Raw genomic sequence first — 57,671 nt, forward strand, 5'->3', positions numbered from 1 at the left:
GCCTTGAAAAACAAGATGAGGCGATCAAAGCCGAAAAGCTTGCAATAGAGCAAGCGAATGCTGAGTTATTAGCAAAAGAACAAGCGGACGCTGAAGCTCAAAGGCAAGAGCAAGCGAAGCGCTTAGCAGAACAAGAAGCGCAGATGCTTTTAGAGCAAGAACGCATTGCGGCTGAAAAAGCAGAAAATGAGCGCTTAGAGCAAGTACGTATTGCAGCTGAACAAGCAGAAAATGAGCGTTTAGAACAAGAACGCCTTGCAGCTGAAAAAGCAGAGAATGAACGCTTAGAGCAAGAACGTATTGCAGCTGAAGAAGCAGAAAACGAGCGTTTAGAACAAGAACGCCTTGCAGCTGAAAAAGCAGAGAATGAACGCTTAGAGCAAGAACGCCTTGCGGCTGAAAAAGCAGAAAATGAGCGTTTAGAGCAAGAACGTATTGTAGCTGAAAAAGCAGAAAATGAGCGTTTAGAACAAGAACGTATCACAGCAGAACTTGCAATTGAAGAAGCTAAAAAAGCCGAAAAGCCAAAAAAAGAAGGGTTTTTCTCTCGTCTTAAAAAAGGCTTGTTAAAGACTCGCGTTAATATAGGTTCTGGTTTTGCGTCTATTTTTAGTGGAAAAAAAATAGACGACGAATTATTTGAAGATCTTGAAACTCAATTACTCACCGCCGATTTAGGCGTTGATACCACCATGAAGTTGATTGATCGTTTAACTGATGCAGCGAACCGTAAACAGTTAAAAGATGGTGATGCGCTTTATGAGTTAATGAAACAAGAAATGGCTGCGATGCTTAAAACGGCAGAACAGCCTTTAGTCATAAGCGAAGATAAAAAGCCGTTTGTTATTTTAATGGTAGGCGTAAATGGTGTTGGTAAAACAACGACTATTGGTAAAATGGCTAAGCAATTTCAAAACGAAGGTAAGTCGGTTATGCTGGCTGCTGGTGATACGTTTAGAGCGGCAGCTGTTGAGCAGCTTCAGGTTTGGGGTGAACGTAACAGCATTCCCGTTATTGCACAGCATACAGGTGCAGATAGTGCATCAGTTGTGTTTGATGCATTCCAAGCGGCTAAAGCACGTAATATAGACGTGTTAATTGCTGATACAGCTGGACGCTTGCAAAATAAAGATAATTTAATGCAAGAGCTTGAAAAAATAGCTCGTGTAATGAAAAAGATTGATCCTGATGCGCCGCACGAAGTGATGTTAACTATCGATGCAGGCACAGGGCAAAATGCAATTAGCCAAGTAAACCTGTTTAATCAATGTGTTGGCTTAACTGGTATTACGCTTTCAAAACTTGATGGAACTGCAAAGGGTGGTGTTATTTTTGCGGTTGCAGATAAGTTTAATATTCCAATTCGTTACATTGGTGTTGGTGAAGGTATTGATGATTTACGCGCTTTTAAAAGCGATGATTTTATTGATGCGTTATTTAGCCAAGATGAGGACGACGTTTAATTTACCAAAAAAGGGAGCTAGCTCCCTTTTTAATTGCGAGGAATACTAATTTCATTAATGTGTTAATGGAGTTGGCATAATAAAAAGATGATAAATTTTCAGCAAGTAAGTAAGACCTATCCTGGAGGGCACCGCGCCCTCGAAAAAGTTAATTTTCATATTAAACCGGGTGAACTTGCCTTTTTAACTGGCCACAGTGGTGCGGGTAAAAGTACGTTGCTTAAGTTAATTAGCTTAATGGAACGTCCTTCAGCAGGTAGTGTATTTATCAACGGTGTTGATTTAAACAAAGTAAACTCGCGTCAAATTCCTTATGCTCGTCGTGATATAGGTATTATTTTTCAAAATCATAGGTTATTAGAGCGCTACACTATTTTTGATAACGTGGCATTACCTCTCATTATTGAGGGGACTCACCATAAGCAAATAGCTAAACGGGTTCATGGTGCGCTTGACAAGGTAGGCCTAATTGACAAAATTAAATGTCATCCTTCAATGCTCTCTGGAGGCGAACAACAACGTGTTGGTATTGCCAGAGCTATTGTAAACTCCCCACCAATTTTACTAGCTGATGAACCAACAGGTAATCTTGACCCAGAGCTTTCAATGGAAATACTCAAGTTGTTTGAAGACTTTAATAAACACGGTACCACTGTTCTTATCGCAACGCATGATTTGGGTTTGGTTGCACGTATGAAGTATCGCAGCTTAACCTTAAAAGATGGCCGTATGCTTCAAGACCCGCTTGCTGAGGGGGCACTATGAGTTTACTTTTTAAAGGTCGCCAAAATAGTAATGACAAGCAAAAAAAATCAGTATTAGCTGGCAGTTATTTTTTTATTATTAATATTTTTCGCCAAGGTGTGCATAGCTTAGGTGAAATGTGGCGCACGCCGCTTGCATCTATGATGACTATCGCTGTACTTGGTTTGAGCCTAACGTTACCTGCAACACTTTACTTAGTCGTTAAAAACGTACAGCAAGTGAGTAGTGGCTTTGAGGAGGCGAGTGAAATATCGTTGTTCGTTAAAGAAAGTATGAACGAGCAAGAAACGCAAACATTAGTAAAGCGTTTAGCACTTTACCCAGAAGTGGAAAGTGTTGAGTTTATTTCAAAACAACAGGCATTAACTGAATTTAAAGACGTATCTGGCTTTGGGCAAGCTTTGGAGTATTTAGATAAAAATCCATTACCGGATGTGGTGCTCGTTACTCCAACAAAACGTCACAGACACCCAAATGCCGCTAAAGTACTGCTAACTAAATTAGAAAGTGAACGTGAAGTTGATTTTGGTAAGCTCGATATAGCCTGGTTAGAGCGTTTAAATGCATTACTAGATTTACTTAAAGAAAGTGTAATAACCATCGCATTATTACTACTTACCTCAGTGACACTTATTATTGGTAACACCATTCGTTTGTCGATCATGGATAAAAAAGAAGAAATACAAGTAATGAAGCTAGTAGGCGCAACGAACACCTTTATACATGCCCCATTTTTGTGGACCGGTATTTGGTATGGTGTAATAGGTGGTTTGTTTGCCTTTATATGTGTAGGTTTGATGATGTGGTGGCTTTCAAGCGCAGTGAGCAGTGTGGCGGGGGTGTATCAAACAAGTTTTTCGTTAATAGGATTATCGCTTAATGAACTCGGCTTTTTAGTGTTACTAGCAACAAGCTTAGGATTTGTAGGATCGTACCTTTCTGTAAATCGATATATTAAAGAAATAGAACCCGATAAAGTATAAAAACCCCTGCAAACTATAAGTGAACCAACCCAGCTTGATATGCGTATCGTATCGGACTGGGTTGTACCTCCCGTTATTAAAACTGTCATATTTGTGTACTATCCTCCCATAAAGTAATGAGTTGTAAATAAGGTGATGCGGTTAGGTTAATTGGCTGCAATCCCTCAATTCATCACTTATTCAGTCGCTTGTAGTAGACTAAGCACATACTAAAAACTGCTTGATTTATACTTTTAAAAAGTTTTAAATTGGGGTTAGCACTCTTAGATAAAGAGTGCTAAGATAGTTTCAAATGTTTATCACCGAGGTGAAAAATGAGTAAAGATTTATACGCAATGGCACTTACAGTCGGACAACAAAGCGCAAGCATGGACGGTTACCTTCAAGCGGTAAGCACTATTCCTATGCTTAAAGTTGAACAAGAGCAAGAACTTGCTAAAAGACTTCAGGAAGAAGGCGATCTTAGTGCTGCCAAGCAACTCATTATGTCGCATTTACGCTTTGTAGCACATATTGCTAAAAGCTACTCGGGATACGGCTTACCACAAGCTGACCTTATTCAAGAAGGTAATATAGGCCTGATGAAAGCGGTTAAACGTTTTGACCCTACAGTGGGTGTACGTTTAGTGTCGTTTGCAGTGCATTGGATTAAAGCCGAAATTCACGAGTTTGTTCTTAAAAACTGGCGCATAGTTAAAGTTGCAACCACTAAAGCGCAACGTAAATTGTTTTTTAATCTTCGTAAAAACAAAAAGCGTTTAGGCTGGTTCAACCAAGCTGAGGTTAGCACTGTTGCTAGCGAGCTAGGTGTGAGTGAAAAAGAAGTACGTGAAATGGAATCGCGCATGAGCGGCCAAGACATGGGCTTTGACCTAACTGGTGACGATAACGACGATGCACCAACAAGTACATACTCTCCAGTACAGTATTTAACAGATGGCGCAGCTGACTTAGCTGACGACGTTGAACAAGAGCAGTGGAAAGAGCAAGCGCATACTCGTTTATTTAGCGCACTTAAAACACTAGATGAGCGTTCGCAAGATATTGTTAGCGCACGATGGTTGTCTGATGATAAAGCGACGCTTCAGGAGCTTGCACAAAAGTATAGTGTATCTGCTGAGCGTGTCCGTCAGCTTGAAAAAACAGCGATGAAAAAGTTACAAAGCGCTATGAGCTAATATTGCTCAAGCAGCAAAATTTAAAAAGCCCTGCATGAAAATGCGGGGCTTTTTGCTTTTGAGTAGGTTGGAGTGAGCGAAGCGAAACCCAACGATAAAATATCTAATTAAGTAATACCGATATTCTGCATTATTGAATGGTTATACCAGTCCGCAATAATACTTAATGATTTTACGGGACTAAACGTGTTGCTACCTGCGTTAAAAAATTCTCATTTAGAGCAACTAAATAGCGAATTTTTGCCTAGCTATTAACACGTTTTTCCGCCCTTAAAATAGACCACTTAATTAAGCGAATTGGTATTAGTTTATTATTCGGATATAGCATTATTTAAAGCTATATTACCTAGCACTCACTCCTTTTCCCTCAGCATGCGCTAACTGAATGTACTTACGTTCAACTAATTGCGAAACCGGTACGAGTTCAAAACCTTGCTTAGTTAGCTCTGGTAAGGCATGGCGTAAAAATTCGATGGTTTCAGGGTAGGGATGAGCAATTGCAATGGCAAAGCTATGGGAAATGGCTAATTGTTTTAACTCTTCAAGCCTTAGTTGCAGTTGTTCTGGTGTAGTTATGTTGTCTAAAAACACTTGGCGACTAATATTAGCAACACCCAAAAAGTTAGCGGCATTTTGTGCTTGACTCAAATCGGTTGTGCGACTATCTAAAAAATATAAATGACGCTTTTTAAGTACTTCCATTGTCCACTTCATAGCTTGGCTTTTTTGCGTAAGCGCTGAGCCCATGTGGTTATTAACGCCTTTAACTTGCGGTAAACTAGCGAGAGCGGTTCCAAGAGTTTGCTGAAGCTGCTCTTTATTCATATTTAAAGTAAGCGCACCAGGCCCTAGTTCTTTACCGTTAAGTGCTTGCATAGGTACATGAAGCAATAACTCTTTATTTGATTGACTGGCAAGTGTTGCAAAAATTTGCGAATAAGGGGTATGGGGCAAAATTGAATACGACAATTGCCCAGGTAAGGAAAGGAACTCTAAGTCCCGTTGATGATAGCCTATATCGTCTATCACTATTGCTATTTGCTTGGCGCTAATTGTTGCAGAGCTAAAACAAATAACTAATGTTAGCCATTTTATTATTTTCACGTTTATAGTTTTTATTATCTTTTTAGCTTTATTTATACAGCTTATACAAGCTATTGCATGCTGAGTAATTGTTTTGCTTTAACCAACTGTAAATCGGTTAGATTACCAGTAAGTAATTGCGCATTATTGTTAGTGTGTTCATTTTTTATTATAACGGCTTTATTACTTTGTGAAAGGTTTGTTTGATTAACCGCCACATCTGGGGTTATTCCTATTCCATCAATCGATTTACCTAACGGTGTGAAGTATTTCGCTGTGGTGAGCTTTAATGCGGTATTGCCATCACCGAGTGGAATGAGTGATTGTACAGAGCCTTTCCCAAAAGATTGGCTGCCAACAATGGTTGCTCGTTTATTATCTTTAAGTGCTGCTGCGAGTATTTCGGCTGCAGAGGCTGAATTTTCGTTTATAAGCACAACTATGGGCGCATTTTTTAGAATGTCTCCACGCTTTGCATAAAATGCTTGGTTGGCATCGTAAAAACGTCCTTTAGTCGTCACTATAGTGCCACTTTGTAAAAATAGGTCTGATACAGCCACTGCGCTTTGTAACGTCCCCCCTGGGTTATCACGTAAATCAATTACTAAGCCTTTAAGTGGGTAGCCAAAATGGCTTTGCAGGGCGGCAACTTGTAGTGCAACTTCATGTAATGTGTGGTTAGAGAAGTTATTGATAGCTATGTAACCAGTTCCAAAATCTAAAAGTTCGCTTGTTACACTTTCGAGGTTTATTTGGCGACGTGTGACATGAAAAGTGAGTGGGTTTTTATTGTTATCGCGATTTACAATTATATCTATATTCGAAAATTCACTGTCTCTTATTAGTGTTGCTACTTCGTCGATAGTACGGTTTTGGGCTGCGTTGTTGTTTACACTTACAATAATATCGCCTGGTAAAATACCTGCCGCTTTTGCGGGCGAATTATTAACCACGTTAACAATAGTCATATTCTCGTCTATGTTTTTAACTTCTATACCAATACCTGTGTAACGACCATTTGTGTTATCAAATAATGAGGCTAATTCATACTCATTTAAGTACTTAGAATAGGAGTCGAGTTTTGAATATAAACGCTCAAACTGTTGGTTGTTATATTTAATATGGTGGCTATTTTGTAAGGTGAGATCTTCAACGTAATAGGTATGAATGTTAAAGAGTATTTCGTCTATTTGTTGTCTTTTAAGATCTTTAATTGAGCTTGCTAGTGCATTACTAGTAAAGGTAATTAGGGTTAGTAACACAAGTAAGTACAGACTTATATAAAAGCCTGCACTTTTTTTATTAACTGTATATATTGTGTGTTTTTTAGTTGTCATCAGCTGCTCCAAGGCGGTGCAGCGATTTATCTAATTAAATACGTTTGCACCATTTTACAGGATTTACTGCGCGTCCTTTGTGGCGTATTTCAAAGTATAGACCAGAACTTGCCTGTCCGCCGCTTTGGCCTACTAAAGCGAGGGTTTCGCCTTCACGTACCATATCCCCTACATCTCTTAGTAGCGTTTGAGCGTGGCCATATAGGCTCATAAAACCTTCACCATGGTCTACAACAATTACCCATCCATAACCCTTTAGCCAATCGGCAAATACAACTTGCCCGTTGTGCACGCTATTAATATTAGTACCTTCTTTTGCACCAATTAATACGCCTTTCCAATCAATACCACCATGTTTACGTTGGCCGAATGTGTGCTCTAACTTGCCTTTGCTCGGCCAGTCTAATTTTCCCTTGCTTTTATTTAGGCCAAGTAATTCTATTTTTTGAGTTTTTTCTTTTTCGAGCTCTTTAATCGTTGTTACTAAAGTTTGTTGGTTTTCTTTTAAATAATTTATTGAGCTTTTAGTGCTGTTGAGCTGAGCTTGTAAGTTTTTAAGATTTGCTTGGCGTTCACTTTGCGCATTAAGTAATGCAGTTTGACGCCTTTTTTGTTCATCAAATAAAAGCTCTAGTTTTTCTTGTGTTTTAACAAGCTCTTCTTGGTTTTGTACTATTTGCTGTTGGAGATCTTTTAGATCTTCGATTTGTTCAATACGGGCTTTATTTAAGTAATTGTAATAGCTAAGTGTGCGCTCAAACTTGGCTGTGTCTTCTTGATTCAACAGCATTTTAGAGTAGTCGTCGCCACCGGCCATATAGGCACTTTTGAGTTGCGCGGCTAAAATTTTCTGAAACTGAGTGTGCTTTTTATCAAGCTCATCGGCTTTACTTTGTAACTCTTTTTGCTGTGTTTTAGTCTCTTTTACGGATTGCTCTGCCATGTTAAGTGCTTTAGCATTTTTAGCTATATCGAGTTCATGGCTTTTTAGATTTTTTTGTAGCGACGCTATTTTTTTTCTTTGGGCGTTATATTCAGCTTGGCTTTGCTCAAGTGCATTTTGAACCTCTGATAAATCTTTTTTAGTACGATCTTCATTAGCAACTGCAGATGCAGCCACTAATGAAGTTAGTATCAAACCGCACTTAATTAACCGGTTAATACGTTTATTCATGTGTTATTTCAACATCATGATAGGCGTACCAGTCATTTCTTTTGGTTGCTCCATACCCATTAAGTGAAGCATTGTTGGGGCTACATCACTTAAGGCTTTACCTTGCATTGGCTCTGCATCGCGACCTACATAAATAAAATGCACCGGTTCGCTAGTGTGGGCAGTATGTGCTTGGCCAGTTTTGAGATCAGCCATTTGCTCAGCATTACCATGATCGGCTGTAATTAGTGCTTCACCACCAAACTCTTCTAGTGCATCAACAACACGTCCGATACAGCTATCTACAGCTTCACAAGCTTTAACAGCAGCTTCAAATACACCTGAGTGACCAACCATATCGCCATTAGGGTAGTTACAAATAATAGCATCGTATTTACCGCTTTTAATTGCTTCTACTAGTTTGTCGGTTAGCATTTCTGAGTTCATTTCAGGTTGTAGGTCGTAGGTTGCTACTTGCGGCGAAGGAATTAGCTCGCGTGTTTCACCTTTAAATTCACTTTCACGTCCGCCACTAAAGAAAAACGTAACGTGTGCGTATTTTTCGGTTTCTGAAATACGAAGCTGTGTTTTATTATTTTTTTCAAACCATTCACCAAGTACGTTTATTAGTGGTGTAGGTCCAAATGCAACAGGTGCGTCTATATCGGCTGCATACTCTGTCATCATTACAAATGCGCTAAGCTCTGGCGTTCTTTTTTTAGTAAAACCATCAAATTCAGGCTCAACAAAAGCGCGGGTAATTTCGCGGGCTCTATCTGCTCTAAAGTTAGCAAAAATAACGGTGTCGCCATCGTTTATTGAAGCCGGAGTGGCACCTGTTGGCGTAATAGTCGTAGCTGCTACAAACTCGTCGTTTTCGTCGCGCTCGTACGCTGCATTAAGTGCTTCAACACCATTATCAAAGTTAAAGTCGCCTTCGGCGAGCGTCATTACGTTGTAAGCTTTTTCTACACGGTTCCAACGGTTGTCTCTGTCCATTGCGTAGTAACGGCCAATAAGTGATGCTAAACGTCCGCACTTAAGTTTACTAAATAACGCTTCAATTCGTTCTATTGATGCTTTTGCGCTACGTGGAGGTGTGTCACGGCCATCTAAAAATGCATGGAAATAGACTTCTTTAGCACCACGTTTTTCCGCCAGCTCAATACTTGCAACTATATGATCTTCATGGCTATGCACACCACCTGGGCTTAAAAGACCCATTATGTGAACCGCTTTACCAGCACTTACTGCTTTGTCTATGTTTTCAACTAAGGCTGGGGTTGAATCAAACTCGCCATCGTTAATTGCCTTGGTGATACGGGTAAAATCTTGATACACAATGCGCCCAGCACCTAAGTTTACATGGCCAACTTCTGAGTTACCCATTTGACCATCAGGAAGACCAACATCTAAACCCGAAGCAGATATTAATGTGTGTGGGCGGGTGGCCCATAAGTTGTCTAATACAGGTGTGTTAGCTGCAAGAATAGCATTACTTTGCGTATCTTCGCGGTGTCCCCAACCGTCTAAAATCATTAATACCAGTGGTTTTTTATGCTCTGTCATAATAGCTCCTGAAAATTAGTATCTGTTGATGGATACTGTGCACCTAAAAAGGTTTATTAGCGTGGTTTTAGCATACCGTGTTTTTAAGCTAGGATCAGCATTGAAAACAAGATATTAAATATTTTTACTTATACCTTATTGACTAACATGAACTCTGCTTGAGATAGATTTATTATCCAGAGTTCTGTTAACTATATATGGGGGGCTTTATCGTTTTTTAAACGTCTCTAAGTGCTCCTAAACTCGCATTTTAGGTTGGTTTGGGTATACTTGCGTGGCTAAAGTACAAAACATTTAAAACATCACGTTTTAAAACATAATTTCATAGTGGAAGTAGAATGGATCAATATATTGAATTTATTACAAATCATCCCATTTTAAGCCTTGCTTGGGTTGGTATTGTTTTCCTTATTGTTAGTGGCTGGATAAAAAGTAAGCTTTCAGCTGTTCGTCAAATAAATCCCCAGCAGCTTACGTTACTTATTAACCGTGATGACGGTCAAGTAATCGATATACGTGCGCAAAAAGAGTTTAATGCAGGGCGTATTTCTGGTGCTGAGCATTTAAGCCCAGAGAATGCGAAAAAATCTGACTTTTCAAGCCTTGAAAAGTACAAGACTAAACCCATTATAGTTGTATGTACTACAGGTATGACTGCCCAAGGTACTGCAGCCGCTATGAGTAAAGCTGGTTTTGAACGAGTTTACTTATTAGCAGGTGGCATGGGTGCGTGGCAATCTGCCAGCTTACCAACTACAACAGGTCGCTAACCAGTTTAGCTAGGCCGATAGAGGATTTATTATGAGTAATGTTGTTTTATACACCAAGGCGTATTGTCCATTTTGTCAGCGTGCTCTTTCGCTTTTAAACAGCAAAGGCGTTGAATACACAAATTATGATATTGGTGTGCAGCCTGAGCTACGCGATGAAATGATTGCCAAAGCAGGTGGTGCAAGCACAGTACCGCAAATTTTTATTAATGATGAACATATCGGTGGCTGCGACGACATGATGGCTATTGAAGCGCAAGGTAAACTTGACGCTAAGCTAAACGCTTAATTTAATTATAATAACGAACAAGTTAGGAATAACAATGAACGAAGAAAATCAAAACGTAGCAGCTGCAGAAGCTGGCGCACAATTTACTATTCAACGCATTTACACTAAAGATGTATCGTTTGAAACGCCAAACTCTCCGGCCATCTTCCAAAAAGAATGGACACCAGAAGTTAAGCTAGACCTAGATACACGCTCAAACAAGTTGGACGAAGGTGTATTTGAAGTTGTTTTAGCGCTAACTGTAACTGCATCTATTGGTGAAGAAACTGCGTTCTTATGTGAAATTCAACAGGCAGGTATTTTTACTATTGCTGAAGTTGAAGAAGTGCAACTTGCGCATATGCTAGGTGCATTTTGTCCTAACGTATTATTTCCATATGCACGTGAAGCTGTTTCAAACCTTGTTAACCGTGGTACTTTCCCACAGCTTAACCTTGCGCCAGTTAATTTTGATGCGTTATTTGCACAATACATGCAACAACGTACTGCGCAAGCTGACCAGGCTTCAGCAGACGCATAACTTATGAGTACAGCAACTACAGCTGTTACTGTATTAGGGGCGGGGTCTTACGGCACCGCCCTTGCTATTTGTTTAGCCCGAAATGGTCACCAGGTGACACTTTGGGGAAGAAATAGCGACGACGTTGCCACGCTTGCAGCTGAGCGGAAAAATCAACGTTACTTACCTGATGCTCCTTTCCCAGATACTCTTACTCTTGAAGCTAACTTACAACATGCCGTTGCTAGCAGTGCTATTGTACTTGTTGTTGTGCCAAGCCATGCTTTTGGCGACACGCTTGCGCAGATAAAACCTGCATTGCAAGAGGGTGCTAAAGTAGCGTGGGCAACTAAAGGGCTTGAGCCTAATACTGGACGTTTGTTACAAGAAGTTGCTTTGCAAGAATTGGGTGATGACATTCCACTTGCGGTACTTTCGGGTCCTACGTTTGCAAAAGAAATGGCGATGGGGTCACCTACAGCTATTTCAGTGTCTTCAACGTCACCTGAATTTGCTCAGCAGCTGGCCGATTTACTTCATTGTGGTCGCTCATTCCGTGTGTATAACAATGATGACTTTATTGGTATACAGCTCGGTGGTGCGGTTAAAAATGTAATTGCAATTGGTGCCGGTATTTCGGACGGTGTAGGTTTTGGTGCTAATGCGCGTACCGCGCTCATTACCCGAGGCCTTGCAGAGCTCACTCGTTTAGGTTGTGCTCTGGGTGCTAAGCCAGAAACCTTTATGGGAATGGCAGGCCTTGGTGATTTAATACTCACCTGTACCGACAATCAATCTCGTAATCGTCGATTTGGTTTGGCGTTAGGTAAAGGCGAGAGCGTTGATGCTGCTATTGAGTCTATTGGCCAAGTAGTTGAAGGCTTTAGAAACACTAAAGAAGTGTATTTACTAGCGCAGCGTGCTGGCGTAGAAATGCCAATCACTGAGCAAATTTATAAAGTACTTTATGAAAATAAAGACATGAAAGAAGCCGCTATGGCTCTTTTAGGACGAGAACAACGCGCTGAATAAGCGCTTGAGCTAGGCCTTAAATAAAAAACCGACACTATGTCGGTTTTTTTTTGCTTAACGGATTATATTTACTGTGCGTTAGGGAAGCCCAACTGACGCCACGACTCGTAAACAAACACCGCGACTGCATTTGACAGGTTCATACTACGGCTATTTGCTTGCATAGGAATACGTACACGCTGATCGTTTGGTAATGCTTGAATCATTTCATCAGGCAGGCCGCGTGTTTCAGGGCCAAACACCAAACAGTCGCCAGCTTCGTAACTTGCTTCATGATGAAATTGACTGCCTTTAGTTGTACAGGCATACACTTTTTTAGGTTTGCATTTTTCAAGGTAGTCCTCAAATGAGGCATGGCGTTGAACATGGCTAAATTCATGGTAATCAAGGCCCGCACGTTTCACGCGTTTATCGTCCCATTCAAAACCTAATGGCTCAATTAAATGTAATGCATAGCCAGTATTGGCACATAGGCGAATAATATTACCAGTGTTAGGCGGTATTTCAGGTTGGTATAAAACAATATCCAGCATAATGAGCCTTATAAAATAATCTGTAGTTTGACGAAGGGCAGTATACACGAAACCTTTTAAAAAAATGATATACTCAACACATTCAATACAGTGATTAATGGATACACGCGTGCATAACCGTAGCTACGAATTTTGGGTTAAAACTTCCAGCATTGTTACCATGGTCATGGTTAGCTTAATGATCGGCGCAAAAACATGGGCCTGGCTGGCTTCTGGCTCGGCTTCAATGCTTGGCTCGTTAACTGATTCGTTAATGGATATTACTGCCACCGCTATGAGCTTTTTAGTGTTGGGTTACGCACTGCGCCCAGCGGATGATGACCATAGGTTTGGGCACGGAAAAGCTGAAGCACTTGCAGGACTTGGCCAAGCCGCATTTATTGCTGGATCAGGTTGCCTACTTGCTTTTCATGGTATTGAGCGATTATTTAACCCTATACAGTTAAGCCATTCTTTATTAGGTGTGTGGGTAAGTATTTTTGCTATTGCGTGTACACTCGTCATTGTATTTGTACAAAACAAAGTGGTTAAGTATACCGATTCAATTGCTATAAAAGCCGACTCAGTACATTACAAAGGCGATTTAATATTAAACGCTGCGGTGCTGTTAGCTATTTTGTTAGCTTATTATGGCGTGTTGTATGCAGATCCTATTTTTGCAATAGGTGTAGCGGGTTACTTGCTTTATAACAGCTGGGATATAGCTCGCGATAGTGCCGATCACTTAATGGATAAAGAACTTCCTGATGATGAAAAGCAAAGCATATTTGACATTGCCAGAGCCCATGCTGATGTACATGGCGTGCATGATATTCGTACTCGCCAAGGCGGAAAAGTTAAGTTTATTCAAATGCACTTAGAGCTTGATGATCATTTAAGTTTGATTCGCGCGCACAATGTGGCTGATGAAGTAGAGGCAATGCTCAAAGAACGTTTTGAGTCGGAGGTAGATATACTGATCCACCTCGACCCTTTGTCAGTACTTGTTAAGCCGTCACCGACTCACAAAATTGATAAAAGTTAGTTAATAGCGGCTTTCGAATTTCGTCACGTTCAAAAAGTAGCTCGTGTTTAGCCCCTTCAAAATTCTCAATCGTTGCATGAGCATGCCTTTTTGCAAGACTGTACTGTGCTTTGTTGTTTACCACTGTATCGTTAGCTGCACTTGCTATAAACAAAGGGATTGGTACGTTTAGGTTATCAACAGACTTTAAAAACGATATTGTAGCTGCTAACCAGCCAAACGTAACGCCACCTAATTGTATATTAGGTTCTAATTTATAGGTTTGCCTAAAGTAGGTGTAACGCTTCTCGCTGCTAGTAAGTACGTTTTCGGTAAATGGGATCGGGTTGTAGTTGCCTTGTCCAAATGCATAGCAAGAGTGTAAACCAAGTAAAGTGGCTAATTTAACAATAAACTTCGTTGGTATTTTGGGTACGTCTTTTGTAAAAATATCAAACATAGGAGCAGACAAAAACACGCCTTTATAGCTATTTTCAAATTTTGCTAAATAATCAATAGCAATGGCGCCACCCATTGAATGAGCCAGCATGACTTTTTTACCTTGCCAATGTTTTGAGACTATTTGCTGATCAAAGTTATTTAGGTCACTGCTGTAGTTATTATAATGTTTTACAAAGCCTTTATGTTTATTTTTAAGGTGCCTGTAAGAGCGGCCCTGACCTTGATGATCCATAATAAACACAGCAAAATTATTGCTATACAGCTCCCATAGCAGTTCTTTATATTTTTCTAGGCCTTCAATACGCCCTGTACTTACTACTATTGCGGTTGTCGCGTTTTTAGGGATTGCGTATGCGTAAAATAGCTTTCCTGATGGCGTATCTAAGTAGCTTTTAATTAATTTTGAAGTATAAAAAACATTAATGGCCTCTTGATTGCTCTCAAGCTGGGCTTCTGAACTATAAAACATGCTTTACTCTTTTATTAATGGCAAGGTTATATTAGCACACAAGCCACCTAGTTCTTTATTTGATAATACTAAACTGCCACCATGCGCAGTAATAGCATTTTTAGCAATCGCCAGCCCTAAACCCGTACCACCACTTACGCGATCCCGCGCATCTGATTGCCTAAAAAAGGGCTCACAAAGCTTGCTCAGTTGGTCGTCGGGCACACCAGAGCCATCATCACATATTTCTATATAAATGGCATCTGTGTGCTTTAGAGTAATGCTAATTGTATTGTTTGCGTATTTAATAGCGTTACGAAGTAGGTTTTCAAGCGCACTGGCAATAAGTGTTTCGTCGCAATTAATATTTACCTCTACAGCGCCCACTATATTTAGCTGCTTATTATTTTGTTTTGCTTCAAACTGCGCATCGTTAATAACGTGATCTACAATTATTTGTAATGATTGTTTTTGCAGTGAAAGCGCTTGGCTTTTTGCTTCTAAGCGAGAAACTTGCAGCACGTCTGCAATCATCTTATCAAGTTGGTTAGCTTCTTTTTCTATGCGTAATAAATACGATTGGCTGGCGTCGTTAGCTTGCATTTGCGCAAGACCAGTAGCCATTTTTAAACGCGTAAGGGGCGAGCGTAACTCATGTGATATGTCGGCTAATAAGCGTTTTTGTGAACTAATTAAAAGCTCTAACTGATTGGCCATGCTGTTAAAGTCTCGCCCAAGTATTCCCAGCTCATCTTTTCGGTTTACAGAAATGTCGGCCCTTGCGCTTAGGTTGCCCGCTGATAGTTTAATAGCTGCTTTTTTAAGGCTATTTATAGGGGCTATTAAGTTACGGCTAAATACAAAGCTTAAAATAAGAGAGGCAACAATTGCGATGACTATTTTCATCCAATTAGGCATAAGCTTAAAGCGCATTATTAGCGGGGGTTGATGGTTAATATCTATTTCATAAAGATAAAAACTTCCTTCAGGCACGTTTATATTAACAGGGCCGAAGGCTTGATATTTTTCAGTAAAAATAATCTGTGGTGACATATTTTGAGTAAAGTTTAATAAACTTAAATCGATGCTCTCTGGTACCTCTTTACTACTAAGGGAGTCTTCGCTTTGAGCTGCGCTTAAATATAAAAGTTTACGCTTTGATAGGCGAGGGTGTACTAATACATCGCTTAGGCTGCGCTTATGTTTAATTGCAGTGCGCTCAATACTTTTGGCGGTATATATTAAGTTTTTTTTCATAGGGCCATAAAGCGGCTCGTTAGTTACCGCGTTAATAGCGGTAATGTTACTTAAAAATATAAGCGCTGCAACGGTGCCGATTATAGTTAACCAAAACCAAATAAATATTTTAAAAAACAGGTAGTGCCCAGGGTGTTTTAACCAAGCAAAGTAAGTGCTTTTATTCGCCTTGGATAAAGACATAACCCGTACCTCTCATTGTTTTAATTCGCTCACCTGGAATATGCTCTGCTATTTTTTTGCGGATATTACTTACATGCATATCGATAGAGCGATCAAAAGAAGCTAAACGCCTACCTAATACTTCTTCGCTAATTTGCTCTTTACTAACCACTTCACCTGCATTTTTACACAATAGCGTGAGTATTTCGTACTCTGTACCAGTAAGGGTTAATATAGAGCCGTCTATTGAGGCTTCTCGAGCTGCAAGGTTAACAGTAATGCCATTAACGAGTAACTTACTCGTTGTAGCTACATTTAAGCTATTAATGTGCTCTATACGGCGAGTTATCGCTTTTACGCGGGCTAGTAATTCACGATGATTAAAAGGCTTTGGAATGTAATCGTCAGCGCCTAGCTCTAGACCAAAAATACGGTCAAAGTCTTCACCTTTTGCTGTAAGCATTATTACCGGTGTGAGTTTTGTTTGCCTAAGTTGTTTAAGTACTTCAAAACCATCAAGCGTTGGTAACATTACATCTAGCAATATCAGGGCGTAGTCATTTGCTTGTGCTAGTTTAAGGCCTTGTTCACCGTCGTGTACGCTTTGTATTTCAAAGCCTTGGGCAGTTAAATATTCACTTAATAGCTCACAAAGGCCAGTGTCGTCATCAATCATTAATAGTTTCATTTACAAACCCTTAGAGTTATTTATAGCGTTATTTTACCCGCTAAATAGTGCAAAGGTGAATCTTTACACAACCTTTACACTGCTTTGCGTTACTTTGCGTTGAGTTAGGTATAGTTAACTCACTGGCTTAGCAGCCACAATCGCTCAACCAACCAATTCAATATTAAGGTAATGATTATGACTAAATTAAACACACTTTCAAAATTAGTACTTATCTGTGGCTTAGCAACAGCAACGCTTGGTGCTGGTAGCGTGTTAGCTAAAGGCGACGGACATAAGCAAGGCCATTCTCAAGCTCGTTTTTTACTTTCTGAGCGAGGCGTTGAAAAATTAAACCTAACAGATGAGCAGCAAACTAAGCTAAAGGCTATTTTTGAAGCGCAAAAAACACAAATGAAAGCACTGCGTGGCGACGATAAAGAAGCCCGTAAAGCGATGCGTGAAGCGCACAAAGCAAAAATGGATGCATTACTTTCTGCTGCAACATTTGACGAAAATGCAGCAAAAGAGTTATTAAATGAACGTCATGAAAAAGGTGAGCAATTTGGTTTAATTAAACTAAAAACACAACACCAAGTAATGCAAGTGCTTAACGCTGAGCAAAAAGAGAAGTTTGCTAAAATGCAAAAGCGTATGAATAAAAAGCACCGTAAACAAAAAAGCTAATTTTACTTTTTTGTAAATACTAAAAAACCAGCGTAATGCTGGTTTTTGTATTAGGGCATTATGAAGATAAACTATTTAAAAAAGTCATCTTCATTTTTAGCCATCATTGCTTCAATATCTTCAATCATGTCTTGGCTAAACTCTTGTGCCGAGGTGATTGGTGCAGAAATTTTATTATTTTCGAACGACCATTCACCTAAATCAATTAGTTGGCAGCGCTTTGAGCAAAAAGGACGAAATGGGCTTTGCTCTGACCATTCAACTTTAGTTTTACAGGTTGGGCAGTTTACAACAGTAGGCATAAATTACTCTCTACAAATTTTTGGTGCATATTACATTACTTAGATATGAGTCTCTAGCTATAAGGCTCTGAGCTTAAAGCTTAGAGCCTTATATCTTTTACTGTGGGCCATTAAAAATTAGTTACGCGGTTAATTTCACCAAGGGATGTAAGGCCATCGGCTGCTTTGCGTAAACCCGATAAACGTAAATTATTAAAACCGGCTTTAAGTGATACGTCTGCTATTTCAAGCGAATTACCACCGCGCATAATAATTTGGGCAATTTCAGGAGTAATTTGCATTACTTCGTAAATACCCACACGCCCTTTGTAACCATCAGTACAGCTATCACACCCTTTAGGCATATATAACGTCATTTCTTCAATTTGCTCGGCACTAAATCCTTGGCGAGCAAGTTCTTCACTCGGAAGTTGTTCTGGCGTTTTACATTTAGGGCACAAGCGACGTGCTAAACGCTGGGCTATAATTAAGCTGATCGAACTTGCTACGTTATAAGCAGGTACACCCATATTTAATAAACGAGTGATTGTTTCCGGCGCTGAGTTTGTATGCAATGTTGATAAAACTAAGTGACCTGTTTGCGCCGCTTTTATTGATATTTCTGCGGTTTCTAGGTCACGTATTTCACCTACCATAACTACATCAGGATCTTGACGTAAAAATGCGCGCAGTGCGTTGGCAAAAGTCATGTCGGCTTTAATATTTATTTGTACTTGGTTTACACCTTCAAGGTTAATCTCAACCGGATCTTCCGCAGTACTAATATTACGCTCAGGTTGGTTTAATATATTTAAACCTGTGTATAGCGATACTGTTTTACCAGAACCCGTTGGTCCTGTTACAAGTATCATCCCTTGAGGCTGGGCAAGCGCATCCATGTAGAGCTTTTTCTGCTCAGGCTCATAGCCCAATACATCAATGCCTAACATAGCGCTTGATGAATCAAGAATACGCATTACTATTTTTTCGCCCCACAAGGTAGGCATGGTACTTACACGAAAATCGATACTTTTGCGTTCTGTAATTTTTAGCTTAATACGACCATCTTGTGGTTTGCGTTTTTCGGCAATATCGAGTCTCGACATAACCTTAATACGCGCAGAAAGCTTGGTGGCTAATGTATTGGGTGGGCTTGCAACTTCATGCAAAATGCCATCAATACGAAAGCGAATACGGTATTTGTGCTCATACGGTTCAAAGTGTAAATCAGAGGCGCCTTTTTTAATGGCATCCATTAAAATTTTGTTGATGTATACGATGATAGGCGCATCATCTTTATCGTCATCTTGTGGTGCTGTATCTCTTTGGCTTTCTGAGTCTAAGTCAGCAAATTCTTGAAACTCGTCATCAGTTAGATTTAAGCTGCCAGTGGCATCTAGTAATTGCTCAATTTTGTTATCGAGTTGAATATAATCAACAACAACAATTTCGCATGAAAGACCGGTACTAAACTCAAAGTTTTCGAATGCGCCGTAATCTGTTGGGTCTGATGCTGCTATATAAACTTTTCGATCTTTTTGAACAAGCGGTAAAATGTGATGTTTACGTATGAGTTTTTCTTTTACGAGATCGGCCGGGATTCTTGTAGGGTCAAAGTCTTTTAAATCAAAATAAGGTACGCGAAACAAATCAATACATTGTTCAGCTAAATCTTTACTATCGATTTTTCCACATTTAGAAATAAGCTCAGCTGTTGAGGCAAATTCATTTTGTTTGTTTTTAACCGTGTCGGCATCAATGCGGCCAAGGGTTATAAATTTTCTCAATAACGGTGAGTTAATATTCATTGCGCACCTGTTTTATTCCTTCAATAGTAAGCAATTTATCAGAAAAAAGAAGGGGATTACATCACCTTTCATTCTTTGTTGTGATTTTACTAACTAAAATACGAGTTTGTGTGAGTTAGGACAGTGTTAAAGTGAGTTAGTTTTGTTGTGTAATGCATATTGTAGGTACTTTTTATGTAGATCAACAAGTTCTATATGCACTAGGTTTAAACTACGGTCGTTATTTAAAATATCATCCGCTTTTTGTTGCTTATCATCACGTGACATTTGCGAGGCAATAATACTTTTAACTTGCTCATTACTTGTGTTGTCACGTTTTGCTGTACGCGCTATTTGGACAGAGGTTGGTACGTCAATAAGTAAGGTATGGTCGCAATATTTATCAAGGTTGTTTTCAAACAATAAAGGCGCTACTAAAACAACATAAGGGCTAGTTGCATTATTTAAATCGTTTAGTATTTTTATCCGTATAAGAGGGTGCAATAACGCATTAAGCCATTCTTTGTCATTGTTGTTAGTAAATATTTTTGCGCGCAATTGTGCTCTATTTAATGTGCCGTCGGGCAATAAAATATCTTTGCCAAAGTGGGCTGTAATCGCTTTTAGCCCTTTGCTATTTGGGAGTACTACTTCACGCGCAATTATATCTGCATCAACTATTGTAATACCAAGTTCTTCAAACATATTGCTTACGGCCGTTTTTCCACAGCCAATACCGCCTGTTAAACCTAATACCCAGCTGTCTACTTTAGTAATTTGCTCACTCACTTTAATAACCAATTAAATTAAAATAAGCGCCTTGAATTTGGTTGCCCCAAAGCATTGTGATCCAGCCAGCTATCGCTAGATAAGGCCCAAAAGGGATAGGGGTCGCTTTGTCTTTACCTTGTATGCTCAACAGCGCAATACCTATAATGGCACCCACTACGCTCGAAAGCAGAATAATAGTAAGTAATGACTGCCAGCCAAGTAAAGCACCAAATACAGCGAGTAGTTTAAAGTCGCCATAACCCATGCCTTCTTTACCGGTTAATAACTTAAATAGCCAAAACACACTCCATAGACTTAAATAACCGCAAGCTGCGCCAATAATGGCATCGGTAGGTGTAATTGTGTAACCCATTACAGAGGCAATAAGTGCAAGCCATAACAGCGGAAGTGTAAGTTGATCTGGCAGCAGCATGTGGTCAATATCAATAAAGGTCAGTGCTACTAAAATCCACGTTACAAAAATATATAAAAGGGCTTGCTCGGTCGCACCAAAGCTATAGGCAACAATTAAACTTAATAGGGCAGTAATTAGCTCTACAGCAGGGTATCGGGCCGAAATAGGATTACTGCAACTTGCACATTTACCTTTAAGTATTAACCAACTAATAATAGGAATATTCTGCCAAGGCTTAATGGCTGTTTTGCATTTAGGGCAGGTAGAGTTGGGTTTTACTAAGTTAAAAGGCTTGTTGATATTGGCTTGTTTAGATTTATTAGCTGTAAGTTCATCTTCCAACAGTAGTCTGCATTCGCTTCGCCACTCACGTTGCATCATCAACGGTAAGCGATAAATAACCACATTTAAAAAACTACCAATACATAAACTAATTAAGCCAATAGTGGTTAAATAAAACCACAACTGGCTTTGCATTACTTCAATAATACTTTGCATCATATTACCTGAAAATTATTTTAAAAATTAAGCGTTTAAAAATTAAGTGAAATTATTATCACAAAGAGAAGTGAAAGAGAGTAAATGAGAAAACATTAATAGCCATACCTTAACAAAAAGTAAGCCTCTCTTTTATTTCCTGTAAATTGTTATTTTTAGTAATTAAATAACAGAGCCAAGTTGGAAAATAGGCAAGTACATCGCAACAATCAAGCCACCAACAAGTACACCTAGTACGGCCATAATAAGTGGCTCTAGCAAGCTTGAAAGACCGTCTACTGCATCATCAACCTCTTGCTCATAAATAGTTGCTACTTTTGCGAGCATGCCATCTAGTGAGCCAGATTCTTCACCAATCGCAACCATTTGTATTACCATATCAGGGAATATTTTTGAGTTACGCATTGCCCAGTTCATTTGATTACCTGAGCTCACTTCTACTTTGATATCTAAAATAGCGTAACGATAAACAGCATTACCTGAAGCGCCTGCGGCAGAGTCAAGCGCATCAACAAGTGGCACACCTGCAGCAAACGTAGTCGAAAGAGTTCGTGCATAGCGAGCAACTGCTGCTTTGTTTAAAATCATACCAATTACTGGCAGTTTTAGTATGGCTCGGTCGGTTGCATCTCTGAGTTTTAAACTTCTAAGCTTGGCTTCTTTAAAAGCGTATCCAAAAGCTACAATAGCGATTAGTATCATCCACCAATATGCTTGCATAAAGTCTGATATGCCAATAACAAACAAAGTGAATGCAGGAAGTTCTGCACCAAAACCTGCAAATATATCTTGAAACTGCGGCACTACAAATATTAATAGTATTGAGGTTACAATGCCGGCAATTACTAATACTGAAATAGGATAGAACATCGCCTTTTTAATTTTTGATTTTAGCGCTTCGGACTTTTCTTTATATAAAGCAACTCGGTCAAATATTTTATCAAGTGCACCAGATTGCTCGCCAGAGGCTACAAGGTCGCAATATAAATCATCAAAATAACGTGGGTGTTTTCTAAGTGCTGTAGATAGTGGTTGCCCCGCTTTTACTTCATCAGCAATAGTTTCCATTAATTTGGCGACACTTTTATTGGTCGAGCCAGAGCCAATCATTTCTATGGCCTGTATTAAAGGAACTCCGGCCATCAACATAGTCGCAATTTGGCGAGTAAGTAGTGCTATATCTTTAGGGGTTACCTTTTGAACACTTTGAATGCCAAACAGTGGTTTTGCTTTACGCTTCACTTTTGAGGGAGTGATACCTTGCTTACGAAGCTGAGCTTTTACTAGTGCAATACTATTACCTGTAAGCTCACCTTCAAGTTTCTTCCCTCGTGCACTAACGCCTACCCACTGAAAAGTATCGAGGCCTTTATCTTGTTGTTTTTTTGCCATTAAGGGTACCCAGCTGAATTTGGTTTAAAACTTCATTATTATAAGCATAACTTAAACTAATGATTCTTGGTAGAAAAGTTAAAGCGCTTTAAAATCGCTGTCCTACGGACCAAAATCTAGGTCCATAAATATAGCCCTTATCTGGGTCAATATTATTATAAATACTTATCGCTTTTTGTAAGTAAAGGTACCATGTAAAAACAAATAAAATGGCTATTAAAGCTTTTAAGTATTTATTTATGGTAAGGCTTTGGCCTCTTTTTTTATCAACTCTACCAAGTAGCAACCCCCACATTATAAATAAGAGTGTTTGCGAAACCGGCATTACATGTACACCAGAAAATAGTGAGTATGTAATACCTATAGCAAAAGAGTAAAAGAGGCTTTCAGTAATGATATCTTTTTTATGTTGCTTTAAATATGTAATTGCTTTTCTAAAGGTAGTAAAAACAACTGTTAAAATACATATAAGGGCGATTAGTCCCCACTCATTTAAAATTTCAATTAATGAATTATGAGGGTGACTAAAAGGAGCTGAACTGCCAAGTGACATTTCAAATACTCCAGGACCATTGCCGATAAATAAATGCTTTAAAGATAGATTAGAAAGAGTATTAAACCATAAATCAATTCGGCCTGAGGAGGATGTGCGTAGTATTTCGGCTCCACCTCTATTTAATGAATCCAAAACATAAAAAGTAATACAGCTTAAAGTAAGGCAGACTAACCCAATAAGTACTTGTTTTTTTAATGTAGTTTTTAAAGCGAGAGCAAAAATAGAGAAAGCTAGAAATGAGAGTAAAGCCCCACGAGCTTGCCCAATAAATATAAGTAATAAGTTTAAAAACAAAACAATAAATACAACACGCTGTATGCTTTTAAATTTTAGGAGTAGCACCAAAAATGGGAGAATAAACACTTGTACTTGGTTAAAAAAGCGAATGTTAATAAAGCCTGAGTAAATTATGTATGGATTTAAAGGTTGCTGCTCAGAAAGTATAAAAATTATATTAAGTAGGCATATTAAAGTTAGGCTTGTATGAGCTATCAATAATGCATAAATGATAAATAAAACAGGTTTTTTATCATTTATAGTGCTTACATAGTACATGATTAAAATAAGCAAACTTATATGAAACGTGTACAGCAGACTAAAACTTTGCTCCATACTCATCAATGCAGATAAGCAGCCACTGAAAATAAAAATTAAGTACAACACACTGCTTTTATTATTTAGTGAAAGCTCAAAAGTGGGTTTTTTATTACCTAAAAAAGCTGTAAGCACTAGTAGGCTTGTGATAAGTAAAAAAGCTATTTGGATTATACGTTGGTGATTATGATAATCGTAAGAAGTTATGGGTATTAAAGGTATTAGCGTACACAGAAAAAACAAGCTGATGAGCGATGGTTTTATTATATTTACTATATTCATGAATACTGATTCTTACGCATTAAAAAAGCGCCAAACAAGGCGCTTTTTAGTAATCAATAAATGATTAAGATTGTGGACAGCTTTTAGGTGCAAGAGTTTTGTCACCTGTAATACCTGTGGTCGCACAAGACCAGCCACCAGTCGATGTACGAGTCCATTTGATTTTAGCACCAGTTACTTGAGTAGGAGCATTTCGAATTGCACACTCAATACCTGTCGCATCAGTTGTAATAGTACAATTTTCTGTTGTATCTTGAAGACCAACAAGAGTATTTGTTGGAGTTGTGCCGCTATTTGACGTTATCTCAAAGCCTGTTCTACCCGCTGAAACTTCAGATAACCCAGCCGTAAGTTTTGATGTTGCTTGGTAGCTTGAATACGCAGGCAGTGCAATTGCAGCAAGAATACCGATAATTGCTACAACAATCATTAATTCAATTAGGGTGAAACCCTGTTGTTTTTGAGTCATTGTTTTCATGTTTCCTCTCCTAAAGGATAGATTTTTGTAACTTAAATCACTTAAGCGGCAAAATGCCTCACTTAATTTAACCGATTTATTTTACAGTTTTACTTAAAATTAATTTTATTACACTTTAGCTTTAGAGTATGAAACACAAAAGCCGAATGTGAATTCATTATGTTTGGTACTAATTATAAAAGTTTACTAAGTGCACTACATGTTGTAGCAACAAATAGTATAGGCATAAAGTAAGTAGTTTAGTTGCTTTAGTTTTTAATTATGTCTTTAAAAACTAAAGGTACTAGTTATTTATGACTACCTTTTTAAATAAAATAGTACAACAGAATTAGTCTACCATTTTATTTTAGTATTTAGCACGTATCTTATTATAAAAAAGCGATTTAATTTAACAATTTGTTACAAAGTAAGCCTTTTGGGTTATTTAATGCTTTTTTACTTAACTTGTCAATTAATTAGCGGTATTAATTACCCATTATTGCTTTAAAATTGTTCAAAACGCATCGATAAATCGATTGATTGTAAGTTTTTTGTTAATGCTCCGCTTGATATAAAATCGACACCTGCTTGTGAATAAGTTTTGAGCGTTTCTAGGGTCATATTGCCTGAAACCTCTAATTTTGCGCGCTTATTGGTTAAAATTACGGCTTGCTTAATTTGCTCTACACTAAAATTGTCTAGCATAATTATGTCGGCGCCAGCTTCAATTGCTTGCTTAAGTTCAGGGAGTGACTCTACTTCGACTTCGACAGGTTTGTTTGGGTGATTTTGTTTAGCTTGAGTAACGGCTTTGTTTATTGTGCCACAAGCCGCTATATGATTTTCTTTAATTAAAAATGCGTCAAATAAACCAATACGGTGATTTGCACCCCCACCACATTTTACTGCGTATTTTTGAAGTGCTCTAAGGCCTGGTATGGTTTTGCGTGTATCGAGTAGTTGCGTTGTTGTGCCGCTTAGCTCTTTTACATAATGTGCTGTAGTAGTGGCTGTACCCGATAACGTTTGTACAAAGTTAAGTGCAGTACGCTCGGCAGTTAATATTGAACGCGCTGAACCAGTGGCTGTAAATAATGTGCTGTTTGCTTTAACTGCGTCGCCATCATTAATGAGTACATTAACCTTAACGCTTGGGTCTACTTGTTTAAATACTTCAAGGATGATGTCTTTTCCGCAAAAAATACAGTCTTCGCGGGTGATTACTTTAGCGTTTGCTTGCTCATTTTGAGGGATCAATTGCGCGGTAATATCGCCTTCTTGTGCGGTTTGATAATTTAAATCTTCGTCAAGTGCTAGAGTAACAAGCTGAGTAATAAGAGTGTGCGAAATAGACATGGAATGCTCATAAGCGTTAATAAATTAAGCAAATTTTACTATGTTTATAAAAGAAAGAGAAGCGATTGCCTTTTCACCAATATAAAGATAAGCGCGTATAGTAAATTAGTATCTACGTGTGCGTTGGTATTATCTGTAGGTGAGGTTTTATACCGCGCTTTTAATTTCAAAAGTTACGTAACATGAGCGGACGTAAATTAGCACCTACGTGTGGGTTTGAATTATTTGCAGGTAAGGTTTTATACCTGTTTGTTACTATCATTGCTTTAATAAATCCTTTAGCATCAGTACTATGTATATCTTGATATTTATATAATAAACGTATCATGAAAATAGATTTAAACGGTGTTTTAAGTACTGTAGCGCAGCGGCCTTGTTCGCATTTTGATGAACGCCCTGATGAGGCCGATATTTCTTTATTGGTTATTCACAATATATCTTTGCCAGCAGGGCAGTTTGGTACCTCTTTTGTTGATGAGTTATTTATGGGTAGCATTGATTGTAATGCTCACTCGAGTTTTAGTGACTTAAAAAATTTACGTGTATCGGCCCATTGCTTTATAAAGCGCACCGGTGAGGTTATACAATACGTGCCTTTTGAAAAACGTGCTTGGCATGCTGGCCAATCTAAGTTTGAGGGCGTATCTGCTTGTAATAACTTTAGCATTGGCATTGAGCTTGAAGGTACCGACACCACGCCATACTCTTTAGCGCAATACGAAGTATTAGCTACACTTAGTAAATCTATAATACAACGCTATCCAAAAATTACCCCTTCGCGTATTGTTGGGCATTGCGATATTGCTCCAGGACGTAAAACCGATCCTGGCAGTAGCTTTAATTGGCCATTGTTTTTTAATATGCTTGAACAACTAAGTTAAGAGAGTTATTTCCATGATTTTAGTTTCTATAATAATTGCATTAATACTGGAGCGTTTAGGGGCTCGGTCTAATTACTGGCAGATAAGCTATTACACAAATGGTTATTTAAATCGCTCTAGTAAACTACTAGGTGATAAAGGCTTATTTAGTTCTGCACCGGGCTTTTTAATTTGGCTTTTACTCCCAGTAATAGCAATAGCGTTTATTTATTGTTTATCTGATTTTGTACTATGGCAGTTAGCTATTAATATTGCTGTGCTTTTGGTTTGCTTTGGTTGTGCTAAGCAGCGCGCTTTATATAAGTCTTACTTAAATGCCTTAACGCGAGATGACGGTACTGCTGCATCTTTATATGCGCTGCAAATAGGTCAAAAACGTACTGATGATCAAGATGGTGGTGAAACCTTTGGGCAAACATTGGCATGGGTAAACTTTAGATTTTACTGTGCGGTGATTTTTTGGTTTGTTGTTTTAGGCGCGCCGGGCGCAGTTTTATATGCACTGGTACGTACTTTAGCTGATTTAGTACGAGAAGATCATAAAGTAATATTTGCTAAGCGTTTTAAGCTTATACATAAGCTACTGTTTTGGCTTGACTGGTTGCCTGCACGCATCACCAGCTTTGGTTATTTAGTAATAGGTAACTTTAATAAAGGCACAAGTTGTTGGCTACGTTACGTACTTAACTTTAAATCTCCAAATCGCGAAGTAGTAACATGTACTGCACTTGCTGCAGAGCAAGTTGAAAAGCGTTATTACGGCTGTACCTACGAGGCCACTTGTATGATTAAACTTGTTAAGCGTAATGTATTATTTTACTTAGTACTTATAGCGTTGCTTACATTATTTGGTGGGCTGTCTTAAGTTAATACCTTTTTAATAAAGTACCTTATGCAATGTAAGGTACTTTAATCTCTTCCTGCAGTTTTTAAGTACAACAAAATAGAGCTAATATTCTAATTCATTCTGGTCAGACCAATTGTTTTCATCCCAAATACGTTATAACAATTTTTGCAAATTGCGCATTGTTTGATCTTCGTTCAAAATGCGTTACGCTACTTTAATTGCTCAAACTACCTGTAAATTGACAGCTAATAGTGTTTTTGATACCGTATTGAAAATTTTTGGTATGACCAATTTACCTTTTGGGTAAATCATACTACTTAAAGCCCCGTTTTATGGGCTCTTGGTATTTATACAACGCGGACGTTGATTCATGTCTTTAAAGATTAAAGCAGCAAAATTATCTGATGTTATTTTACAGCAACTTGAGAATATGATTCTTGAAGGCTCGTTAGCACCAGGTGAAAAGTTGCCACCAGAGCGTGAACTAGCAAAGCAGTTTGAAGTGTCTCGCCCGTCACTGCGTGAGGCAATTCAAAAATTAGAAGCGAAAGGTTTAGTTACGCGTCGCCAAGGTGGCGGCACGTTTGTAAAAAATCAGCTCGAAGAAGGGCTTACTGATCCACTTTTTGATTTGATTAGTAAGCACCCTGAGTCGCAGTTTGATTTACTCGAATTTCGTCATGCATTAGAAGGGATTGCTGCTTACTACGCAGCACTGCGCGGGACCAGCAACGATTTTAGCAAAGTAAAACAAAGCTTTGATGAAATTGCCTTAGTTAATGATGATTTACAGCAAAAAGCAAAAGCAATTAATGCATTTCACTTTAGCGTGGCAGAAGCCTCGCACAATGTGGTGTTACTGCATTTAGTTAGAGGTATGAAAGCGCTGCTTGAGCAAAATGTATTGCAAAATTTAACTGTTCTATTAAAAAAGTCAGATATTAGCAGTCAGTTAGCCCAACACAGGCGTTTATTAATGGATGCCGTTATTGACGGTAATCCAGAACAAGCCCGTTTAGCAAGTAATGCGCACTTAGCATTTATCGAAGAAGCACTACTTGAAGCAGGCAAAGAACATTCGCGAATTGAACGTAGTTTAAGACGCACTAAACAAAATTAAGTTAGTACATAACTACTTTGAACACACAAATTAAGTAGCTGTGATATTAAATTAACAATATTCGTATTTTAAACATAAGGAAACCTCCATATGTCTGAAGTCAATAAAATTGACGTAGACGCGCTAGAAACACAAGAGTGGTTACAAGCTCTTGAATCAGTTGTGCGCGAAGAAGGTGTTGAACGAGCTCAGTTTTTACTTGAGCAAGTATTAGAGCAAGCCCGTTTAGACGGCGTTGATATGCCAACGGGTATTACCACGAACTACGTTAATACTATTCCTGTAGATCAAGAGCCTGCTTACCCAGGTGATGTAAATCTTGAACGTCGTATTCGTTCAATTATACGTTGGAACGCGATTATGATCGTTCTACGTGCATCTAAAAAAGATCTCGACTTAGGCGGCCATATGGCGTCTTACCAATCATCTGCTGCATTTTATGAAGTGTGTTTTAACCACTTCTTTAAAGCACCAAATGATGTAGACGGTGGTGACTTAGTTTATTACCAAGGTCATATTTCTCCGGGTATTTACGCACGTGCATTTGTTGAAGGTCGTTTATCGGCTGCGCAACTAGATAACTTCCGCCAAGAAGTTGATGGCGAAGGCTTACCATCGTACCCACACCCTAAGTTAATGCCTGAATTTTGGCAGTTTCCTACGGTATCAATGGGCTTAGGTCCTATTTCATCAATTTATCAAGCACGCTTCTTAAAATACCTAGATGGTCGTGGCTTAAAAGATACTAAAAACCAACGTGTATATGCGTTTTTAGGTGACGGTGAAATGGATGAGCCAGAATCACGTGGTGCTATTTCTTTCGCTGCACGTGAAAAACTAGATAACCTTTGTTACTTAGTTAACTGTAACTTACAGCGTTTGGACGGCCCAGTTATGGGTAACGGTAAAATTATTCAAGAGCTAGAAGGCTTGTTTAAAGGCGCTGGCTGGAACGTAATTAAACTAGTGTGGGGCAGCGGTTGGGATATTCTGCTTGCTAAAGACACAACAGGTAAATTACTACAGTTAATGAACGAAACAATTGATGGTGATTACCAAACATACAAAGCTAAAGATGGCGCATACGTGCGTGAGCATTTCTTTGGTCGCTACCCTGAAACAGCTGCCCTTGTTGCAGATATGACAGATGATGAAATTTTTGCGCTTAAGCGTGGTGGTCATGAGCCATCAAAACTATTTGCTGCATTTAAAAAAGCAGAAGAGACAAAAGGTCGTCCAACTGTAATTCTTGCTAAAACTGTAAAAGGTTACGGCATGGGCGAAGCCGCTGAAGGTAAAAACATTGCGCACCAAGTGAAAAAAATGGACATGTCGCATGTTGCACATTTACGTTCACGCCTTGGTCTTGATGACTTAGTATCTGAAGAGCAATTAAAAGAATTACCATACCTAGAGCTTGAAGAAGGTTCACCAGAGTACAAGTACCTACATGCGCGTCGTGATGAGCTTAAAGGTTACACACCTAAGCGTATCCCACGTTTTAGTGAAAAACTTACGTTGCCAGAAGTAGATGCATTTAAGCCACTACTTGAAGAGCAAAAGCGTGATATTTCTACTACTATGGGCTTTGTTCGTGCACTTAATATCTTATTAAAAGATAAAGGCATTGGTAAAAATATCGTACCAATTATTGCAGATGAAGCGCGTACATTTGGTATGGAAGGTTTATTCCGTCAAATCGGTATTTATAACCCGCATGGCCAAAACTACACGCCACAGGATCGTGATATTGTTTCTTACTATAAAGAAGCAACTTCAGGTCAAGTATTGCAAGAAGGTATCAATGAGTTAGGTGCAATGTCGTCATGGGTTGCTGCTGCAACCTCATACAGCACTAACGATTTACCAATGATCCCATTCTACATTTACTACTCTATGTTTGGTTTCCAACGTGTTGGCGACATGGCATGGATGGCGGGCGATCAACAAGCACGTGGTTTCTTATTAGGTGCTACAGCGGGTCGTACAACGCTAAATGGTGAAGGCTTACAACACGAAGATGGTCACAGCCACATTCTTGCAAACACGGTTCCTAACTGTGTTTCTTATGACCCAACTTACGCGTTTGAAGTTGCAGTTATTGTACAAGACGGTATTCGTCGTATGTACGGTGACGACCAAGAAAATATTTACTACTACCTAACGCTTATGAACGAAAACTACCATCAGCCAGCTATGCCAGAAGGCGCTGAAGAAGGTATTCGTAAAGGTATTTACAAGCTTGAAAGTTACGAAGGTAAAAAAGCCAACGTTCAGCTATTAAGCTCAGGTACTATTATGACTGAAGTGCGCAAAGCTGCTTCAATCTTAAGCGAAGAATATGGTATTGCATCAGATGTTTACTCAGTAACATCTTTCAATGAACTAACGCGTGATGGTCAAGATGTTGAGCGTTTCAACATGCTTAATCCTGAAAGCGAGCAAAAAACAGCATTTATCACAAGCGTATTAAACGACTCTGTGACTGTTGCAGCAACGGATTACATGAAAAACTACGCAGAACAAGCGCGTTCATTCATTCCAAGCAGCAACTACAAAGTGTTAGGTACAGATGGTTACGGTCGTTCTGATAGCCGTGAAAACCTACGTCGTCACTTTGAAGTTAACGCAAGCTACGTTGTTGTTGCTACGTTATCTGAACTTGCTAAACGCGGTGAAGTTGAGAAGTCAGTAGTTGTTGAAGCACTTAAAAAGTTCAACATCGACACTAACAAACTTAACCCACTGTACGCATAAGAGGTTTGCAATGAGTATTGAAATTAAAGTACCTGATATTGGTGACGACGAAGTAGAAGTAACCGAAATATTAGTAAGCGTTGGCGATAAAGTAGATGTTGACCAATCATTACTAAATGTTGAAGGCGACAAAGCATCAATGGAAATACCTGCTTCTCAAGCGGGGACTGTAAAAGAGATTAAAGTTAACGTTGGCGACACCGTTACAACAGGCTCTTTAGTATTCTTGTTTGAAGGCGAGAGTGAAGGCACTGATGAGAAAAATACACCAGCCGCTGCTCCAGCTAAATCTGAAGAGGCAGCACCAGCTGCTTCGACAGGTTCTTCAATTAAAGAAGTAACTGTACCAGATATTGGCGATGATGAAGTTGAAGTAACTGAAATCATGGTTGCTGTTGGTGACACCGTTGAAGAAGAGCAATCTATCTTAAACGTGGAAGGCGACAAGGCAGCAATGGAAGTTCCAGCTCCATTTGCCGGTACAGTTAAAGAAATTAAAGTAGCCGCTGGCGACACAGTTAAAACTGGCTCGTTAGTGTTTGTTTTTGAAGTAGCAGGAAGTGAATCTGCAGCACTGGCTAAAGAGTCGGCTCCTGTAGAAGCGCCAGCTGAGAGCTCAACAGCAAGTTCAGCACCAAGCACTAAAGAAGTTAATGTACCTGATATTGGTGGCGATGAAGTTGAAGTAACTGAAATTATGGTTGCCGTTGGCGATGAAGTTTCAGAAGATCAATCAATCTTAAACGTTGAAGGCGACAAAGCTGCAATGGAAGTACCAGCTCCATTTGCAGGTACAGTTAAAGAAATTAAAGTAGCCGCTGGCGATAAAGTATCGACTGGTTCATTAATTTTTGTATTTGAAGTTGCAGGCAGTGCGCCAGCGGCATCTGCACCAGCTGAAAAATCAGCACCTGCAGCAGCGGCTAAAACTGAGTCAGCACCGGCTCAAGCAGCACCTGCAAAAGCAAGTAATGAAAGCTTCACAGAAAACAGCGCGTATGCTCATGCATCACCCGTTGTTCGCCGTTTAGCGCGTGAATTTGGTATTAACCTAGCTAACGTTAAAGGCACTGGTCGCAAAGCCCGTATAGTTAAAGAAGACGTGCAAAACTACGTTAAAAACCTAGTTAAGCAAGTTGAATCTGGTCAATTATCTGCAGGTAGTAGTGCAGGTGGTAGTGAGCTTGGTCTTATTCCATGGCCTAAAGTAGATTTTGCTAAATTTGGCGAAATTGAAGAGAAAAAACTGTCTCGCATTCAAAAGTTATCGGGTAAAAACTTACACCGTAACTGGGTACAAATCCCACATGTTACACAGTTTGATGAAGCTGATATCACAAGCCTTGAAGTATTCCGTAAAGAGCAAAATGCACTTAGCGAGAAGAAAAAGCTTGGCGTTAAAATCACACCACTTGTGTTTGTGATGAAAGCAGCGGCTAAAGCACTTGCAGACTTCCCAACATTTAACTCTTCACTGTCTAGCGACGGCGAAAGTTTAATTCTTAAGAAGTACATTAACATTGGTGTTGCTGTTGATACGCCAAATGGTTTAGTAGTGCCAGTGTTTAAAGATGTTGATAAAAAAGGCATTATTGAATTATCACGTGAACTAATGGAAGTATCTGTTAAAGCACGTGACGGTAAGCTTACAGCGTCTGATATGCAAGGTGGCTGTTTTACTATTTCTAGCCTTGGCGGTATCGGTGGTACGGCATTTACGCCAATTGTTAATGCGCCAGAAGTTGCTATTTTAGGTGTATCTAAATCTGAAATGAAACCTAAATGGAATGGCAAAGAGTTTGAACCAAAACTAATGGTTCCGCTGTCTATGTCATACGACCATAGGGTTATTGACGGAGCATTAGCTGCACGCTTTACTGTGACTCTTGCAAGTTACATGAGCGATATTCGCCAGTTGGTGATGTAACCAGTTTAGTAAAATTGGTATACGCAATAAAATAAATAGAATCAAATCCCAGCCAGTTGTTTTTAGCTGGGATTTTTACCATTTGCAATGATACAATCTTTGTACGAATTGCATCACTTTGTGCGCTGCTCACTCTTTCTGCCTTGCAGAAACATGGCAGTTAAATTTTAGGGCAGTGTCCCGTTCAAACAATTAAGGTAAAAGCATGAGCAACGAATTAAAAACTCAAGTTGTTGTACTAGGCGGTGGTCCTGGTGGTTATTCTGCGGCTTTCCGTGCTGCTGACTTGGGCTTAGAAGTTACATTAGTAGAATCTCGCGAAACATTAGGTGGCGTATGTCTTAATGTTGGTTGTATTCCTTCTAAAGCACTTTTACACGTAGCTAAAGTGATTGATGACGCAGCAGAAATGTCATCTCACGGTGTTACTTTTGGCGCACCAAAAATCGATCTTGACCAAGTTCGTACTTGGAAAGATTCTGTAGTTGGCCAGTTAACTGGTGGACTAGAAGGCATGGCCAAAATGCGTAAAGTGAAAGTTGTATCTGGATACGGCAAATTCACTGGCAGCAATACTTTAGTAGTTGAAGGCGCAGACGGCGCTACAACTATCACGTTTGATAACGCGATTATTGCAGCAGGTTCTAAACCAGTTAACTTACCTTTCATCCCAGAAGATGACCGTGTAATTGATTCAACTGGTGCATTAGAACTTAAAGACGTACCAGAAAAACTACTTGTATTGGGTGGTGGTATTATCGGTCTTGAAATGGGTACGGTTTACCGTGCGCTAGGTTCTGCAATTGATGTTGTAGAATTTGCTGATCAATTAGTACCAGCAGCTGATAAAGACATTATCAAAATTTACCAAAAATACGTAAGCAAAAAATTCAACGTAATGCTTTCAACTAAAGTTGTTGGTGTTGAAGCTAAAGAAGACGGCTTATACGTAACGTTTGAAGGTAAAAACGCACCAGCAGAACCAGTACGTTACGACAAAGTACTTGTTGCAGTTGGCCGTACTCCAAACGGTAACTTACTTGATGCTGAAAAAGCGGGCGTAAACGTTGATGAGCGTGGCTTTATTAATGTTGATAAGCAATTACGTACTAACGTAAGCCATATTTTTGCAATTGGTGACTTAGTTGGACAGCCTATGCTTGCGCATAAAGCGGTTCATGAAGGTCATGTTGCTGCAGAAGTTATTTCTGGTCAGAAGCATTTCTTCGACCCTAAATGTATTCCTTCAATTGCGTACACAGACCCAGAAATCGCTTGGGTAGGTGTTACTGAGAAAGAAGCAAAAGAGCAAGGCTTAAAAGTTGAAACTGCGGTATTCCCGTGGGCAGCATCTGGTCGTGCAATTGCATCTGCTCGTACTGAAGGTTCTACTAAACTTATCTTTGATAAAGAAAGTGGCCGTATAATCGGTGGTGCTATGATCGGTATTAACGCGGGCGAAATGCTTGGCGAAATTGGTTTAGGTATTGAAATGGGTGCTGATGGTGAAGACTTAGCGCTTACAATTCATGCTCACCCAACATTGAATGAATCAATCGGCCTTGCAGCTGAAATTTTTGAAGGTTCAATCACTGATTTACCAAACAAAAAAGCAGCTAAAAAGAAGTAATTTAACTTTTTAGTATTTGCTTTAAAAACCCAACTTCGGTTGGGTTTTTTTATGTCTATTTTTAACTTGGATAAATATAAGATTAAATAACAAGAAGTCGTTACAATGCGCGCTTAATTAATTGAAGGTAAATACAGTGAAAAACTCAGTTCTAGCATTACGCGCTCAACAAATAAGTGAATCTCGTCGAGAGTTTAATGCTCGAGGCGGTAAATTAGATCGCTGTGAACAGTGCCTGATTGCTAAGCACTACTGTATTTGTAAAGGTGTTGAGCATGCAGATTGTAAGGCCGCTGTATGCTTACTGATGTATCATAATGAAAGCTTTAAACCTTCTAATACAGGGCGTTTAATTGCTGAAATAGTGCCAGATAACCACGCATTTAGATGGGATAGAACAGATCCTAACCCCGCTCTTTTAGCTTTAATAAATGATTCGCAGTATCAGCCTATGGTCGTCTTTCCCGCAGAAGATGTAGAAGAGGGCAGAGCCATTACAGAAGTGAGTATTGAATCAGGTAAAAAGCCGCTATTTATATTCTTAGATGGTACGTGGCGCGAAGCTAAAAAAATGATTCGCAAAAGCCCTTATTTAGATAACTTGCCTGTACTTTCTGTTACTGCTGATAAACTATCTGATTACCGATTACGTGTAGCCCCTCATGCACATCAACTAGGCACTGCTGAAGTGGCTATTATGGTATTAGCACTTGCGGGCGAAATGGATGCATCGACAAAATTAGAGCAGCATTTTATTAAGTTTCGTGATGCCTATTTATTGGGTAAGCGCAACAAGGGACGACCGCTAGAAGATTAATTTTACGAAGTTAAGCAAATGCTTGCTGATTTTTTAAGTGAGCAAGTGCTTTATTTTGAATAGCTCTGAAGCCTTCTTCAGATGTTAATTGTAAAACAGTATTATACAATTGATTTATACTATTATGCACTTGAATAAACGAGATACAGTCTTTACCAATCATTTCTTTTGCTTCTTCAACTCGTTTTAAAAAGTAGCAGCTAATGTCTATTTTGCCATTAAATTGAGTCGTTGCAATTGCGTCTGCTATTCTATTAAGTTGATAACTAAACTCATCAGGTCGAGCACCTTCACCCCACTTGCTAATACGAATGTCGCGTTCTAACTGAATAATTTCGTTAAGTATATTTTTAAACTCACTCATTGGCATATTTAAAAAGTTATAACCTTTGGGGTTAAATAAAGCTTTATAGGGATTTTCGCTGGGGGTTTGGGCACTAAATACACCAATTGGTTTTGCTGTACTTGCGTCTGATACTTTACATAAAAAGGTATTACTTTGAGATGTGTTAAAATTCATATCCATTGAGTATTAATGATCCTTGCGTTATTTAGTTATCGGCGCAATTAATAAAAAACTTAGCGAAATTTAAAATATAAGTAAAGTATTTTAAGGTCTTAGCATTGATTGGCAGGGATGCGATATATTACTTGTTAAAAATTAGTGATAGTTGCTCAGAGCTTTACTCAACCCAAATTCTAGGCAAAGAAAAGCGCGCTCTATCTCTAGGCGCGCTTGCGGAATCTTCTAATTTTCTGCATCCTGCAATTGAACTTAATCAACTCCAATTTTCACTAATCCATGTTTATTACTATATTACTTTTTAGTTCTATGTAATGTAGACCATCCGGGCCTGTATCCTTTAATTCCTAAACATCCTGTAGGGTAAATACTATTACCAAATCCTTAATTACACTTCCTAGTGTATCCTTGTTTTAACCAATCCCTTGTGTTGCCTTAAAGGCCTGTCCATTTATTCCTTCAACATCCTGTTGAACAACTTAGCCTTGTTGTTATCCTTTTCGCATCTTCCTGACGCTGTCCTTTTTACAACATTGCGTTGTGATACTCATCCTGAGCCTGTCCTAAAATCCGTGTTGTCCTGATAACCTAATCATTGGTTGGTTGAGTAAGCAGTCCATTTCCTTTTACTCAATAAGCGTCATTGCTTGGTTGATGCGTAAATTATAGTGCAATACAGCAACTAAAATAGAGATAAAACTACATTCAATTAGTGTTTTTGCAATAGTAACAAAAATAAATTTCATATTATTCATATATTTAACTATTTTTAGGTTGTTTTTTATCTTGTTTTTTACTCATTAGCTGTCACATCCGTAAGACATCTCTTACACCGTATTTCCTTTTTGGGCGTTATTTACATATTTACATTTATTTAAAGTGTGCACTTTTAGAATGAGCACGGTAGAATTCGTTGATAATAACAGTTATTTAGGTGGAATAATGAAGAAAGTATTTGCACTTGTTTTAGGGGTAGTTGCATCGGCACCAGTCTTTGCAAACGATGTTGTTAACATCTACTCTTTTCGTCAACCGTTTTTAATTCAGCCAATTTTAGAAGACTTTACAAAGCAAACAGGCATAAAAACCAATGTTGTTTTTGCTAAAAAAGGGCTAATTGAGCGTGTTAAACGCGAAGGCAAGCACAGTAAAGCTGATTTAGTATTAACCTCTAACTTTAGTGCGCTTATTCAATTAGAAGATTTAAAATTAACACAAACTATAAAAAGTGACAGTGTAAATAATAATGTTCCAGCTGCCTTTCGTGACGGTGATGGCCAATGGGTTGCGCTTACTAAGCGAGTGCGTAATGTGTATTCATCAAAAGAGCGAGTTGGTGAGTTACCTAAGCTCACTTATGAAGATTTAGCAGACCCTAAATACAAAGGACAAATTTGTACGCGCTCTGGCAAACATCCATATAATTTAGGTTTAGTGGCTTCTATGATTGCACACCATGGTGAAGCGCAAACTAAAGAGTGGCTTGAAGGTGTTAAGGCTAATTTAGCACGCAAGCCTCAAGGTAACGATCGTGCTCAAGTTAAAGCTGTTAAAGAAGGTTTATGTAACTTGGCATTAGGTAATAGTTACTACCTTGGCAAAATGCTAGAAGATAAAGAACAAAAAGGTTGGGCAGAGGCCGTAAATATTAACTTTCCGAATCAAGTTAATCGTGGCTCACACATAAATGTATCGGGTGCGGTTATTACCAAATACGCTAAAAACCCTGAAAATGCATTAAAGCTCATAGAATATATGACCGACAGCAAAGCACAAAACATGTATGCCTCATTAAATATGGAGTATCCAGTTAAGTCGGGTGTTGAATTATCAACTTTGGTTGCCTCTTGGGGTAGCTTTAAAGAAGACAGCTTGCCACTTGATGAGATTAGTAAATATCGTCCGTTAGCACTTAAGCTAATTGATGAGGTGAAGTTCGATCTTTAATGACTAATAAATTTAAGCTGTCTAAATGGCAGCTCTTTGCTTGGTCGACTGGCTTAATACTATCGGCCCCGTTGTTTTTTCTTCTTTTTGAATCTCTACAAGGTAGCTCTGAGGTGTTTTCTCACCTGTGGGATACCGTGCTTTGGGACTACATAACCAATACCGTATTGTTAGTTTTAGGTGTTTGCGTCCTTAGCTGCGCCATAGCTTTGCCACTTGGGTGGCTAACGGCTTACTGTAGTTTCCCGGGTAAAAAACAGTTTGAATGGGCACTTATGCTGCCCCTTGCTATGCCTACCTATATTATTGCCTATGTATACACTGATTTATTAGATTATGCGGGCCCGGTGCAAATAGCATTGAGAGAATGGTTTGGCTGGCAATCACCTAACGACTATTGGTTTTTTGATATACGAACATTACCCGGCGCCATCGTTATGATTGCCTTGGTACTTTACCCGTATTTATTTTTAATTTTTAAAACAGCCCTTCGCGAGCAGTCATTCAAATTAGTACAAGCTAGTCAGTTAATGGGGCTATCTCCTGGGCAAAGCTTTTTTAAAGTCAGTTTAGTACTCTCTCGTGGGGCAATTGTGGCGGCTCTTGCACTTATTAGTATGGAAACCATGGCCGACTTTGCAACAGTGAGTTATTTTGCCGTAAGTACATTAACAACCGCCGTATACGATACGTGGTTTGGTTATTACTCACTTACAGCGGCCGCTAAAATATCGGGTGTGATGTTACTTCTGTTATTTTTAGCATTAATGGCAGAGCGTTTTAGTCGCCGAAACCAAGCGGTATTTGAGCGACAATCAAGTGTAAATAGCGAATCTCTCTATGTATTAAAAGGAAAGTCTGCTTGGCTCGCAACGGCATTTTGTAGCTTTATTTTACTTATCGCTTTTGTAATTCCTATTGCAGTACTTATAAATTACGCCATTGCCTACTTTGATAAAGCATGGAATGTTGAGTTTTTTAGTTACGCTTGGCAAAGTTTAAAAGTGGCAGGAGTTGTAAGTGTTATAACCATTACGTTGAGTGTTTTTGTGGTTTTTTATCAGCGTGTTGCAAAGCAAGCGTATCCGCTTATTCCTGGGCGTTTAGCAAGCACAGGTTATGCATTGCCAGGAACTGTACTCGCTATTGCGGTTTTATTACCTCTTACATTGTTAGAGAACACCATTAACACAGCGCTCGAGCCGTATAATTTAGATATTGGCTTACTGCTTACAGGTAGCATTCTTACTATTATTATTGCTTATATTGTTAGGTTTTACGCCATTGCACACGGAGCAATTGAGTCGAGTTTTTTACGTATTAGTCCATCACTTGATATGGCAAGCCAATCAATGGGTAAAAGCCAAGGGCAAACGCTGCGTTTAGTGCACCTACCTTTACTGCGAAGAGGATTGCTCACTGCTGCCTTATTGGTATTTATTGAGTGTATGAAAGAGTTGCCAGCTGCGCTATTGCTCAGACCGTTTAATTTTGAAAGCTTAGCTACTCATGTATTTCAGTATGTGAGTGATGAGCAATTAGAGCTTGCTTCAATATCTGCATTATTTATTGTTATTGTTGGGTTTATTCCTTTGTATTTTATTAATCGTTCTATGGAGCAGCGTAGTTAAATGAGTAGTTTAATTTTACAAGGCGTGAGCTATCACTATAACGGCACAAAGGTTATTCACGATTTAGATTTAACAGTGGGTAAAGATGAAATTGTTTGTCTACTCGGGGCGAGTGGATGCGGCAAAACAACCACATTAAAGGCGATTGCAGGTTTAATTGAAGCCAAGCAAGGGTCTATTTTTATAGACGGTAAATTAGTGAGTGATGAGCAATCGTTTGTCTCACCTGAGCATCGTAACATCGGCATGATGTTTCAAGATTATGCGTTGTTTCCGCATTTAACGGTGGCAAATAATATCGCATTTGGGCTTAGTAATATGAGCAAAGCTCAAAAGCAGCAACGCGTTGATGAAATGCTTAAGCTTGTACATTTAATTGGCTGTGCTGACAGGTTTCCACACCAGTTATCGGGTGGCCAACAGCAACGCGTCGCTATCGCTCGTGCATTAGCTTATAAACCTAGTTTATTACTCCTTGATGAGCCCTTTTCAAACATCGACACACAAGTACGCTTTGAATTAATTGCCGATATACGTCGAATTATTAAGGCAACTCAAGTATCTGCTGTGTTTGTTTCACACTCAAAAGAAGAGGCGTTTGCGTTTTCAGATACACTTGCCATTATGCATCGCGGTAAAATTGAGCAACAAGGCACGCCTGAGCAGCTTTTTGCAGCTCCATGTTCAAAGGAGGTTGCAGAGTTTCTGGGTCAGGGCATATACTTAAGCGCAGAAGTGTTAACCGCAACTGAATATAAAACACCATTTGGTTTAGTCGAATCTTATGTTGAGAGTAAGCATAATGTAAGTGCAGGGCTTATATATGTGCGCCCTCATCAAATAGAATTAGTGGCAGATAACCAAAGTGACAAATTCAGCAAGCGAGCTACAATCATAAGTCGTCGCTTTATTGGTTCGGCGTATGTTTATTCGCTTGTTATTGATGAACAAGAAATTGAAGTTGCTGCACAATATGGCCAGTCATTTGAAAATAATGATCAGGTTATAATAAAAATAAAACCTCACACGGTGAATTTTTTCGAATCGTAATTAATTTGTTATTCGCTGTGTTTTTATCTGTAAAACTAAGGAATAACAATGGCGCAAGCGCAATCAGGGATTTGTGCTGAAGCAAACTTACACGGTTTGCACTTATTTTTTAATGTGTTTGATGGTCAAGACGAATCACTTCGCGCAAAGTTAAAACAAGTAAGCGCTATAGAAGAAGAGTTTAGCGATCAATTTTCAGAATCAATGCTCTCTTGTATGGTTGCTATTGGTGCGCAATACTGGCCGCATATCCTCCCTGAATACATTCCAAGCGAGTTACAGAGCTTTCCCAATATAACCCATAGCGATCACCAAATGAGCGTACAACCGTGCGATTTATTTGTGCAAATTCGCTCTGACCGTGAAGATGTTAACCATTTATTTGCGCTGCAAATTTTAAAATTATTTGCCCCCGATGTTGAGCTGGTGGAGCAAATTCGTAATTTTCGTTTTTTAGATGGTCGTGATTTTAACGGTTTTATTTATGGTGGCGACACCGCACATGGAAGAAAAAAGCGCGCTACGGCTTTAATCAGCAACCCTGGTAGCTTTGAAGATCAGGGGAGTTATATTCATGTTCAGCGTTATAAACATGATCTAACTATGTGGCAGCATTTATCATTGAGTGAGCAAGAGCAAATAATGGGACGTACGCGTCTTGATAACACGCTAATTACCCCAGCGATCGAAACCAGCCATGCTTCGCGAAGTGAGCTAAAAGACGAAGACGGACAACCGCTACTATTAAATCAAAGCATGCCTTATGGCGACGTGTATGAGCAGGGAATGTTATCAATTACATGCGCTTGTACGGGCACCGCATTTGAAAAAGTACTTAATAGTCGTTTAGGGGAAGGGGATTGCTACGACCACTGGCTTGATTTTACTCAAGCCGATATGGGCTCTGCTTTCTTTGCACCTTCAATAGGGTTTTTAAAACAAATTTAATTTGCTATTAAACCGTATCAAATAAAATGCGAACGCGTTCAAGTGTTACATCTATTTCAGATATTTTAGCAGGAGCGATAAAAATAGTATCGTCGCCTGCAATTGTTCCTAGTACGCCATCTGCTTTACCTAATGAATCTAATAAACGTGCAATAAGCTGAGCAGCACCTGGGCTGGTACGAATGATGATCATCATTTCGTTGTGCATAATGTCGATTACTAATTGGCGTAATGGGCTTTTAGCCGTAGGTACACCCATTTCAGCAGGTAAGCAGTAAACCATTTCTTGTTTGGCATTACGTGTGCGTACAGCGCCAAACTTACTTAACATGCGTGATACTTTACTTTGGCTTATATTGTCAAAACCTTGATCTTTTAACGCATCAACTATTTCGCCTTGAGAGCCAAAATTTTCTTCTTTTAATAGTGATTTAAATGCTTTTACCAGTGCTTCTTGTTTATCTTGTGGTTGCATAGTCTTTATTCGTTTTTGTTATTTATGCCGCAAATTCTACACAAAAATGAATAATTATGCAGCAGTTGTTTAGTTAACTTGCCAGTTTGATGCGTTAAATCACATAAGTTTACGACTATGGTCGAAAATATACTTGAAATAGACAGGATAAATTTGTTTTTAGTCGCTAATTTCATTATCTTAAGAGCCACAAATGTTTCCTACCTCAAATTACGGAGAATTCCAATGAAAGTTGCTGTATTAGGTGCTGCAGGCGGTATCGGCCAAGCGTTGTCTTTATTATTAAAAACAGGCTTACCAGCTGGCTCTGAATTATCACTTTATGATGTTGCACCAGTAGTACCAGGTGTTGCGGTTGACCTTTCTCACATCCCAACAGATGTTAAAGTTGCAGGCTTTGGCGCAGACGATTTAAATAAAGCGCTTGAAGGCTCTGACATCGTTCTTATCCCAGCGGGTATGCCGCGTAAACCAGGTATGGATCGTGCTGATTTATTCAATGTAAATGCTGGCATCATCAAAACGTTAGCAGAAGGCATTGTTGCCAGCTGTCCTAAAGCGTTAGTAGGTATTATTACTAACCCAGTAAATGGCACAGTTCCAATTGTTGCTGAAGTATTCAAAAAAGCAGGTACTTACGACGCTAAACGCGTATTCGGTATTACTACGCTTGACGTTATTCGTTCAGAAGCATTTGTTGCTGAACTTAAAGGCGTAGACGTAGCAACTGTAAAAGTACCAGTAATTGGTGGTCACTCAGGCACAACTATTCTGCCTCTACTTTCTCAAGTTGAAGGTGTTTCTTTCACTGATGAAGAAGTTGCTGCACTTACTCCACGTATCCAAAATGCGGGTACTGAAGTTGTAAATGCTAAAGCAGGCGGTGGTTCAGCTACGCTATCTATGGGTGCTGCTGCAGCTCGTTTTTGTATGTCTTTAGTTAAAGGCCTACAAGGTGAAGAAGTTGTAGATTACGCTTACGTTGCTGTTGAAAATGGCGATGCAGAGTACTTTGCACATCCAGTACGTTTAGGTAAAAACGGAGTAGAAGAAATTCTTTCTTACGGCGAACTAAGCGCATTTGAAACAAAAGCAAAAAATGACATGCTTGAAACTCTGAAAAAAGACATCAAAGAAGGTGTTGATTTCATGGCGTAATAGCCGGTTTAAGCAACAAAAAAGCCTGCATTTGCAGGCTTTTTTATTGCTCAGAATTAATGTCACACTGTGTAACTAGTTAAAACTAGTGGTCGCGGTCAACCGCAATACGGGCAAGGCTTATAAGTGCTTGCTTATAGTCAGACTCAGCTAAAAAGTCTAAACAGGCTATGGCTTTTTCGGCCTCAAGCTCTGCTTTTTGCATTGTAAACTCAAGCGCATTAGTTTGTTTTAGTGCAGTTAAAATTTCTTCTAAATGCTCCATACCATTACTGTGCTCTATTGCATCACGAATGAGCTGTGTTTGCTGCTCGCTACCATGTTGCATAGCATAAATAAGCGGAAGGGTTGGTTTGCCTTCAGCTAAATCATCGCCAATGTTTTTACCTAGCTGCTCAGCATCTGCATTGTAATCGAGTACGTCATCTACTAGTTGAAACGCAGTACCTAAATGCATACCGTATAGGTTTAGTGCATCAAGTGTCGCTTGGTCTTGCTCTGTGATAATGGCAGCAAGGCCTGTAGCTGCTTCAAATAATTTAGCCGTTTTAGAGTAAATAACCTGCATATAGCTGGCTTCAGTCGTATCTGGGTCATTGCAGTTCATCAGCTGCAATACTTCACCTTCAGCAATAATGTTTGTTGCATCGGCAAGTACTTGCATAATCTGCATTTTTCCAAGGCCAACCATAAGCTGAAATGAGCGAGTGTAAATAAAGTCACCAACCAATACGCTAGCAGCATTACCAAATTCAGCATTTGCTGTAGGCGTGCCACGTCGTAAGTTTGATTCATCTACAACATCATCATGCAATAGCGTTGCTGTATGGATAAACTCAACAATTGTTGCAAGTGTTATGTGATCTTTACCCTGATAACCGAGCGCTTTGGCTGCTAAAATAGCCAGCATTGGACGAACGCGTTTGCCGCCACTGTTAACTATATATAAACCAAGCTGATTAACTAACGCCACATCTGAGCGCATTTGCGCATGTATAAGTTGATTGACGTCATTCATATCGCTTTCGATTAACGCCTGGATAGCTTTTATATCCATTGATCTCCGAGCCAATTTTTATGTGTGAACGGCGCAGATTGTACAACAAAAAATGCACTAGCTCGATATTTTGTGACGATTGATTGAAAAAACACTATTAAAGTACTTAATTTAGACTGAATTAGCCAAGATAACTGATTAATTGATAATCAATATACAGTTTATGGTGTGCTTAGATATTGAGCTGTGAGGGTCATATTTGAGTACATTAATTTATTTCGGCTAAGAGTTAAAAAGCGCTTGGCAAAAGGGCCAATTAATATAAAATGGGGTAAATATTGAATTGCTCTCAAAGCAGCTACTTTTTATTCATTTTAATTACAAAATAGGCTTGCTAGTTATTTCGCGTTAGCGTAAACTTCGCGCCCTATCGAAGAATATTTTAGTTGCGCCGATTTGAGGGTGCACAGACGGAGTTAATTATGTACGCGGTTTTCCAAAGTGGTGGTAAACAGCATCGTGTGACTGAAGGTCAAACGATTCGTCTTGAAAAATTAGACGTTGAAACTGGTGCGGCAGTAGAATTTGATTCAGTACTTTTAGTTGCTGATGGTGAGAAAATCGAGATCGGTGTACCGTTCGTAAACGGTGGCAAGATAACAGCTGAGGTTGTTTCACATGGTCGCGGTGAGAAGATTAAGGTTGTTAAATTTAGACGCCGTAAGCATTCTCGTAAGCAAATGGGCCATCGTCAATGGTTCACTGAAGTTAAAATCACTAGCATTAGCGCTTAATTAGAGGTACTTAGAAATGGCACATAAAAAAGCAGCTGGTAGTACTCGTAACGGTCGCGATTCAGAAAGCAAACGCCTAGGTGTTAAGCGTTTTGGTGGCGAATCAGTTCTAGCGGGTAGCATCATTGTTCGTCAGCGTGGAACTCGTTTCCACCCTGGTACTAACGTAGGTATCGGTAAAGACCACACTATCTTCGCAAAAGCAGATGGTAAAGTTCAGTTTGAACAAAAAGGTCCTTTAAACCGTAAATACGTAACTATCGTAACTGAGTAATCAGTAAGGTAGTTAAAAACCCCGCCTTTGCGGGGTTTTTTGTTTTGTAGTCAGCCAATATATACCCAAGCCTGCATTTGTGCTGGCTTGGGTATATAATAGAGTTATTAAACAAGCCAATCCCTAAAGTGAGTAATCATGAAGTTTGTAGATGAAGTAGAAATTCGCGCAGAAGCTGGAGACGGTGGCAGCGGCATCGTGTCTTTCCGTCGTGAAAAATATGTTCCAGATGGTGGACCAGACGGCGGTGACGGTGGAGACGGTGGTAGTGTTTATCTACAAGCTGATGAAAACTTAAATACCTTAATTGATTATCAGTTTGAGCGCTTCCATAGAGCTGAACGTGGTACTAACGGTCGTAGCCGTAACTGTACAGGCCGAAAAGCTGATGACTTATTTGTTATGGTGCCTGTGGGCACGCGCATCATGGATGTTGATACCCAAGAGGGACTTGGCGATTTAACGCAACATGGTCAACGAATTTTGGTTGCAAAAGGTGGTTTCCACGGCTTGGGGAATGCGCGTTTTAAATCAAGTACTAACCGAGCACCTCGTCAAAAAACATTAGGCACACCAGGTGAAGTACGTAACTTAAAATTAGAGTTACTATTATTAGCTGATGTTGGTTTACTTGGATTACCAAATGCCGGTAAATCTACGTTTATCCGCAGTGTATCTGCAGCAAGACCAAAAGTAGCTGATTACCCATTCACGACGCTTATTCCTAATTTAGGTGTAGTACGTCCTGAAGCAAATAAATCATTTGTTATAGCCGATATTCCGGGTCTAATTGAAGGTGCATCTGATGGCGCAGGCCTAGGTATTCGCTTTTTGAAACATTTAGAGCGTTGTCGTGTGTTGTTACACATTATTGATGTAATGCCGGTAGATGGTTCAAACCCTGTTGATAATGCGTTTTCGATTATTAACGAACTGCACCAATACAGCCCTAAATTAGCTGAGAAGCCACGCTGGTTAGTATTTAATAAAATAGATTTATTACCAGAGGATGAAGCAAAAGCGTTATGCGAATCGATTGCAGAAGAGCTGGGCGAAACTGAAAATATCTATCACATTTCAGCAATTAATAAACTTAACACTCAACCATTAATCCACAACATAATGACACTACTTGATAGCATGCCTAAAGAGAAGTTTGTACAAGTGGAAGATGAAGAAGTTGAATTTAAGTGGGATACCTATCATGAAAAAGCCACTAAAGGTAAGGGCAATGATGATGATTGGGATGACTGGGATGAAGATGATTACGACGTAGAAGTTGTCTACGAGCGTTAATTAAATAGAATTTACTAAAAAGGAGCTTATGCTCCTTTTTCTTTTTTTAAGAATAAAGTACTAGGTGTTTATTATGATAATTTCAATGATTGCAGCAATGGCAAATAACCGTGTAATTGGTCTAGATAATAAAATGCCATGGCATTTACCTGCAGATCTTCAGCATTTTAAAAAGGTCACTACGGGTAAGCCTGTGATCATGGGTCGTAAAACTTTTGAGTCTATAGGCCGTCCATTACCTGGGCGCCGTAATATTATTATTACTCGAAACAGCGAATATACTGCACAGGGTATTGAAGTAGTAACTACGCCAGATGCCGCATTAGAACTCGTTACTACAGCTGAAGAGGTAATGATTATTGGTGGTGGTAATATCTATGAGCAATTTTTACCAAAAGCAGAACGCCTGTATCTAACTTTTATCGATTTAGATGTTAAAGGCGATACACAGTTTCCTGATTACAATAAAGTTGCTAATTGGGACGTGAAAGAAGAGCAAGAAAACCATCCGGATGACAAGAATTTATCTAGTTATAAATTCGTAACTTTATATAAAGAACGTTAACATTATTGCGTAAATTTTGATAGATTGATATAATATTCGACAGTCTATATAAGAACAAAGTATTATAAAGGGTTTGTCATGTTTAAATTACCAAAGCTAGTTGCACTTACTGCCGTTGTAGCTGTTAGTTCGTTTTCGTATACAGCACCTGTAAATGCTGAAGATCAATTAGCAGTATCTATTTGTGAATATATTGCGGCAGACGATAAAAACCGATTACGCAGCAAGCTTAAAAGCTCTCGTGTAAAAATTCGTAATATTTATGATGCAGTACAATGTAATGGTAATAACCTATTACGTCATGCTGTTGCTAGTAATGCAGTAGATACTGGTGAGTATATAGTTAAAAACTTATCAAAAAGTGCGTTAACAGATGGTGCTGATATTGCTTGGGCTGAAGGTAATTTTGCCAGCTCACCGCTTATTGCAGTAATTAAAGAGCGTGCAGGTCTTTAATTATAAAAAGGTTTTGTAACGCGACCTTTAGTTAAAAATTTATTGGTCTGGGTTTGTTATTTATAGCAAACCCAGGCATTTTTCATTTAGCTAATGTAATCTCACCCCACAACAAAATCATTAATAAACTTCATAACTTACCTGCTCATTTTAAATAACCAAAAATGTAGAGTCTCTGTTTAATAAACAGCTTCAAATTTACTTCTTCAAAAGAGGTAACTTTATTCAGCTGGTATCTATTTTGTATCTGCTAGTTTGTACCAATACGCAATAATACTTAATTGTTTTGCGAGGCTAAACGTGTCGCACCTGTGTTAAAAAATTCTCATTTAGAACAACTAAGTAGCGAATTTTTTGCCTAGCTATCAACACGTTTTTCCATCCTCAAAATAGATCACTTAATTAAGCGAATTGATATTATTTACAAACTTAATCACTAAGGACAGATATGAAAGCTGTAATTCCAGTAGCTGGCTTAGGGACGAGAATGCTCCCTATGACAAAAGCTATCCCAAAAGAAATGCTCCCAATAGTCGATAAGCCTCTAATTCAATATATTGTCAGCGAATGTGTGTCCGCTGGTATTAAAGATATTGTGTTAGTTACGCATAGCTCTAAAAATGCAATCGAAAACCACTTTGATACAAGTTATGAACTAGAAGCGACTCTTGAGAAGCGTGTTAAACGAGCTTTATTAGATGAAATTCGCTCTATTTGTCCAAATGATGTAACTATTATGAGTGTACGCCAAGGTGAAGCTAAAGGGCTTGGACATGCTATTTTATGCGCTAAACCAATAGTTGGTGATAACAACTTTGTTGTACTCCTGCCTGATGTGATACTTGATGCCTATACTGCGGATCAAGAGACTGAAAACTTAGCAGCAATGATTAAACGCTTTAAAGAAACTCAAGCAAGCCAAATAATGCTTGAGCCGGTAGCTAAAGAAGACGTTAGTAAATATGGTATTGCTGATATAAACGGTGTTGAGTTAATGCCAGGTAAAAGTGCTGCAATTAAAGCAATGGTTGAAAAACCTGATGCAGATTTAGCGCCTTCTAATCTAGCTGTTGTAGGGCGATATGTACTGAGTAAGAATATTTGGCCTCTACTTGCAAAAACGTCTGTAGGTGCTGGCGGTGAAATACAACTTACAGATTCTATTGACGCATTAATGGCACAAGAAACCGTTGAAGCATTTCATATGAGTGGTCGCTCTCACGATTGTGGAGATAAGTTAGGTTACTTAAAAGCAATTGTTGAGTACAGTCTGCGAGATGAAAAGCTAGGTAATGATTTTTCAAGTTTTATAAATGATTTGAATTTACCTTAATACAGCGCGTATTCTTCGTTCTATGGTAGGCTGTTTTGAGCTACTAAGTTAGCCTTACTTTTTATACATAGAAGTAGGCTACGTAGTACAATTATTACTTATTCTGTATTAATTTTTTCAAGGAATTACCATGATTGAGCAAGGCCAAGAATTACCAGCAGTTACGTTAACGCAATTAACTGACGACGGTATGCAATCTCTTACAAATAAAGAGTTGTTTGAAGGTAAAAAAGTCGTGTTATTTGCAGTACCTGGTGCGTTTACACCAACGTGTTCAAATGCCCATTTACCTGAATTTATTTCCCTTGCTGATAAAATTAAAGTAAAAGGTGTTGATGCTATTTACTGTGTATCTGTTAATGATGCATTCGTTATGAAAGCATGGGGTGACTCACAAAACGCGCAAGAAATTACAATGCTTGCCGATGGCGATGGAAGTTTCACTAAATCGTTAGGGCTTGATAAAGATACCGCTAGTTTTGGTGGTGTACGCTCAACGCGTTACGCTATGATTATTGAAAATGCAGTAGTAACTGGTTTATTTGTAGAGCAAGACAAAGAGTTTGTTGTAAGCCGCGCAGAATCAGTACTAGAGAAGCTATAACAGTAATAAAGTGCAGATTTTAGCTTCAGCTAATCAGCTAGTTACTATAAAAAACCGATGTTGGAAACAACATCGGTTTTTTTATTAAAGACTCAAACTTTAAATTACGGTTGGTATTGCCCGCTAAGCGTTAAACCAGAGAAAGTGCTATAAGCGTTAACGCTTAAGTGCCAAGTACCTGCTTGTGGATTAGTAAATGTACATGTTTCTGCATTGCCATTTTTATAAGGGCGGCAATCGTATGAGCTTGCTGTTGGTTGGCTACCGTATTTTACAAATAAATCAGCATCGCCACTGCCACCCGATGTTGTTACTGTAAACGTACTCATTCCAGCTGGTACATCTAACGTGTAATGTTTCCACTGCCCAGTATTGGCTGACACATCGCTTATAGTGCCGCCGCCTGCTTGTGGAGTACCTGAACCGCCACCCGATGATGAACCACCAGTAATATTACCTACCAAGCTAACAGCTGAATACGCAGAGTATCCGTTAAGCATTACGTGGTAAGTTCCCGCAGTAGGGTTATCAATAGAACACTCTTCGCTATTACCGCCTTTATATGGACGACAATCATAGGTAGTAGTTGTAGGTTTACTGCCTGCACGTACGTATAAATCAGCATCGCCAGTGCCACCACTCATAGTGAATGTTACGTTAGTTGCACCGCTTGGTACTGTCATCGTGTAAAATGCTTGTGCATTTGCAGCCCCACTTAAACCTGTTTTAGCTTCACCATTAATAAGCTCGCTATCGCCACCGGTAGGTGGAGTAGTGCCGCCACTTGCTGCTGCAACAGCTGCGGCAGCATCAACAATACCCGTACCACAGCTAGTACATGTTGCAGGGAACGAACGGGTAGTTGATTTTAAAATACTTTCTATTTCGTCAGGCGTTGCATCTGGCTTTGCTTGCTTAATAAGTGCCGCAACACCTGCTACGTGGGGCGCAGCCATTGATGTACCCTGTGAAAAGCCATAGCTGTCGCTTGAAGGTGTAGACGAACCTGAATTGTAAGTTGATAGAACGCCTTCAGAGTCGTTTGCAAAGCTTTGAGCGCCACCTGGTGCTGCAACATCAATATTGCTACCGTAGTTTGAGTAATAAGCTCTGCCGCCATTACGGCCCACTGAGGCTACGTTTACTACACCGTTACAGTTACCTGGGTTGTAGTTTGCTGAGTTATCGTTATCGTTACCTGCAGCAATAACTACCACAGTGCCGTTACTACGCGCGGTGTTAATTGCATTTTGAGTTGTAGAGCTACATGAACCGCTGCCACCTAAACTCATATTAATTACATCAGCAGGGTTTGAGTTAGCAGGAATACCTGAAACACTTCCACCAGATGCCCAAATAATACCGTCTGCAATATCAGAGGTTAAACCACCACACTTACCGAGTACACGAACAGGCACTACTTTTGCGTTATAAGCTACGCCTGCAACACCTTCACCGTTATTGGTTACCGCAGCAACTGTGCCGGCTACGTGCGTGCCATGCCAGCTAGAGTTTTGTGCACCGTTAGTGCCACATTCATTCGCAGCAACTGCATCACCTGGATCACGTGCATCGCTATCGCGACCACCACCGTCATTAGCTACCGAAAGGTTAGAGATCATATCGTAACCCGGTAAAATATTAGCGTTTAAATCAGCATGAGGGCGGTAGCCCGTATCTAGTACAGCTACAACTACACCGCTACCCGTTGCGGTATCCCATGCGGTCGGTAAGTTTAAACCACCGGCTTGCTCGTAGTAGTGCCATTGATCATCAAAACGTGGATCGTTAGGAGTTGAAAACGGCTTTAGCATTTGATCCACTTCAATGTATTCCACATTGCCAGAATCAACCATTTCTTGCATAAACTCTTGAGCTTCTGCCGCACTTAATTTTTTATCAGCACGCATTACGTGATGATTATTAAGTGCCATTGCACGAACGTATTTTGCTTTTACTTTGCCTTTTTTAGAAGCGAAGTTTTTAACAAAGCTTTGTGCGCGCTTTTTCATGCTAGCTGGGCTTGCGTCTGCAGTTGAGAGGCTCGCCATTTCGTTATTATTTTTATATTTAATAATGAACTGAGTTTCGAAACCGCCTTGGCTTTGTAGTTTAGCCGATGTTTCAGCCATTGAACTTGAAACTGATTGAGCCATGCCAGATGTTGCAGCAAAAAGCGTACTAACTGTAATTGCAATTGCGCATCTTTTAAAAGTTTTACTTGTTGTCATAATTGTCCCTAGATTTTTATTTATTATTTCGTGATGTAGGATCACGATGCGGGAACAAAAGTAAACGATCTGTTAACTATATTAAAATATCAATTTATTATGTACCTCTTTCATTTAGTTATAACTCAGGTTTTTAGCGGTTTACTCGTTGTTTAGTATTTGTCATGTAAATTAAAAATAAGTATAAAGGGTTTGTTTGTTGTGCGGGTAATTATTCCCGACTTATTACTGATGCGTTTTTGTTGTGTTATTGCTAATAATTTAAATGCTACGTTGTTAGCTATCAAACTTTGCTATAATCGGAAAAATTTTTTAGTAGGGTAAAATAATGAGTCAAGTAGATGTAATTGTAATAGGTGCGGGAGCAGCAGGATTAATGTGTGCAGCGCAAGCTGGATACCGTGGCCGAAGCGTTACAGTACTTGATATGGGCAAAAAACCAGGTCGTAAAATTTTAATAAGTGGTGGTGGGCGTTGTAATTTTACAAATGAAAACGCAACCCCTGATAACTACTTATGCGCAAATGCTCATTTTGTTAAATCATGTTTAAGTCGCTATACACAGCATGACTTTATTGAGCTGGTAGACAGACATGGCTTGGCGTATCACCATAAAACACTAGGTCAGCTTTTTTGCGATAACAATGCACAAGACATTGTTGATATTTTACTGACCGAATGTGAGTGGGCCGGGGTAAATATAAAACTACGCAGTGAAGTGATCAGCGTATCAAAAACCGAAACCGGCTATAGCGTTACCACAGAGCAAGAAACTTTAAGCTGTGAGTCGTTAGTTATAGCATCAGGTGGCTTAACTATGCCAAAACTAGGGGCTACACCAATAGGTTATAAAATTGCAGAGCAGTTTGGCTTAAGCGTGTTACCAACTATGGCTGCACTTGTGCCGTTTACTTTGCATCAGCATGATAAAGAGCGTTTTGAAGGGCTCTCGGGAATTAGTATCCCTTGTGAAGTTTCAAGCGAAGACGGCACCGTATTTAAAGAAAACATCCTCTTTACTCACCGAGGGTTATCGGGCCCTGCAATATTGCAAATAAGCTCATTTTGGCGAGCAGGGCAGGCTGTAACTATAAACCTATTACCTGAAATTGATTTAAGGCAGCAACTTGCTGATTGGCGAGAAACGCAAGCCCAAAAGTCGTTAAAAAATAGCCTTGCGACTATTTTACCTAAACGCTTTATAGAAATACTGCACGAAAGCAAAGCGATACCAGATTGCAATATTAATCAGCTTACCCATGCTCAAATAGATGAGTTAGTAAATTATATTCATGCGTGGCAAATTAAACCCAATGGCACAGAAGGTTATAGAACAGCAGAAGTAACATTGGGTGGTGTAGATACCGACGAGTTGAGCTCAAAAACCTTTGAAGCTAAAAAAGCTAAAGGCCTATACTTTATAGGCGAAGTAACTGACGTAACAGGTTGGCTTGGAGGCTACAACTTCCAATATGCGTGGAGCTGTGGATTTGCTTGTGGGCAGCACGCTTAAGTTTAGGCTATAAACCCATTTAAGTAAGTTGATTGAGCGATAACGGTTGAATCGTTATCGCTAACACATACTTTATTGCGTCCATTATTCTTAGCCTTATATAGCGCTGTATCAGCCCGCTCCAGTAGTTTTAGCACTGTATCGTCTTTTTGTATCGTTGCTAATCCAATACTTATAGTAAATGCTACATTTGTAACTGTGTTTTCGGCAATATACTTTCTCAGGTCATCGGCTTTTTTAGCGCTATCATTTAAAGAGGTGTTGGATAAAATAATAGTGAATTCTTCTCCACCCCATCGCGCAATAAGTGCGTCATTTCCCATACGGCTTTTTAATATTTTTGCAAATTCAGTTAGCACGTTATCACCAACCAAATGCCCGTAGGTATCGTTTATATTTTTGAAGTGGTCTATATCGCAAATAAGTAAGCAATGTGGGGTTTTAAAAACGTCATTTTTAGCAATTAACTGTGATAATTCAAAATCAAATTTTTGCCTGTTATAAAGCCCCGTTAACTTATCGGTTTCTGCTAAGTGTTGAATTTCTAAGTTACGGATAGATAATCGAGTGTATGCCGAAAACCGTGTTTTTTCGTAAAACCTAAAAATTAAAATATGAGCAAGGCTTACTTCTATAAGATTAAATAAAGAGCCTAAGCCAATTGTTACAGTTTGCTGTTGTTGTAAATACACAAGATACGCACAAATAGCAAAAGCGACTGCACTAAATAGGCTTCCCCAGTTTCTTCCAACTAAAAAAAAGCTAAAAGGCGGGATTAACGTCGCCCAAAATAAAGAATGCGCATGCCCACCTACAGAAACCACAAACATCATTATTAAGCTAACGACCATAAGGGTAACAGCCCACGCTGCTGCATTTACGTTGGCTGTTTTATTAAACCAAGTATAAATACCTAACGATATCGTAAGTCCTAAGGCATCAATTAAAGCAATGTCATAGCTTTTAAAATAAAAAAGATTGAGGAGTGTTAAAACTAAAAAGTAACATGTAGTTATTAGTAAAGAGTGGGCTATTAAGCGAGTACGCCAAAAATCCTTATGGTCTTTTGGGTATTGTGGAAACTCTTTGTACCAAAAACCTAGCATAATGAACGACTCTTTAACCTCTGAATTTAGTGATTATTACTTATATTAGGCTTTTATTATAGTTTTTTACTTTGATTAAAACGCTTATATACGGTGGTGTTTATAAAAGTTTAAAGATCATTACAGCATTTTTCAAAGGTATGAAGGACTAGGTAGTGACTGATTACTTAAATGTAATATGCCTCGCCTTGATTTAATTGACGCAGAGCTCGCCGTTATCGCTTACGTAGAGCTCTGAATAAATGTTATATCTATTCCTCTATAAATGCCTCGCCTTGTGTCATCCACTTTGCAGCTGGTTTGCCTTTTAAGTAATGATCAAAGTACTGCATCATACGTACTGAAAAATCGACCTGATTAGGAAACTTTTTCAAGTGGTGTGGTTCACCTTCGTATTGTAAAAATGTAGCATCTTTTCCTGCGCGGCGAAGCGCTAAGTAGTACTGCACGCCTTCGTGCCAAGGCACTGCATCGTCTTTATCGCCAAACATAATTAAAATAGGGGTATTTACTTTATCTGCAAAAAACACCGGTGAGTTTTCTATGTACAGCTCTGGTGCTTCAAATAAGTTTTTACCTATACGGCTTTGCCCTGTTTCGTATTGAAACTGACGAGCAAGACCCGATTTTAAACGTATGCCACTGTAAGCACTTGTCATGTTTGATACTGGCGCGCCAGATACAACCGCTTTAAACATATCTGTTTGGGTTATCATAAACGCACTTTGATAGCCTGCCCAAGAGTGACCTTGTAAGCCTATTTTATCTGGGTCGGCTATGCCTAAATCTATTAATTTTTGGGTGGCGTTTATCATGGTTTGCGTTGACGATTTACCCGGGTGACCTATTTCAAAACGAATATCAGGTAAAAATACCGCATAACCATTTGAGGTAAACATAGGGAAATTAGGGCGATGGTTTAATTCCATTTTTGGAAAATCAAACATACGCTGGCTCATGTAACGGTAAAAATACACAACCACAGGCACTTTATCGCCTTTTTTATATCCCGCAGGTTTTATTAGTACGCCTTGTAAGTCTTCGCCATCAAAACCTTTATAGCTTATCAGCTCTGGCTTTTCGCCCCAAGCAAAATTACTAATTTGTGGGTTTAGCGTGGTCACTTGTTTTGGTGAACTAAAGCTAAAATCTGTTTGGTAGTAATCAGGAAATTGGCTATAAGTTTGCGAGGTAAATAAGTACTTGTCAGCCTTTTTGGCTTTTTTAACCATATCAAAGCGTTTATCACCGCTAAGCACCTTAGTTAGTGTGTTAGTGGTTAAGTCGAGCTTTGCAACTTCGCTTTGTTTAGTTTGTAAGTTAATAGCAGAGACAAGTAATGTATCGCCTTTTTTAAAGCCCACTCTGGTTTTATCTAGCTTAATAACACGGTACTGCGTATTGCTTTGCTTACCATTAGTTAGGCGTTTAGCTTGCTTAGTTTTTACATCAAACGCCCAAATATCGTATTTACTATAAGCAAGCACTTGGCTGCTATCGGTCATCCAACCTGCAAAACCATAACCAGGTTGAGTAGATGGGTAGTCGTGTTTATCATCAGCAAAGGTTGCCTGAATCGCTTTTGTAAGCGGTGTTACTTTATTATTTTTTAAATCTTTTAACTGTATTTGGCTATCGCTAAAATAAGCAGCAAACTCACCATTAGGGGCAAGGCTCGGTCTAAACGGGTAGTTACTTATAATTGGAGTTTGTTTACCGGTATTTATATTTATTGCAAAGTAATCAGCAAAAAAACCGCCGTACATTATTTTTTCTAGGTAGGGGATGTTAGATGAGCCAAGTAAAGACACATCTCGCTGAGGGTTTAGTGCAACCTCGGGCATGTTTGGTGTACTAAGTTGCGCAACTTTTTGCGAGTTAACGTGATACACCGCACTGTAATGGCGATTTTTATTAACTTCGTTCCATTGCTGCTCTTCACGTGGTTTTATTTGCGCATCGTTGTTGTGCCATAAATTAAGACCTTTGTGTTCACGTATGGTATCAAAGTCGTACAATGAAGCTTCGTCGGTATACTCTTTAGCTTTTACTTTAGCTGCTAATTTTGGATGGTTTTCAAAATATAAGCGCTCGCCATTTTCTGACCATTCAAGGGTGGCTGTTTTCCCTAACGTCCATGCTTTATTAGGTGAATCTATAGTTGAGAGCTTCTCGTTTTTATATAGCTGTAAAGTGTAGCTTCGGCGGCGCGTGTCATCATTTACATAGTTGCCCAATGTAAACGCTGCAATATTGTCAGTGGGGTGCCACGCTATTTTATTTGCGGTTACGCCCGGTTCATCAATTAATACGCTGCTATTAAAGTCACTGAGCTCAATTAACGCTATTTGGTTGTTATTACCATCGCTGTAACTTTGACTCACTAATAGCTGGCTGTTAGCTGAGTTAATAGCGTAGCTAAATACGTTTTCTATTGTATGAGTGCGTTTATCAGATAAATTAACGATAACAAGCGCATAGCTCTTATCTTTTTTATCGGGCGTGATAGCGTTGTCTTCTTCGTTTTTAGTGCTATCGGTTTTATCTTCTACTTTTGCGTCATCGTCTTTTTTATTTAAACGATAAGCAAGCCACATACCGTCATCAGATAACGTGTAATCTTTTACATCAGCAAAGCTTTGTTGGGCACCTGATTGTGTGTTTACGAGTACCAGATTGTTTTTAAGTGTGTCTTTTTTTTTGGTTGTTTCTTTTTCAAGTAAGGTAGGTACTTGTGTAAAAGCGACCCAGTTAGCGGCTTTATTAATATGAGGCTTAGTGCCGCGTTCTACTTCTGCGATGAGTGTATTGCTTTGTAGTGAGTAAACTTGACCAGTTGCATTTCCACGATACGGCGTTGCACTAAAAGTGAGTACTTGACCATTGTCAGATAGTTGCGTGCTTTTAGCTGATTTAAAACTAAATACGTCTTTAAATTGTAGCGATTCTTTGGCGTGTATGCCGGTGCTAGTTAAGCTGGCAAAGAGTGCCGTGCTTAATAAGGTGAGTTTTGTTTTCATTATTGATTCTCGTATTATGACATTGTTTCATTGTAACGAGTT

52 protein-coding genes (1 of these 52 only partly in view) are annotated in these 57,671 nt (G+C 39.2%); 30 read left to right on the forward strand and 22 right to left on the reverse strand.

The genetic code is table 11. From position 1 onward, the window contains the following. From ftsY to rpoH, 4 genes are all read left to right on the forward strand, one after another. Positions 1-1,463: the 3' portion of a signal recognition particle-docking protein FtsY gene (gene ftsY, locus H5122_RS15685; RefSeq protein WP_182682563.1), read on the forward strand. It extends 514 nt beyond the left edge of the window; 1,463 of the gene's 1,977 nt are visible here — the last part of the coding sequence; its start codon lies off the left edge, out of view; its stop codon occupies positions 1,461-1,463. Positions 1,464-1,550: 87 nt separating this feature from the next. Continuing rightward, positions 1,551-2,228 (forward strand): cell division ATP-binding protein FtsE, encoded by a 678-nt coding sequence (ftsE, locus tag H5122_RS15690; RefSeq protein ID WP_182682562.1) that lies wholly within the window; start codon positions 1,551-1,553, stop codon positions 2,226-2,228. After that, positions 2,225-3,211, forward strand: a complete 987-nt coding sequence (ftsX, locus tag H5122_RS15695; RefSeq protein WP_165744576.1) for a permease-like cell division protein FtsX — start codon at positions 2,225-2,227, stop codon at positions 3,209-3,211. The genes ftsE and ftsX overlap by 4 nt, the downstream gene beginning before the upstream one ends. A gap of 314 nt (positions 3,212-3,525) precedes the next feature. Then, entirely contained in the window at positions 3,526-4,389 is an 864-nt protein-coding gene (rpoH, locus tag H5122_RS15700; protein WP_002957791.1) for an RNA polymerase sigma factor RpoH, read from the forward strand. Positions 4,390-4,731: 342 nt separating this feature from the next. On the opposite strand, the gene H5122_RS15705 is transcribed toward rpoH, so the two are convergent. Genes H5122_RS15705 through gpmM form a run of 4 tightly spaced genes read right to left on the reverse strand, consistent with a single transcriptional unit; the run spans position 4,732 to position 9,531 of the window. Further along, positions 4,732-5,493, reverse strand: a complete 762-nt coding sequence (locus tag H5122_RS15705) for a divergent polysaccharide deacetylase family protein (protein ID WP_100218332.1) — start codon at positions 5,491-5,493, stop codon at positions 4,732-4,734. Between the two features lie 50 nt (positions 5,494-5,543). After that, a complete protein-coding gene (locus tag H5122_RS15710; protein ID WP_182682561.1) occupies positions 5,544-6,809 on the reverse strand; it encodes a S41 family peptidase in 1,266 nt (421 codons plus the stop codon). Between the two features lie 34 nt (positions 6,810-6,843). Further along, complete coding sequence (locus H5122_RS15715; RefSeq protein ID WP_024603730.1) at positions 6,844-7,983, reverse strand: murein hydrolase activator EnvC; 1,140 nt, start codon at positions 7,981-7,983, stop codon at positions 6,844-6,846. A gap of 3 nt (positions 7,984-7,986) precedes the next feature. Further along, complete coding sequence (gene gpmM, locus H5122_RS15720; protein ID WP_182682560.1) at positions 7,987-9,531, reverse strand: 2,3-bisphosphoglycerate-independent phosphoglycerate mutase; 1,545 nt, start codon at positions 9,529-9,531, stop codon at positions 7,987-7,989. Between the two features lie 338 nt (positions 9,532-9,869). On the opposite strand from gpmM, the gene H5122_RS15725 reads away from it, so the two are divergent. The 4 genes from H5122_RS15725 to gpsA are packed head-to-tail and all read left to right on the forward strand — an operon-like array spanning position 9,870 to position 12,121. Beyond that, positions 9,870-10,301, forward strand: a complete 432-nt coding sequence (locus H5122_RS15725) for a rhodanese-like domain-containing protein (RefSeq protein WP_002957784.1) — start codon at positions 9,870-9,872, stop codon at positions 10,299-10,301. Between the two features lie 31 nt (positions 10,302-10,332). Then, positions 10,333-10,590: a glutaredoxin 3 gene (grxC, locus tag H5122_RS15730; RefSeq protein WP_002957783.1), complete on the forward strand. Its 258-nt coding sequence runs from the start codon at positions 10,333-10,335 to the stop codon at positions 10,588-10,590. Positions 10,591-10,624: 34 nt separating this feature from the next. Further along, positions 10,625-11,110, forward strand: a complete 486-nt coding sequence (secB, locus tag H5122_RS15735) for a protein-export chaperone SecB (protein WP_002957782.1) — start codon at positions 10,625-10,627, stop codon at positions 11,108-11,110. Between the two features lie 3 nt (positions 11,111-11,113). Beyond that, positions 11,114-12,121 carry an NAD(P)H-dependent glycerol-3-phosphate dehydrogenase gene (gene gpsA, locus H5122_RS15740; RefSeq protein WP_024597561.1) on the forward strand — a complete coding sequence of 336 codons (1,008 nt, stop codon included), beginning with the start codon at positions 11,114-11,116 and terminating at the stop codon, positions 12,119-12,121. Between the two features lie 68 nt (positions 12,122-12,189). Here the strand turns inward: gpsA and trmL are convergent, their stop codons facing one another. Further along, positions 12,190-12,654, reverse strand: a complete 465-nt coding sequence (gene trmL, locus H5122_RS15745; protein WP_002957780.1) for a tRNA (uridine(34)/cytosine(34)/5-carboxymethylaminomethyluridine(34)-2'-O)-methyltransferase TrmL — start codon at positions 12,652-12,654, stop codon at positions 12,190-12,192. A 160-nt stretch (positions 12,655-12,814) separates the two neighbouring features. Here trmL and H5122_RS15750 point away from each other — a divergent pair, with 160 nt between their 5' ends. Beyond that, positions 12,815-13,678, forward strand: a complete 864-nt coding sequence (locus H5122_RS15750) for a cation diffusion facilitator family transporter (RefSeq protein WP_076914922.1) — start codon at positions 12,815-12,817, stop codon at positions 13,676-13,678. Here the strand turns inward: H5122_RS15750 and H5122_RS15755 are convergent. Genes H5122_RS15755 through H5122_RS15765 form a run of 3 tightly spaced genes read right to left on the reverse strand, consistent with a single transcriptional unit; the run spans position 13,641 to position 16,674 of the window. Next, positions 13,641-14,588, reverse strand: a complete 948-nt coding sequence (locus H5122_RS15755) for an alpha/beta fold hydrolase (RefSeq protein ID WP_182682559.1) — start codon at positions 14,586-14,588, stop codon at positions 13,641-13,643. The two genes, H5122_RS15750 and H5122_RS15755, sit on opposite strands and share 38 nt — an antisense overlap. Before the next feature lie 3 nt (positions 14,589-14,591). After that, positions 14,592-16,007 (reverse strand): ATP-binding protein, encoded by a 1,416-nt coding sequence (locus H5122_RS15760; RefSeq protein ID WP_182682558.1) that lies wholly within the window; start codon positions 16,005-16,007, stop codon positions 14,592-14,594. Beyond that, on the reverse strand, positions 15,985-16,674 hold the full coding sequence (locus H5122_RS15765; RefSeq protein WP_182671429.1) for a response regulator: 690 nt from the start codon (positions 16,672-16,674) through the stop codon (positions 15,985-15,987). Before H5122_RS15765 ends, H5122_RS15760 begins: the two co-directional genes overlap by 23 nt. A 177-nt stretch (positions 16,675-16,851) precedes the next feature. Here H5122_RS15765 and H5122_RS15770 point away from each other — a divergent pair, with 177 nt between their 5' ends. After that, positions 16,852-17,340, forward strand: coding sequence for a periplasmic heavy metal sensor (locus H5122_RS15770; protein ID WP_039488264.1), 489 nt, complete (start codon positions 16,852-16,854; stop codon positions 17,338-17,340). Positions 17,341-17,411: 71 nt separating this feature from the next. Here H5122_RS15770 and yacG read toward each other — a convergent pair whose 3' ends face one another. From yacG to nadC, 8 genes are all read right to left on the reverse strand, one after another. Beyond that, positions 17,412-17,642 carry a DNA gyrase inhibitor YacG gene (yacG, locus tag H5122_RS15775; protein ID WP_024597564.1) on the reverse strand — a complete coding sequence of 77 codons (231 nt, stop codon included), beginning with the start codon at positions 17,640-17,642 and terminating at the stop codon, positions 17,412-17,414. Positions 17,643-17,752: 110 nt separating this feature from the next. Beyond that, the gene (pilB, locus tag H5122_RS15780; RefSeq protein ID WP_149603263.1) at positions 17,753-19,429 is read right to left on the reverse strand and encodes a type IV-A pilus assembly ATPase PilB; all 1,677 of its coding nucleotides are present in this window, start codon (positions 19,427-19,429) and stop codon (positions 17,753-17,755) included. A 126-nt stretch (positions 19,430-19,555) separates the two neighbouring features. After that, on the reverse strand, positions 19,556-20,197 hold the full coding sequence (coaE, locus tag H5122_RS15785) for a dephospho-CoA kinase (RefSeq protein ID WP_182682557.1): 642 nt from the start codon (positions 20,195-20,197) through the stop codon (positions 19,556-19,558). Between the two features lies 1 nt (position 20,198). Continuing rightward, positions 20,199-21,092 carry an A24 family peptidase gene (locus H5122_RS15790; RefSeq protein WP_182682556.1) on the reverse strand — a complete coding sequence of 298 codons (894 nt, stop codon included), beginning with the start codon at positions 21,090-21,092 and terminating at the stop codon, positions 20,199-20,201. A 162-nt stretch (positions 21,093-21,254) separates the two neighbouring features. Beyond that, positions 21,255-22,484, reverse strand: coding sequence for a type II secretion system F family protein (locus H5122_RS15795; protein ID WP_024597567.1), 1,230 nt, complete (start codon positions 22,482-22,484; stop codon positions 21,255-21,257). A gap of 88 nt (positions 22,485-22,572) precedes the next feature. Beyond that, on the reverse strand, positions 22,573-23,916 hold the full coding sequence (locus H5122_RS15800; protein ID WP_182682555.1) for an O-antigen ligase: 1,344 nt from the start codon (positions 23,914-23,916) through the stop codon (positions 22,573-22,575). Positions 23,917-23,980: 64 nt separating this feature from the next. Beyond that, positions 23,981-24,394: a prepilin-type N-terminal cleavage/methylation domain-containing protein gene (locus tag H5122_RS15805; RefSeq protein ID WP_182682554.1), complete on the reverse strand. Its 414-nt coding sequence runs from the start codon at positions 24,392-24,394 to the stop codon at positions 23,981-23,983. 483 nt (positions 24,395-24,877) lie between these two features. Beyond that, entirely contained in the window at positions 24,878-25,729 is an 852-nt protein-coding gene (nadC, locus tag H5122_RS15810; RefSeq protein ID WP_182682553.1) for a carboxylating nicotinate-nucleotide diphosphorylase, read from the reverse strand. Positions 25,730-26,055: 326 nt separating this feature from the next. Here nadC and ampD point away from each other — a divergent pair, with 326 nt between their 5' ends. The 7 genes from ampD to H5122_RS15845 all read left to right on the forward strand — a co-directional run bounded on the left by ampD (position 26,056) and on the right by H5122_RS15845 (position 35,708). Next, positions 26,056-26,610: a 1,6-anhydro-N-acetylmuramyl-L-alanine amidase AmpD gene (gene ampD / locus H5122_RS15815; protein WP_182682552.1), complete on the forward strand. Its 555-nt coding sequence runs from the start codon at positions 26,056-26,058 to the stop codon at positions 26,608-26,610. A gap of 13 nt (positions 26,611-26,623) precedes the next feature. Then, on the forward strand, positions 26,624-27,475 hold the full coding sequence (gene ampE / locus H5122_RS15820) for a beta-lactamase regulator AmpE (protein WP_182682551.1): 852 nt from the start codon (positions 26,624-26,626) through the stop codon (positions 27,473-27,475). Positions 27,476-27,827: 352 nt separating this feature from the next. Continuing rightward, complete coding sequence (pdhR, locus tag H5122_RS15825; RefSeq protein ID WP_002957764.1) at positions 27,828-28,577, forward strand: pyruvate dehydrogenase complex transcriptional repressor PdhR; 750 nt, start codon at positions 27,828-27,830, stop codon at positions 28,575-28,577. A gap of 90 nt (positions 28,578-28,667) precedes the next feature. After that, positions 28,668-31,334, forward strand: a complete 2,667-nt coding sequence (gene aceE, locus H5122_RS15830) for a pyruvate dehydrogenase (acetyl-transferring), homodimeric type (protein ID WP_182682550.1) — start codon at positions 28,668-28,670, stop codon at positions 31,332-31,334. Between the two features lie 10 nt (positions 31,335-31,344). Next, entirely contained in the window at positions 31,345-33,261 is a 1,917-nt protein-coding gene (aceF, locus tag H5122_RS15835; protein ID WP_182682549.1) for a pyruvate dehydrogenase complex dihydrolipoyllysine-residue acetyltransferase, read from the forward strand. Positions 33,262-33,466: 205 nt separating this feature from the next. Further along, entirely contained in the window at positions 33,467-34,891 is a 1,425-nt protein-coding gene (gene lpdA / locus H5122_RS15840; RefSeq protein WP_002957761.1) for a dihydrolipoyl dehydrogenase, read from the forward strand. Positions 34,892-35,027: 136 nt separating this feature from the next. Then, positions 35,028-35,708: a tRNA-uridine aminocarboxypropyltransferase gene (locus H5122_RS15845; RefSeq protein WP_138489694.1), complete on the forward strand. Its 681-nt coding sequence runs from the start codon at positions 35,028-35,030 to the stop codon at positions 35,706-35,708. 10 nt (positions 35,709-35,718) lie between these two features. Here the strand turns inward: H5122_RS15845 and H5122_RS15850 are convergent, their stop codons facing one another. After that, positions 35,719-36,234, reverse strand: coding sequence for a hypothetical protein (locus H5122_RS15850; protein WP_182682548.1), 516 nt, complete (start codon positions 36,232-36,234; stop codon positions 35,719-35,721). Positions 36,235-37,173: 939 nt separating this feature from the next. On the opposite strand from H5122_RS15850, the gene H5122_RS15855 reads away from it, so the two are divergent. Genes H5122_RS15855 through H5122_RS15870 form a run of 4 tightly spaced genes read left to right on the forward strand, consistent with a single transcriptional unit; the run spans position 37,174 to position 41,807 of the window. Next, positions 37,174-38,178, forward strand: coding sequence for a Fe(3+) ABC transporter substrate-binding protein (locus H5122_RS15855; RefSeq protein ID WP_182682547.1), 1,005 nt, complete (start codon positions 37,174-37,176; stop codon positions 38,176-38,178). Then, entirely contained in the window at positions 38,178-39,809 is a 1,632-nt protein-coding gene (locus H5122_RS15860) for an iron ABC transporter permease (RefSeq protein WP_182682546.1), read from the forward strand. Before H5122_RS15855 ends, H5122_RS15860 begins: the two co-directional genes overlap by 1 nt. After that, entirely contained in the window at positions 39,810-40,859 is a 1,050-nt protein-coding gene (locus tag H5122_RS15865) for an ABC transporter ATP-binding protein (RefSeq protein WP_182671419.1), read from the forward strand. It abuts the gene before it with no gap. Between the two features lie 48 nt (positions 40,860-40,907). After that, the gene (locus tag H5122_RS15870) at positions 40,908-41,807 is read left to right on the forward strand and encodes a Dyp-type peroxidase (protein ID WP_182671418.1); all 900 of its coding nucleotides are present in this window, start codon (positions 40,908-40,910) and stop codon (positions 41,805-41,807) included. 7 nt (positions 41,808-41,814) lie between these two features. On the opposite strand, the gene argR is transcribed toward H5122_RS15870, so the two are convergent. Next, positions 41,815-42,282: a transcriptional regulator ArgR gene (gene argR / locus H5122_RS15875; protein WP_002957753.1), complete on the reverse strand. Its 468-nt coding sequence runs from the start codon at positions 42,280-42,282 to the stop codon at positions 41,815-41,817. 225 nt (positions 42,283-42,507) lie between these two features. Here argR and mdh point away from each other — a divergent pair, with 225 nt between their 5' ends. Further along, complete coding sequence (gene mdh / locus H5122_RS15880; RefSeq protein WP_002957751.1) at positions 42,508-43,440, forward strand: malate dehydrogenase; 933 nt, start codon at positions 42,508-42,510, stop codon at positions 43,438-43,440. An 85-nt stretch (positions 43,441-43,525) separates the two neighbouring features. On the opposite strand, the gene ispB is transcribed toward mdh, so the two are convergent. Beyond that, complete coding sequence (gene ispB / locus H5122_RS15885) at positions 43,526-44,497, reverse strand: octaprenyl diphosphate synthase (protein ID WP_182682545.1); 972 nt, start codon at positions 44,495-44,497, stop codon at positions 43,526-43,528. Between the two features lie 422 nt (positions 44,498-44,919). On the opposite strand from ispB, the gene rplU reads away from it, so the two are divergent. From rplU to H5122_RS15920, 7 genes are all read left to right on the forward strand, one after another. Then, positions 44,920-45,231, forward strand: a complete 312-nt coding sequence (rplU, locus tag H5122_RS15890) for a 50S ribosomal protein L21 (protein ID WP_002957748.1) — start codon at positions 44,920-44,922, stop codon at positions 45,229-45,231. Between the two features lie 16 nt (positions 45,232-45,247). Then, a complete protein-coding gene (gene rpmA, locus H5122_RS15895) occupies positions 45,248-45,505 on the forward strand; it encodes a 50S ribosomal protein L27 (RefSeq protein ID WP_002957747.1) in 258 nt (85 codons plus the stop codon). 138 nt (positions 45,506-45,643) lie between these two features. Further along, positions 45,644-46,801, forward strand: a complete 1,158-nt coding sequence (gene cgtA, locus H5122_RS15900) for an Obg family GTPase CgtA (RefSeq protein ID WP_002957746.1) — start codon at positions 45,644-45,646, stop codon at positions 46,799-46,801. A gap of 73 nt (positions 46,802-46,874) precedes the next feature. Next, entirely contained in the window at positions 46,875-47,366 is a 492-nt protein-coding gene (folA, locus tag H5122_RS15905) for a type 3 dihydrofolate reductase (protein WP_182682544.1), read from the forward strand. Positions 47,367-47,444: 78 nt separating this feature from the next. Next, entirely contained in the window at positions 47,445-47,822 is a 378-nt protein-coding gene (locus H5122_RS15910; RefSeq protein WP_024594810.1) for a DUF3718 domain-containing protein, read from the forward strand. 448 nt (positions 47,823-48,270) lie between these two features. Then, complete coding sequence (galU, locus tag H5122_RS15915; protein WP_024594811.1) at positions 48,271-49,155, forward strand: UTP--glucose-1-phosphate uridylyltransferase GalU; 885 nt, start codon at positions 48,271-48,273, stop codon at positions 49,153-49,155. Between the two features lie 130 nt (positions 49,156-49,285). Then, positions 49,286-49,759: a peroxiredoxin gene (locus H5122_RS15920; RefSeq protein ID WP_182682543.1), complete on the forward strand. Its 474-nt coding sequence runs from the start codon at positions 49,286-49,288 to the stop codon at positions 49,757-49,759. Between the two features lie 104 nt (positions 49,760-49,863). On the opposite strand, the gene H5122_RS15925 is transcribed toward H5122_RS15920, so the two are convergent. Further along, positions 49,864-51,990, reverse strand: coding sequence for a S8 family peptidase (locus H5122_RS15925; RefSeq protein WP_002957741.1), 2,127 nt, complete (start codon positions 51,988-51,990; stop codon positions 49,864-49,866). 328 nt (positions 51,991-52,318) lie between these two features. Here H5122_RS15925 and H5122_RS15930 point away from each other — a divergent pair, with 328 nt between their 5' ends. After that, positions 52,319-53,503 carry an NAD(P)/FAD-dependent oxidoreductase gene (locus tag H5122_RS15930; RefSeq protein WP_182682542.1) on the forward strand — a complete coding sequence of 395 codons (1,185 nt, stop codon included), beginning with the start codon at positions 52,319-52,321 and terminating at the stop codon, positions 53,501-53,503. Between the two features lie 2 nt (positions 53,504-53,505). On the opposite strand, the gene H5122_RS15935 is transcribed toward H5122_RS15930, so the two are convergent. Both H5122_RS15935 and H5122_RS15940 read right to left on the reverse strand, forming a co-directional pair. Then, positions 53,506-54,609 (reverse strand): GGDEF domain-containing protein, encoded by a 1,104-nt coding sequence (locus H5122_RS15935; RefSeq protein ID WP_182682541.1) that lies wholly within the window; start codon positions 54,607-54,609, stop codon positions 53,506-53,508. 251 nt (positions 54,610-54,860) lie between these two features. Continuing rightward, positions 54,861-57,629, reverse strand: a complete 2,769-nt coding sequence (locus H5122_RS15940; protein WP_182682540.1) for a prolyl oligopeptidase family serine peptidase — start codon at positions 57,627-57,629, stop codon at positions 54,861-54,863. Between the last annotated feature and the right edge of the window lie 42 nt (positions 57,630-57,671).

This window comes from Pseudoalteromonas sp. SG43-8, assembly GCF_014164245.1.
Classification (GTDB): Bacteria; Pseudomonadota; Gammaproteobacteria; order Enterobacterales; family Alteromonadaceae; genus Pseudoalteromonas; species Pseudoalteromonas distincta.

What these genes read in the sequence shown, in the direction of transcription:
- aceF (WP_182682549.1), top strand. Translation starts at nt 31,345, where the DNA reads ATGAGTATTGAAATTAAAGTACCTGATATTGGTGACGACGAAGTAGAA.
- galU (WP_024594811.1), top strand. Translation starts at nt 48,271, where the DNA reads ATGAAAGCTGTAATTCCAGTAGCTGGCTTAGGGACGAGAATGCTCCCT.
- H5122_RS15795 (WP_024597567.1), bottom strand. Translation starts at nt 22,484, where the DNA reads ATGGCAAAAAAACAACAAGATAAAGGCCTCGATACTTTTCAGTGGGTA.
- H5122_RS15935 (WP_182682541.1), bottom strand. Translation starts at nt 54,609, where the DNA reads ATGCTAGGTTTTTGGTACAAAGAGTTTCCACAATACCCAAAAGACCAT.
- folA (WP_182682544.1), top strand. Translation starts at nt 46,875, where the DNA reads ATGATAATTTCAATGATTGCAGCAATGGCAAATAACCGTGTAATTGGT.
- yacG (WP_024597564.1), bottom strand. Translation starts at nt 17,642, where the DNA reads ATGCCTACTGTTGTAAACTGCCCAACCTGTAAAACTAAAGTTGAATGG.
- aceE (WP_182682550.1), top strand. Translation starts at nt 28,668, where the DNA reads ATGTCTGAAGTCAATAAAATTGACGTAGACGCGCTAGAAACACAAGAG.
- H5122_RS15920 (WP_182682543.1), top strand. Translation starts at nt 49,286, where the DNA reads ATGATTGAGCAAGGCCAAGAATTACCAGCAGTTACGTTAACGCAATTA.
- ampE (WP_182682551.1), top strand. Translation starts at nt 26,624, where the DNA reads ATGATTTTAGTTTCTATAATAATTGCATTAATACTGGAGCGTTTAGGG.
- H5122_RS15910 (WP_024594810.1), top strand. Translation starts at nt 47,445, where the DNA reads ATGTTTAAATTACCAAAGCTAGTTGCACTTACTGCCGTTGTAGCTGTT.
- ampD (WP_182682552.1), top strand. Translation starts at nt 26,056, where the DNA reads ATGAAAATAGATTTAAACGGTGTTTTAAGTACTGTAGCGCAGCGGCCT.
- H5122_RS15765 (WP_182671429.1), bottom strand. Translation starts at nt 16,674, where the DNA reads ATGAAACTATTAATGATTGATGACGACACTGGCCTTTGTGAGCTATTA.
- H5122_RS15855 (WP_182682547.1), top strand. Translation starts at nt 37,174, where the DNA reads ATGAAGAAAGTATTTGCACTTGTTTTAGGGGTAGTTGCATCGGCACCA.
- pilB (WP_149603263.1), bottom strand. Translation starts at nt 19,429, where the DNA reads ATGAATATTAACTCACCGTTATTGAGAAAATTTATAACCCTTGGCCGC.
- secB (WP_002957782.1), top strand. Translation starts at nt 10,625, where the DNA reads ATGAACGAAGAAAATCAAAACGTAGCAGCTGCAGAAGCTGGCGCACAA.
- ispB (WP_182682545.1), bottom strand. Translation starts at nt 44,497, where the DNA reads ATGGATATAAAAGCTATCCAGGCGTTAATCGAAAGCGATATGAATGAC.
- cgtA (WP_002957746.1), top strand. Translation starts at nt 45,644, where the DNA reads ATGAAGTTTGTAGATGAAGTAGAAATTCGCGCAGAAGCTGGAGACGGT.
- H5122_RS15850 (WP_182682548.1), bottom strand. Translation starts at nt 36,234, where the DNA reads ATGGATATGAATTTTAACACATCTCAAAGTAATACCTTTTTATGTAAA.
- H5122_RS15800 (WP_182682555.1), bottom strand. Translation starts at nt 23,916, where the DNA reads ATGAATATAGTAAATATAATAAAACCATCGCTCATCAGCTTGTTTTTT.
- pdhR (WP_002957764.1), top strand. Translation starts at nt 27,828, where the DNA reads ATGTCTTTAAAGATTAAAGCAGCAAAATTATCTGATGTTATTTTACAG.
- H5122_RS15930 (WP_182682542.1), top strand. Translation starts at nt 52,319, where the DNA reads ATGAGTCAAGTAGATGTAATTGTAATAGGTGCGGGAGCAGCAGGATTA.
- grxC (WP_002957783.1), top strand. Translation starts at nt 10,333, where the DNA reads ATGAGTAATGTTGTTTTATACACCAAGGCGTATTGTCCATTTTGTCAG.
- H5122_RS15725 (WP_002957784.1), top strand. Translation starts at nt 9,870, where the DNA reads ATGGATCAATATATTGAATTTATTACAAATCATCCCATTTTAAGCCTT.
- mdh (WP_002957751.1), top strand. Translation starts at nt 42,508, where the DNA reads ATGAAAGTTGCTGTATTAGGTGCTGCAGGCGGTATCGGCCAAGCGTTG.
- H5122_RS15770 (WP_039488264.1), top strand. Translation starts at nt 16,852, where the DNA reads ATGACTAAATTAAACACACTTTCAAAATTAGTACTTATCTGTGGCTTA.
- gpsA (WP_024597561.1), top strand. Translation starts at nt 11,114, where the DNA reads ATGAGTACAGCAACTACAGCTGTTACTGTATTAGGGGCGGGGTCTTAC.
- H5122_RS15750 (WP_076914922.1), top strand. Translation starts at nt 12,815, where the DNA reads ATGGTCATGGTTAGCTTAATGATCGGCGCAAAAACATGGGCCTGGCTG.
- trmL (WP_002957780.1), bottom strand. Translation starts at nt 12,654, where the DNA reads ATGCTGGATATTGTTTTATACCAACCTGAAATACCGCCTAACACTGGT.
- rpmA (WP_002957747.1), top strand. Translation starts at nt 45,248, where the DNA reads ATGGCACATAAAAAAGCAGCTGGTAGTACTCGTAACGGTCGCGATTCA.
- H5122_RS15940 (WP_182682540.1), bottom strand. Translation starts at nt 57,629, where the DNA reads ATGAAAACAAAACTCACCTTATTAAGCACGGCACTCTTTGCCAGCTTA.
- nadC (WP_182682553.1), bottom strand. Translation starts at nt 25,729, where the DNA reads ATGTCTATTTCGCACACTCTTATTACTCAGCTTGTTACTCTAGCACTT.
- H5122_RS15870 (WP_182671418.1), top strand. Translation starts at nt 40,908, where the DNA reads ATGGCGCAAGCGCAATCAGGGATTTGTGCTGAAGCAAACTTACACGGT.
- ftsE (WP_182682562.1), top strand. Translation starts at nt 1,551, where the DNA reads ATGATAAATTTTCAGCAAGTAAGTAAGACCTATCCTGGAGGGCACCGC.
- H5122_RS15805 (WP_182682554.1), bottom strand. Translation starts at nt 24,394, where the DNA reads ATGAAAACAATGACTCAAAAACAACAGGGTTTCACCCTAATTGAATTA.
- H5122_RS15710 (WP_182682561.1), bottom strand. Translation starts at nt 6,809, where the DNA reads ATGACAACTAAAAAACACACAATATATACAGTTAATAAAAAAAGTGCA.
- H5122_RS15865 (WP_182671419.1), top strand. Translation starts at nt 39,810, where the DNA reads ATGAGTAGTTTAATTTTACAAGGCGTGAGCTATCACTATAACGGCACA.
- rpoH (WP_002957791.1), top strand. Translation starts at nt 3,526, where the DNA reads ATGAGTAAAGATTTATACGCAATGGCACTTACAGTCGGACAACAAAGC.
- H5122_RS15925 (WP_002957741.1), bottom strand. Translation starts at nt 51,990, where the DNA reads ATGACAACAAGTAAAACTTTTAAAAGATGCGCAATTGCAATTACAGTT.
- gpmM (WP_182682560.1), bottom strand. Translation starts at nt 9,531, where the DNA reads ATGACAGAGCATAAAAAACCACTGGTATTAATGATTTTAGACGGTTGG.
- argR (WP_002957753.1), bottom strand. Translation starts at nt 42,282, where the DNA reads ATGCAACCACAAGATAAACAAGAAGCACTGGTAAAAGCATTTAAATCA.
- H5122_RS15760 (WP_182682558.1), bottom strand. Translation starts at nt 16,007, where the DNA reads ATGTCTTTATCCAAGGCGAATAAAAGCACTTACTTTGCTTGGTTAAAA.
- H5122_RS15715 (WP_024603730.1), bottom strand. Translation starts at nt 7,983, where the DNA reads ATGAATAAACGTATTAACCGGTTAATTAAGTGCGGTTTGATACTAACT.
- ftsX (WP_165744576.1), top strand. Translation starts at nt 2,225, where the DNA reads ATGAGTTTACTTTTTAAAGGTCGCCAAAATAGTAATGACAAGCAAAAA.
- lpdA (WP_002957761.1), top strand. Translation starts at nt 33,467, where the DNA reads ATGAGCAACGAATTAAAAACTCAAGTTGTTGTACTAGGCGGTGGTCCT.
- H5122_RS15755 (WP_182682559.1), bottom strand. Translation starts at nt 14,588, where the DNA reads ATGTTTTATAGTTCAGAAGCCCAGCTTGAGAGCAATCAAGAGGCCATT.
- rplU (WP_002957748.1), top strand. Translation starts at nt 44,920, where the DNA reads ATGTACGCGGTTTTCCAAAGTGGTGGTAAACAGCATCGTGTGACTGAA.
- H5122_RS15860 (WP_182682546.1), top strand. Translation starts at nt 38,178, where the DNA reads ATGACTAATAAATTTAAGCTGTCTAAATGGCAGCTCTTTGCTTGGTCG.
- H5122_RS15790 (WP_182682556.1), bottom strand. Translation starts at nt 21,092, where the DNA reads ATGCAAAGTATTATTGAAGTAATGCAAAGCCAGTTGTGGTTTTATTTA.